53 protein-coding genes and 1 tRNA gene (1 of these 54 only partly in view) are annotated in these 56,663 nt (G+C 72.2%); 18 read left to right on the plus strand and 36 right to left on the minus strand.

Annotated features, from left to right (window positions below):
* Positions 1 to 11, minus strand: the 5' portion of a protein-coding gene (locus ABZ877_RS25230) for a VIT1/CCC1 transporter family protein (protein ID WP_361074951.1). 721 nt of this gene lie to the left of the window's left edge; the window shows 11 of its 732 coding nt (coding positions 1-11); its start codon is at positions 9 to 11; its stop codon lies off the left edge, out of view.
* A gap of 173 nt (positions 12 to 184) precedes the next feature.
* Between ABZ877_RS25230 and ABZ877_RS25235 the strand changes: the two genes are divergently transcribed.
* The 7 genes from ABZ877_RS25235 (at position 185) to ABZ877_RS25265 (ending at position 8,081) form a co-directional block, all read left to right on the plus strand.
* Positions 185 to 343, plus strand: a complete 159-nt coding sequence (locus ABZ877_RS25235) for a hypothetical protein (protein WP_361074953.1) — start codon at positions 185 to 187, stop codon at positions 341 to 343.
* A gap of 131 nt (positions 344 to 474) precedes the next feature.
* Positions 475 to 1,563, plus strand: a complete 1,089-nt coding sequence (locus ABZ877_RS25240; RefSeq protein WP_361074955.1) for an ADP-ribosylglycohydrolase family protein — start codon at positions 475 to 477, stop codon at positions 1,561 to 1,563.
* 663 nt (positions 1,564 to 2,226) lie between these two features.
* Positions 2,227 to 3,507, plus strand: coding sequence for an ADP-ribosylglycohydrolase family protein (locus ABZ877_RS25245; protein ID WP_361074957.1), 1,281 nt, complete (start codon positions 2,227 to 2,229; stop codon positions 3,505 to 3,507).
* Positions 3,504 to 4,655: an ADP-ribosylglycohydrolase family protein gene (locus ABZ877_RS25250; RefSeq protein ID WP_361074959.1), complete on the plus strand. Its 1,152-nt coding sequence runs from the start codon at positions 3,504 to 3,506 to the stop codon at positions 4,653 to 4,655. Before ABZ877_RS25245 ends, ABZ877_RS25250 begins: the two co-directional genes overlap by 4 nt.
* Positions 4,656 to 4,660: 5 nt before the next feature.
* On the plus strand, positions 4,661 to 6,028 hold the full coding sequence (locus tag ABZ877_RS25255; protein ID WP_361074961.1) for an ADP-ribosylglycohydrolase family protein: 1,368 nt from the start codon (positions 4,661 to 4,663) through the stop codon (positions 6,026 to 6,028).
* Positions 6,025 to 7,245 (plus strand): CoA transferase, encoded by a 1,221-nt coding sequence (locus ABZ877_RS25260; RefSeq protein WP_361074963.1) that lies wholly within the window; start codon positions 6,025 to 6,027, stop codon positions 7,243 to 7,245. Before ABZ877_RS25255 ends, ABZ877_RS25260 begins: the two co-directional genes overlap by 4 nt.
* Positions 7,242 to 8,081: a CoA ester lyase gene (locus ABZ877_RS25265; RefSeq protein WP_361074965.1), complete on the plus strand. Its 840-nt coding sequence runs from the start codon at positions 7,242 to 7,244 to the stop codon at positions 8,079 to 8,081. Before ABZ877_RS25260 ends, ABZ877_RS25265 begins: the two co-directional genes overlap by 4 nt.
* Positions 8,082 to 8,151: 70 nt before the next feature.
* Here ABZ877_RS25265 and lgt read toward each other — a convergent pair whose 3' ends face one another.
* The 10 genes from lgt to hisI all read right to left on the minus strand — a co-directional run bounded on the left by lgt (position 8,152) and on the right by hisI (position 16,932).
* Positions 8,152 to 9,132 carry a prolipoprotein diacylglyceryl transferase gene (gene lgt, locus ABZ877_RS25270; RefSeq protein WP_361074967.1) on the minus strand — a complete coding sequence of 327 codons (981 nt, stop codon included), beginning with the start codon at positions 9,130 to 9,132 and terminating at the stop codon, positions 8,152 to 8,154.
* Between the two features lie 86 nt (positions 9,133 to 9,218).
* A complete protein-coding gene (locus ABZ877_RS25275; RefSeq protein WP_361074969.1) occupies positions 9,219 to 9,992 on the minus strand; it encodes a thioredoxin domain-containing protein in 774 nt (257 codons plus the stop codon).
* A 101-nt stretch (positions 9,993 to 10,093) separates the two neighbouring features.
* Positions 10,094 to 10,909 carry a tryptophan synthase subunit alpha gene (gene trpA / locus ABZ877_RS25280; protein WP_361074971.1) on the minus strand — a complete coding sequence of 272 codons (816 nt, stop codon included), beginning with the start codon at positions 10,907 to 10,909 and terminating at the stop codon, positions 10,094 to 10,096.
* On the minus strand, positions 10,906 to 12,192 hold the full coding sequence (gene trpB / locus ABZ877_RS25285; protein ID WP_361074973.1) for a tryptophan synthase subunit beta: 1,287 nt from the start codon (positions 12,190 to 12,192) through the stop codon (positions 10,906 to 10,908). The genes trpA and trpB overlap by 4 nt, the downstream gene beginning before the upstream one ends.
* Before the next feature lie 330 nt (positions 12,193 to 12,522).
* Positions 12,523 to 13,332: an indole-3-glycerol phosphate synthase TrpC gene (gene trpC / locus ABZ877_RS25290; protein WP_361074975.1), complete on the minus strand. Its 810-nt coding sequence runs from the start codon at positions 13,330 to 13,332 to the stop codon at positions 12,523 to 12,525.
* A 130-nt stretch (positions 13,333 to 13,462) separates the two neighbouring features.
* Positions 13,463 to 13,891 (minus strand): DUF2752 domain-containing protein, encoded by a 429-nt coding sequence (locus ABZ877_RS25295; protein ID WP_361074977.1) that lies wholly within the window; start codon positions 13,889 to 13,891, stop codon positions 13,463 to 13,465.
* A gap of 118 nt (positions 13,892 to 14,009) precedes the next feature.
* The gene (locus tag ABZ877_RS25300) at positions 14,010 to 14,249 is read right to left on the minus strand and encodes an HGxxPAAW family protein (protein ID WP_361074979.1); all 240 of its coding nucleotides are present in this window, start codon (positions 14,247 to 14,249) and stop codon (positions 14,010 to 14,012) included.
* 95 nt (positions 14,250 to 14,344) lie between these two features.
* Positions 14,345 to 14,995 (minus strand): TIGR02234 family membrane protein, encoded by a 651-nt coding sequence (locus ABZ877_RS25305; RefSeq protein WP_361074981.1) that lies wholly within the window; start codon positions 14,993 to 14,995, stop codon positions 14,345 to 14,347.
* A 49-nt stretch (positions 14,996 to 15,044) separates the two neighbouring features.
* The gene (locus ABZ877_RS25310; protein ID WP_361074983.1) at positions 15,045 to 16,541 is read right to left on the minus strand and encodes an anthranilate synthase component I; all 1,497 of its coding nucleotides are present in this window, start codon (positions 16,539 to 16,541) and stop codon (positions 15,045 to 15,047) included.
* Between the two features lie 16 nt (positions 16,542 to 16,557).
* Positions 16,558 to 16,932, minus strand: a complete 375-nt coding sequence (gene hisI, locus ABZ877_RS25315; RefSeq protein ID WP_361074985.1) for a phosphoribosyl-AMP cyclohydrolase — start codon at positions 16,930 to 16,932, stop codon at positions 16,558 to 16,560.
* 82 nt (positions 16,933 to 17,014) lie between these two features.
* On the opposite strand from hisI, the gene ABZ877_RS25320 reads away from it, so the two are divergent.
* A complete protein-coding gene (locus ABZ877_RS25320; RefSeq protein WP_361074987.1) occupies positions 17,015 to 17,650 on the plus strand; it encodes a TIGR03085 family metal-binding protein in 636 nt (211 codons plus the stop codon).
* On the opposite strand, the gene ABZ877_RS25325 is transcribed toward ABZ877_RS25320, so the two are convergent.
* The 11 genes from ABZ877_RS25325 to hisD form a co-directional block, all read right to left on the minus strand.
* Positions 17,622 to 18,935, minus strand: coding sequence for a helix-turn-helix domain-containing protein (locus ABZ877_RS25325; RefSeq protein WP_361074989.1), 1,314 nt, complete (start codon positions 18,933 to 18,935; stop codon positions 17,622 to 17,624). The genes ABZ877_RS25320 and ABZ877_RS25325 overlap by 29 nt on opposite strands.
* A 637-nt stretch (positions 18,936 to 19,572) precedes the next feature.
* A complete protein-coding gene (locus ABZ877_RS25330) occupies positions 19,573 to 21,531 on the minus strand; it encodes a LuxR C-terminal-related transcriptional regulator (RefSeq protein ID WP_361074991.1) in 1,959 nt (652 codons plus the stop codon).
* Between the two features lie 106 nt (positions 21,532 to 21,637).
* The gene (locus ABZ877_RS25335; protein ID WP_361075101.1) at positions 21,638 to 22,516 is read right to left on the minus strand and encodes a dienelactone hydrolase family protein; all 879 of its coding nucleotides are present in this window, start codon (positions 22,514 to 22,516) and stop codon (positions 21,638 to 21,640) included.
* A 282-nt stretch (positions 22,517 to 22,798) separates the two neighbouring features.
* Positions 22,799 to 23,554 carry an imidazole glycerol phosphate synthase subunit HisF gene (gene hisF, locus ABZ877_RS25340; protein WP_361074993.1) on the minus strand — a complete coding sequence of 252 codons (756 nt, stop codon included), beginning with the start codon at positions 23,552 to 23,554 and terminating at the stop codon, positions 22,799 to 22,801.
* A complete protein-coding gene (locus ABZ877_RS25345) occupies positions 23,551 to 23,964 on the minus strand; it encodes a RidA family protein (protein WP_361074995.1) in 414 nt (137 codons plus the stop codon). The genes hisF and ABZ877_RS25345 overlap by 4 nt, the downstream gene beginning before the upstream one ends.
* Positions 23,961 to 24,692, minus strand: a complete 732-nt coding sequence (gene priA / locus ABZ877_RS25350) for a bifunctional 1-(5-phosphoribosyl)-5-((5-phosphoribosylamino)methylideneamino)imidazole-4-carboxamide isomerase/phosphoribosylanthranilate isomerase PriA (protein ID WP_361074997.1) — start codon at positions 24,690 to 24,692, stop codon at positions 23,961 to 23,963. Before priA ends, ABZ877_RS25345 begins: the two co-directional genes overlap by 4 nt.
* The gene (hisH, locus tag ABZ877_RS25355; RefSeq protein WP_361075103.1) at positions 24,692 to 25,339 is read right to left on the minus strand and encodes an imidazole glycerol phosphate synthase subunit HisH; all 648 of its coding nucleotides are present in this window, start codon (positions 25,337 to 25,339) and stop codon (positions 24,692 to 24,694) included. Before hisH ends, priA begins: the two co-directional genes overlap by 1 nt.
* Before the next feature lie 8 nt (positions 25,340 to 25,347).
* The gene (locus ABZ877_RS25360; RefSeq protein ID WP_361074999.1) at positions 25,348 to 25,512 is read right to left on the minus strand and encodes a hypothetical protein; all 165 of its coding nucleotides are present in this window, start codon (positions 25,510 to 25,512) and stop codon (positions 25,348 to 25,350) included.
* Between the two features lie 3 nt (positions 25,513 to 25,515).
* Positions 25,516 to 26,109 carry an imidazoleglycerol-phosphate dehydratase HisB gene (gene hisB / locus ABZ877_RS25365; RefSeq protein WP_361075001.1) on the minus strand — a complete coding sequence of 198 codons (594 nt, stop codon included), beginning with the start codon at positions 26,107 to 26,109 and terminating at the stop codon, positions 25,516 to 25,518.
* On the minus strand, positions 26,106 to 27,206 hold the full coding sequence (locus tag ABZ877_RS25370; protein WP_361075003.1) for a histidinol-phosphate transaminase: 1,101 nt from the start codon (positions 27,204 to 27,206) through the stop codon (positions 26,106 to 26,108). The genes hisB and ABZ877_RS25370 overlap by 4 nt, the downstream gene beginning before the upstream one ends.
* Positions 27,203 to 28,525, minus strand: a complete 1,323-nt coding sequence (gene hisD, locus ABZ877_RS25375; RefSeq protein ID WP_361075005.1) for a histidinol dehydrogenase — start codon at positions 28,523 to 28,525, stop codon at positions 27,203 to 27,205. Before hisD ends, ABZ877_RS25370 begins: the two co-directional genes overlap by 4 nt.
* A 254-nt stretch (positions 28,526 to 28,779) precedes the next feature.
* Here hisD and ABZ877_RS25380 point away from each other — a divergent pair, with 254 nt between their 5' ends.
* From ABZ877_RS25380 to ABZ877_RS25395, 4 genes are all read left to right on the plus strand, one after another.
* Positions 28,780 to 30,291 (plus strand): oxidoreductase, encoded by a 1,512-nt coding sequence (locus ABZ877_RS25380; protein ID WP_361075105.1) that lies wholly within the window; start codon positions 28,780 to 28,782, stop codon positions 30,289 to 30,291.
* A 56-nt stretch (positions 30,292 to 30,347) separates the two neighbouring features.
* Positions 30,348 to 31,133 (plus strand): LON peptidase substrate-binding domain-containing protein, encoded by a 786-nt coding sequence (locus ABZ877_RS25385; RefSeq protein ID WP_361075007.1) that lies wholly within the window; start codon positions 30,348 to 30,350, stop codon positions 31,131 to 31,133.
* Between the two features lie 28 nt (positions 31,134 to 31,161).
* Positions 31,162 to 31,662 carry a Cys-tRNA(Pro) deacylase gene (gene ybaK / locus ABZ877_RS25390; RefSeq protein WP_361075009.1) on the plus strand — a complete coding sequence of 167 codons (501 nt, stop codon included), beginning with the start codon at positions 31,162 to 31,164 and terminating at the stop codon, positions 31,660 to 31,662.
* A 467-nt stretch (positions 31,663 to 32,129) separates the two neighbouring features.
* Positions 32,130 to 33,104 carry a dihydrodipicolinate synthase family protein gene (locus ABZ877_RS25395; protein WP_361075011.1) on the plus strand — a complete coding sequence of 325 codons (975 nt, stop codon included), beginning with the start codon at positions 32,130 to 32,132 and terminating at the stop codon, positions 33,102 to 33,104.
* Here the strand turns inward: ABZ877_RS25395 and ABZ877_RS25400 are convergent.
* From ABZ877_RS25400 to ABZ877_RS25415, 4 genes are all read right to left on the minus strand, one after another.
* The gene (locus ABZ877_RS25400; protein WP_361075013.1) at positions 33,084 to 33,764 is read right to left on the minus strand and encodes a DUF2567 domain-containing protein; all 681 of its coding nucleotides are present in this window, start codon (positions 33,762 to 33,764) and stop codon (positions 33,084 to 33,086) included. The genes ABZ877_RS25395 and ABZ877_RS25400 overlap by 21 nt on opposite strands.
* Positions 33,765 to 33,798: 34 nt before the next feature.
* Positions 33,799 to 34,638, minus strand: coding sequence for an ABC transporter permease (locus tag ABZ877_RS25405; RefSeq protein WP_361075015.1), 840 nt, complete (start codon positions 34,636 to 34,638; stop codon positions 33,799 to 33,801).
* Positions 34,635 to 35,615, minus strand: a complete 981-nt coding sequence (locus ABZ877_RS25410; RefSeq protein ID WP_361075107.1) for an ABC transporter ATP-binding protein — start codon at positions 35,613 to 35,615, stop codon at positions 34,635 to 34,637. The genes ABZ877_RS25405 and ABZ877_RS25410 overlap by 4 nt, the downstream gene beginning before the upstream one ends.
* A 139-nt stretch (positions 35,616 to 35,754) precedes the next feature.
* A complete protein-coding gene (locus tag ABZ877_RS25415) occupies positions 35,755 to 36,993 on the minus strand; it encodes an NYN domain-containing protein (protein ID WP_361075017.1) in 1,239 nt (412 codons plus the stop codon).
* Positions 36,994 to 37,279: 286 nt separating this feature from the next.
* On the opposite strand from ABZ877_RS25415, the gene ABZ877_RS25420 reads away from it, so the two are divergent.
* Positions 37,280 to 37,456: a hypothetical protein gene (locus tag ABZ877_RS25420; protein WP_361075019.1), complete on the plus strand. Its 177-nt coding sequence runs from the start codon at positions 37,280 to 37,282 to the stop codon at positions 37,454 to 37,456.
* An 84-nt stretch (positions 37,457 to 37,540) separates the two neighbouring features.
* Here ABZ877_RS25420 and dnaE read toward each other — a convergent pair whose 3' ends face one another.
* Positions 37,541 to 41,080: a DNA polymerase III subunit alpha gene (gene dnaE, locus ABZ877_RS25425; protein WP_361075022.1), complete on the minus strand. Its 3,540-nt coding sequence runs from the start codon at positions 41,078 to 41,080 to the stop codon at positions 37,541 to 37,543.
* A 180-nt stretch (positions 41,081 to 41,260) separates the two neighbouring features.
* Between dnaE and ABZ877_RS25430 the strand changes: the two genes are divergently transcribed.
* The 3 genes from ABZ877_RS25430 to ABZ877_RS25440 all read left to right on the plus strand — a co-directional run bounded on the left by ABZ877_RS25430 (position 41,261) and on the right by ABZ877_RS25440 (position 44,251).
* On the plus strand, positions 41,261 to 42,592 hold the full coding sequence (locus ABZ877_RS25430; protein ID WP_361075024.1) for a DUF2252 domain-containing protein: 1,332 nt from the start codon (positions 41,261 to 41,263) through the stop codon (positions 42,590 to 42,592).
* Between the two features lie 85 nt (positions 42,593 to 42,677).
* Positions 42,678 to 43,358, plus strand: a complete 681-nt coding sequence (locus tag ABZ877_RS25435) for a hypothetical protein (RefSeq protein ID WP_361075026.1) — start codon at positions 42,678 to 42,680, stop codon at positions 43,356 to 43,358.
* 74 nt (positions 43,359 to 43,432) lie between these two features.
* On the plus strand, positions 43,433 to 44,251 hold the full coding sequence (locus tag ABZ877_RS25440; RefSeq protein ID WP_361075028.1) for a thioredoxin domain-containing protein: 819 nt from the start codon (positions 43,433 to 43,435) through the stop codon (positions 44,249 to 44,251).
* Positions 44,252 to 44,279: 28 nt separating this feature from the next.
* Here the strand turns inward: ABZ877_RS25440 and ABZ877_RS25445 are convergent, their stop codons facing one another.
* Positions 44,280 to 44,849, minus strand: coding sequence for a dienelactone hydrolase family protein (locus tag ABZ877_RS25445; protein WP_361075029.1), 570 nt, complete (start codon positions 44,847 to 44,849; stop codon positions 44,280 to 44,282).
* A 62-nt stretch (positions 44,850 to 44,911) separates the two neighbouring features.
* Between ABZ877_RS25445 and ABZ877_RS25450 the strand changes: the two genes are divergently transcribed.
* A complete protein-coding gene (locus ABZ877_RS25450; RefSeq protein ID WP_361075031.1) occupies positions 44,912 to 46,024 on the plus strand; it encodes a mechanosensitive ion channel domain-containing protein in 1,113 nt (370 codons plus the stop codon).
* Between the two features lie 18 nt (positions 46,025 to 46,042).
* Here the strand turns inward: ABZ877_RS25450 and ABZ877_RS25455 are convergent, their stop codons facing one another.
* The 5 genes from ABZ877_RS25455 to ABZ877_RS25475 all read right to left on the minus strand — a co-directional run bounded on the left by ABZ877_RS25455 (position 46,043) and on the right by ABZ877_RS25475 (position 51,093).
* Entirely contained in the window at positions 46,043 to 47,629 is a 1,587-nt protein-coding gene (locus ABZ877_RS25455) for a Na+/H+ antiporter (RefSeq protein ID WP_361075033.1), read from the minus strand.
* Positions 47,630 to 48,259: 630 nt separating this feature from the next.
* Positions 48,260 to 48,727: a GNAT family N-acetyltransferase gene (locus ABZ877_RS25460; RefSeq protein ID WP_361075035.1), complete on the minus strand. Its 468-nt coding sequence runs from the start codon at positions 48,725 to 48,727 to the stop codon at positions 48,260 to 48,262.
* Complete coding sequence (locus ABZ877_RS25465) at positions 48,724 to 49,665, minus strand: RluA family pseudouridine synthase (RefSeq protein WP_361075037.1); 942 nt, start codon at positions 49,663 to 49,665, stop codon at positions 48,724 to 48,726. Before ABZ877_RS25465 ends, ABZ877_RS25460 begins: the two co-directional genes overlap by 4 nt.
* 61 nt (positions 49,666 to 49,726) lie before the next feature.
* On the minus strand, positions 49,727 to 50,305 hold the full coding sequence (lspA, locus tag ABZ877_RS25470) for a signal peptidase II (protein ID WP_361075039.1): 579 nt from the start codon (positions 50,303 to 50,305) through the stop codon (positions 49,727 to 49,729).
* A gap of 95 nt (positions 50,306 to 50,400) precedes the next feature.
* Positions 50,401 to 51,093, minus strand: coding sequence for a TraR/DksA family transcriptional regulator (locus ABZ877_RS25475; RefSeq protein WP_361075040.1), 693 nt, complete (start codon positions 51,091 to 51,093; stop codon positions 50,401 to 50,403).
* Positions 51,094 to 51,631: 538 nt separating this feature from the next.
* On the opposite strand from ABZ877_RS25475, the gene ileS reads away from it, so the two are divergent.
* Complete coding sequence (gene ileS, locus ABZ877_RS25480; protein WP_361075042.1) at positions 51,632 to 54,769, plus strand: isoleucine--tRNA ligase; 3,138 nt, start codon at positions 51,632 to 51,634, stop codon at positions 54,767 to 54,769.
* A gap of 104 nt (positions 54,770 to 54,873) precedes the next feature.
* On the opposite strand, the gene ABZ877_RS25485 is transcribed toward ileS, so the two are convergent.
* The 3 genes from ABZ877_RS25485 to ABZ877_RS25495 form a co-directional block, all read right to left on the minus strand.
* Positions 54,874 to 54,948, minus strand: a tRNA-Ala gene (locus ABZ877_RS25485).
* A gap of 141 nt (positions 54,949 to 55,089) precedes the next feature.
* Positions 55,090 to 56,283: a DivIVA domain-containing protein gene (locus ABZ877_RS25490; protein ID WP_361075044.1), complete on the minus strand. Its 1,194-nt coding sequence runs from the start codon at positions 56,281 to 56,283 to the stop codon at positions 55,090 to 55,092.
* 46 nt (positions 56,284 to 56,329) lie between these two features.
* Positions 56,330 to 56,614, minus strand: a complete 285-nt coding sequence (locus ABZ877_RS25495; RefSeq protein WP_361075046.1) for a YggT family protein — start codon at positions 56,612 to 56,614, stop codon at positions 56,330 to 56,332.
* Between the last annotated feature and the right edge of the window lie 49 nt (positions 56,615 to 56,663).

The raw sequence follows: 56,663 nt of genomic DNA on the forward strand, positions 1-56,663 counted from the left end.
ATGATGGACATGCTCGTGAACTCCACTCCCCTAGGCCGTCTACACCGTCGAAAGTACGCGCGAAAAGGGACCGCCGCTAGCAAGGAAGGCCGTACTTACCTGCGGCTTTGCGCGGTACGCAACGCGCGGCGCCCCCAATGAGATGGCCCGGCAATTCGAACGGGGAGTCCCTTCTCGAATTCCCATGCCTGACCTGGCCGGTAAATCGATGAACGCGAACAAAAAATTGGTCAAACAGTGGGACGACACCCACGCCGAAGTGAAAATCAAAAGCGTACAAGGCAGCCGGGACACCGACGACGACCAGCCCCTCACCTCCCCGAAGACGATGAGGCACCGCTGAAGAAGGCCGCAGTACGCGCCCCCACGGCCGAGCGCGCGTGGCCGAGCCGGAATGCGATCGACCAACACTGCCGGCGCCCTTTCATCACTCGGCCGCACTGCGCACGACCCCACGAAAAGAGCACGAACACCATGAGCGTCAGCGTCGACCCGGAGCACCCCGAGGACGACCGTGTGGCCCCCAGGCTGACCACGGTCCCCCCGCCGCCACCGCCCGGCGTGATCTCACCCCGCGACCGGGCCAGGGGCGCGCTCCTCGGCCTCGCCGTCGGCGACGCGCTCGGCGCACCCGCCGAGAACATGAAACCGTCCCAGATCCGCGAACGCTGGGGCCGCATCGAAGGCTTCGTCGCCGACAACCCGGCGGGAACGGATGACACCGAGTACGCGATCTTCTCCGGCCTGCTCCTCGCCGAACACGGCTCCGCGCTGACCCTCGCGGACGTCGAGGCTGCGTGGCACACGTGGATCGCGGACCGGGACGAGGGGCCGTTCAAGGGGGCCGGATTCAGCGAACGCGGCACCCTGGAGAACCTGCGCCGCGGACTGGCGGCCCCCATCTCGGCACAGCACCGGCACGCCTGGAGCGACGGACTCGCCATGCGGGCGGCGCCCTTCGGGGTCCACGCGGCCGGCCGCCCCGCCGAAGCGGCCCGCCTCGTCGCCATCGACGGCACGGTGTCCCACGACGGCGAAGGCATCCACGGTGGCCGGGCCGTCGCCGCGGGCGTGGCCGCCGCGATGGTCAGCCACAACCCCGACGCGGTCGTCCAAGCGGCGCTGTCCGTGGTCCCCGACGACTCCTGGACGGCACGCTCCCTGCACCGGGCCGTGCAAGCGGCGCGGCGGGCCCGGCGGGACCCGGACGGTACGCAGCTCTCCATGGAACGGGCCGTACGCAAAGCCGTCGTCATCGGCGGCTACCCCTGGACGGACCTGGCGCCCGAGGCGGTGGGGCTCGCGTTCGGGGCGTTCGCGGTGGCCCGGGGCGACTTCCGGGAATCGGTCCTCACGGCCGTCAACATGGGCCGGGACGCGGACACGACCGCGGCGGTCGCCGGCGCGCTGGCCGGGGCCCTGCGCGGAGAAACCTCCATCCCGGCGCCCTGGGCGACGGCGATCGGCCCCGTCCGAGGAAGCTGCCTCCCCTCCATGGCGGGCCGCCACGTCCTGGACGTCGCGGACGCGTTGGCTTCGCCGCGGCGGGGGGCGGTGGCATGACGGTCCCTCCGGGGGTGCGCGGGATCGTCGACCTGGCCCGCTCGTGGGGTTCTACGGGGCCGGGGGAGGCCAGTTGCCGGAGGCGGGCGGGGCGGTCGCTGGGCGGGGCGGGGTACTCGCGGAAGCCTGCTCGCACGGTCAGCCGGCGCTGGGGGTGCCGCCTTGCCCACCCTGCCGCCCCAGGCGGCAGATTGCCCAAGGCGGGGCGGGGGTGGTGGACGGCAGGGTGCCCAAGGCGGGGCGGGGGTGGTGGACGGCAGGGTGCCCAAGGCGGGGCGGGGGTGGTGGACGGCAGGGTGCCCAAGGCCGGCGGAGGCGCTCGGGGCGGGGAACGGCACATTGCCCCCGGCGGGGGCGCCCGGGGCGGGGGCGGCCGGTTGTCCTCTGCGGCGGCACTGGGCGTACCCGGCCGTGTTTTGGCCACCGTACGGGCCACCGGGGTGCAGTCGCCTCGCTGCGGGAGGGGACGTGTCGGGGTGCCCCCGCAGGACACCGCCGGAACCCCGCGCCGGATACGCGACCTCTGGGCGGACAGCAGGCGACCAGACCTATCCGGCCGAGGAGGTACGCCGGCGCGGCCCCGACCCACCATCCGACCGACCGCGCCCTACAGCGCCCCGCATGTACCCCTCACAGCACCCTCCGTTCCCACCGAGAGGACCCATGAGCCGCACCGTTGGAACCAGAGCCGGTGTCGATGTCGCCGCCCGTGTCGAGGGGCTGCTTCTCGGGATCGCCGCGGGGGACGCCGCCGGGTGGCCGTCGGGACGACATCGCGCGGCGCGGCTCCCCGACTGGACCCGCCGCCTCACCCGCGAACTCGACACGTTCGCCGAGCAGAACGCCACGACGACCCTCCCCGTCCCGATCGCCCTGAACCAGCCCCCCGAACCCCTCCGCCTGGGCCCGTCGGACGACGCGGAATGGGCCGCGTTCACCGCGACGGCCGTCCTCGACGCCCACGCGGACGGCCTCGGCGACCTCCCCCGCGACCACCGCGTCCGCTCCGCACTGGCCCTCGCCTGGAACACCCTGGCCGACGAGATCGCCGCGGCAGCGGCCCGCGCCGACGAGATCGAGTCGGCCGAGATCCCGCTCCGCGCCCGCATCTCCGTACGCGCGGGCCTCGGCAACCTGGCCGCGGGCCTGCGCCCACCCGCGACGGGCCACGACAACCCGCACTACTTCGACGACGCGGCCTGCGTGCGCGCCGCGGTCCTGGCGACGGTCCACCCGGCGGACCCGCCCCGCGCGGCGGACCTCGCGGAGTTCGACGCCCGCTACACCCAGGACGGCGACGGCGTGCACGGCGCGAGGGCGATGGCGGCGGCGGTCGCGGCTGCCCTCGGCGGCGCCCCGGTGGAGGCGTGCGTGGACGCGGCCCTCGCCCAGCTCCCCGAGGGCACGGAGATCCACCGCAACGCGCACCGCGCCGTCGAACTCGGAAGGGCGACGGCGGCTGCCCGCCCGGGCCTGCCGGGCAACGCGTTCGCGCTGGTCCCGGTCCTGGAGCACGAGATCGTCGACCACGTGTACAGCTACGGGATCGCGGCCGCGGAGACGGTCCCCGTGGCGCTGGCGGTGGCGACGGCGGCGGCGGGCGCGGTCACCGAGGCGGTGCCGACGACCGCGTGCCTGTCCCGCGTGGCGGACTCGGCACCGGCGCTGGCCGGCGCGCTGACGGGTGCGATCGGCGGCGCGGACGCGCTGCCGAGGAGCTGGCGGGAGGCGTGCCGCACGCTGGCGGGCTGCGCGCTGCCCCGCTTGGCGGGGACGGACCTGACGGAGCTGGCGACCCGCCTGGCGGCAACCCACACACCGACACGCGACAACCAGACACCCACGCCCACGCCCGCCCCCACCTCCACCCCCACTCCCACTCCCACACCCGCCCCCACAGCCACTCCCACTCCCATCTCGACCCCGGAGGGAAGCCCGACATGAGCACAACCCCGAACCTGGCGGACCGCACCACAGGCGCCCTGATAGGCGCGGCGGTGGGCGACGCGCTCGGCGGCCCGGTCGAGGGCTGGACCCCGGAGGCGATCGCGGAGCGGCACGGCGGCCGGGTGCGCGGCATCGTGGAGCCGTTCCACGGGGACGAGTGGCGGACGGCCCGCCCGATCGCCCCGTACCACAAGGGCGACGGCCACGTGACGGACGACACGCTCATGACGCACGCGCTGGTCCGCGTGTACGAGAAGGTCCGCGACCACTTGGACGCGTACGCGGTGGCGGACCACCTGGTCCCGGACCTGATGACGAACCCGCGCTGGATCCCGGAGCTGGAGGCGGAGGCGCTCCCCCTGCAGCGCGTCTTCCTGGCGGAGAAGTGGATCGTGGCGCGGATCCACTACGGGCACGTGGACCCGCGCGAGGCGGGCGTGGGCAACATCGTGAACTGCGGCGCGGCGATGTACATGGCCCCGGTGGGCGCGGTGAACGCGGGCAACCCGTTGAAGGCGTACGAGGAGGCGCTGGACGTGGCGGGCGCGCACCAGAGCTCGTACGGCAGGGAGGCGGCGGGCGTGTTCGCGGCGGCGGTGGCGGCGGCGTACAAGCCGGACGCGACGCCCGCCTCGGTGGTCGACGAGGCGCTCGCCCTGGCGAAGGACGGCACGCGGTCGGCGATGGAGGCGGTGTGCGAGACAGCGGCCCGCTACGACGACTTCGAGGAGGCTCTAACCCCTCTTCGCGAGGCGGTCACCCCGTTCGACACGGTCGGCCCGAACTATCGCAGGCCGTCGCTGGGCGCGCGTCGCCCGTCCCGTCTGCACGCGATCGAGGAGCTGCCGATCGCGCTGGGCATGGTGCTGGTCGGAGGGGGCGATTTCCGGCACACGGTGCTCGGCGCGGTCAACTACGGCCGGGACTGCGACTCGATCGCGACGATGAGCGGCGCGATCGTCGGCGCGCTGTACGGGGAGAGCGCGGTGCCGAAGGAGTGGAGCACGGAGGTGGCGCGGGCCAGCAGGCTGGATCTGCACGCCCCGGCGGCGGCCCTCACGGAGGTCACCCGCGAGGTGTACGCCCGGGATCTGGAGCGGCGCCGCGCGCACGAGTCGGCGTTCGCGGCGATCGACGGGCGGTGAGGCCGGTGACGTTACGTCTGACCTGGGTGCAGCCCGAGGATCTGCTGGGCCACGAACTCCGCCAGGCGGCGCAGGACGGCCGGGACGCGTCGGAGATCGAACAGCGCTGGCGGCGGGCGGGCGGCCACCTGGCCCCGGCCCGGGCGGGCGCGTCACAGGCACCCGCGAACCCGCATCTCCGCGCCCTGGCAAAGGACCTACTGGACGAACTGTCGGCCCTCCCCTCCCCCCTCAGCGAAGCCGAACCCACCACACTCCAGAAGATCAAGGCAGCGTGCCCAACGTGGCCACCCAGCAACAACGAGGCCGCCTCCATCCCCCACAAAGCCCTGCACGCCGCCTGGCTGGGCCGAGCGATCGGCTGCCTCCTGGGCAAGCCGGTTGAGAAACTCCCCTTGGCGGCCATCCGCGCCCTGGCGAAGTCCACCGGCAACTGGCCCCTGGCCAACTACTTCACAGCGACCGGCCTGCCCCCGGAGCTGGCCGCCGCCCACCCCTGGAACCGCCGCTCCGCCCCCACCTCCCTGGCCGAGAACATCGACGGCATGCCGGAGGACGACGACCTCAACTACCCACTCCTCGCCCTGCTCCTGCTCCAGCGCCACGGCCCTGACTTCACCACCGCCGACGTGGCGCGGCTGTGGCTGGACGAGCTCCCGGCGGGCCGCACGTTCACCGCGGAACGGGTGGCGTACCGCAATCTCCTGGACGGCATCGAGCCACCGGCCACCGCCGCGTACCGCAACCCCTTCCGCGAGTGGATCGGCGCCCAGATCCGCGCGGACGTCTTCGGCTGGACGAACCCGGGCGACCCGGCCCGCGCCGCCGAACAGGCACACAGGGACGCCGTACTGACGCACACGGCGAACGGTGTGTACGGGGAGATGTTCACGGCGGCGGTCATCGCCTCGGCCGCCACGGGCACGACGACCGTCCACGAGGCACTCCGTACGGGCCTCAGGGTGATCCCCCCGACATCGCGCTACGCGCAGGCGATCACCCTGGGCATCCACCTGTCGAACGACCACAGCAACAAGGACTTCGACACCGTCGTCGACGCCCTGCACGCCACCTACGCCGCGACCCACCACTGGGTCCACGTCCTCCCCAATGCGGCGCTGCTCGCCGCCGCCCTCACCCACGCCGACGGCGACTTCGAGGGCTCGGTCTGCCGCGCGGTGTCGGGCGGCTGGGACACGGACTCCAACGGCGCGACGGCGGGCTCGATCGCGGGCCTGCTGGCCGGCGACCCGAGCGTGCTGGGCGAGCGCTGGACGGCCCCGCTGAAGAACCGGCTGGCGACGACGGTCGCCGCGTTCGACGGCATCGGCTTCGACGAACTGGCCAGTCTGACGCAGGAGGCCACGGCATGACGACAGCATCCCCGCACACACCCGGAGGACAAGGGGGCCCACTGGCGGGCCTCCGCGTCCTGGACTTGGCCACCCTCTTCGCCGGCCCTCTCTGCGCCACGATGCTCGGCGACTTCGGCGCCGAGGTCGTCAAGGTCGAGCACCCGCGCAAGCCGGACCCGTCCCGGGGCCACGGCCCATCGAAGGACGGCGTGGGCCTGTGGTGGAAGCACCTGGGCCGCAACAAGAAGAACCTGACCCTGGACCTCTCCTCCCCCGACGGCCGCGCCCTCCTCCTCCGGCTGGCGGCCGAGTCGGACGTGATCATCGAGAACTTCCGCCCCGGCACCCTGGAGAAGTGGGGCCTCGGCTGGGAGGAGCTGAGCGCGGCGGGCCCGGGCCTGGTCCTGGCCCGTGTGACGGGCTTCGGCCAGTTCGGCCCGTACGCCCGCCGCCCCGGGTTCGGCACGCTCGCGGAGGCGATGAGCGGCTTCGCGGCGATCACGGGCCAGCCGGACGGGCCCCCGACCCTTCCCCCTTTCGGCCTGGCCGACTCGATCGCGGCGCTGGCGACGTCGTACGCGGTGATGGCGGCGTTGCACGCGCGCAGCGCGACGGGCCGGGGCCAGGTCGTGGACATGGCGATCATCGAGCCGATGCTGGCGATCCTCGGCCCGCAGGCGACCTGGTACGACCAGCTCGGCTACGTCCAGCCCCGTACCGGCAACCGCTCGACGAACAACGCGCCCCGCAACACGTACCGCACGAGCGACGACAAGTGGGTCGCGGTGTCGACCTCGGCGCAGTCGATCGCGGAGCGGGTGATGCGCCTGGTGGGGCGGCCGGAGTGCGTCGAGGAGGAGTGGTTCGCGACGGGGGCCGGCCGGGCGGCGCACGCGGACGAGCTGGACGCGGCGGTCGGGAGCTGGATCGCGGGGCACACCCGTGACGAGGTGGTGGCGGCGTTCGAGGAGGCGCAGGCGGCCATCGCCCCCGTCTACGACGTCCGCGACGTGCTCCAGGACGCCCAGTACCGCGCCCTGCACACGATCACCGAACTTCCCGACCCGGACCTCGGCACGGTCAAGATGCAGAACGTCCTCTTCCGGCTCTCCGAGACGCCGGGCGCCGTCCGGTGGACGGGCCGCCCGCACGGCGCGGACACGGACGAGATCCTCGCCGGCCTCGGCCTCTCGGAGGCGGAGATCGCGGCCCTCAGGGAGGCTGGTGCGGTATGAGCCCTCTGTACCTGACGTGGCTGTACGTCCCTGGCGACCGCCCCGACGTGGTCGCGAAGGCGCTGCGCTCGACGGCGGACGTCGTCCTGGTCGATCTGGAGGACGCCGTCGCCCCCGACCGCAAGGCGTACGCCCTCGACGCGACGGCGGAGCTGCTCACGGACCGCCCGCCGCTGCCGGTGCACGTCCGCGTGAACGCGCTCGACGGCCCCCTCGCGGAGCAGGAGGTACGCCGCCTCGCCCCGCTCCCCGGCCTCGGCGCCCTGCGCCTGCCCAAAGTCGACGACAGGGCCGATCTGACCCGAGCTATTGCCTGGTCGGGCGGCGCCTCTGCCCCTCCCCTGTACGCCCTGCTCGAATCCGCCCTCGGCGTCGAGCACGCGTACGACATCGCCTCGCACCCGGCCGTGCACGGGATCGCGCTCGGCGAGGCCGATCTCCGCGCCGACCTCGGCGTCACGGACGGGCGCGGCCTCGCCTGGGTGCGCGGCCGGACCGTGGTCGCCGCCCGCGCGGCGCATCTGCCGCCGCCGCCCCAGTCGGTGTACCCGGACGTCCGGGACGCGGAGGGGCTGGCCCGTTCCTGCGCCGAGGGCCGCGCGCTCGGCTTCTCCGGCCGTACGGCGATCCACCCGCGCCAGCTCCCGGTGATCGAGGAGGCGTTCCGTCCGACGGCGGCGGAGGTGGCGGCGGCGCGGGAGATCGTCCACGCCGCGACCACCGACGCGGGGGCGCTCGCGCTGCCGGACGGGCGGTTCGTGGACGCGGCGGTGGTGGCGGGCGCGCGGCGGGTCCTGGCGCTCGCCGGACGGGACGGGAGCCGGTCCGGGGTCTGAGGGGGCGACGCGAGAGGGCGCCGGACTGTGCGGTCCGGCGCCCTCATCGACGTACAGCGGCGGAAGACGGTCAGGTCTTCTCGGCGTCAGCGGTGTCCTTCTCCTGAGCCGAACCCTTGCCGTCGACCGAGTCCTCGGACTTGGCGGCCTTGTCACCCGGCCCCTCGCCCGAAGTGCTCGGCTCCTCATCGGAGGCGCCAGGCTCCTCACCGGGGGTGTCGGGCTTCGCGCCGGAGGCGTTCGGCTCCACGATCTCCTCGCGCCCCGGCCGCTTCTTCGCCGACAGCACCAGGTAGACCACGGCGAGCAGGAAGACGACGAGCGCGGTCCAGTTGTTGAGGCGCAGTCCGAGGATGTGATGGGCGTCGTCGACGCGCATGTACTCGATCCAGAAGCGCCCGACACAGTACGACGCCACGTACAGCGCGAACGCCCGCCCGTGCCCGAGCTTGAACCTGCGGTCGGCCCAGATGACGAGGAGGGCGACGCCGACGCACCACAGGGACTCGTACAGGAACGTCGGGTGGTAGGTGCCGGGCACCCGCCCGTCCGTGTTCGAGGTGATCTTCAGGGCCCAGGGCAGATCGGTTTTGCGCCCGTACAGCTCCTGGTTGAACCAGTTGCCCCAGCGGCCGACGGCCTGCGCGAGGGCGATGCCGGGGGCGAGCGCGTCGGCCCAGGCGGGGAGCGGGATGCCACGGCGGCGGCAGCCGATCCAGGCGCCGACCGCGCCGAGCGCGATGGCGCCCCAGATGCCGAGGCCGCCCTCCCAGATCTTGAAGGCGTCCACCCAGTCACGGCCGTCGCTGAAGTACAGCTCGTAGTCCGTGATCACGTGGTAGAGGCGCCCGCCGACCAGGCCGAACGGCACTGCCCAGACCGCGATGTCGGCGACCGTGCCGGGCTGCCCGCCGCGGGCGACCCAGCGCTTGTTGCCGAGCCAGACGGCCACGAAGACGCCGATGATGATGCAGAACGCGTAGCCGCGCAGCGGGATGGGCCCGAGGTGGACCACGCCCTGCGAGGGACTGGGGATGTAGGCAAGTTCCATGGCAGGGTCGACGCTACCGTGCCGGGCCGTGGACACGTCCGCCAGCCCGGCTACGGCTCCATAACAAGGGGTTTGAAGGACAACGGTTACTTGTTCGCTTCCTGCACCGTCTGCTTCAGCTTCGCCGGCGTCATGGTCTGGTCGTCCATGAGGTTCTTGCCGTCGAGCAGGACCGTCGGCGTGCCCTTGAACTTGGCGTCCTGGAACGCCTTGTAGGACTTGGCGATCCAGCCGTCGTGCCTGCCGTCGTTGACACACGTCTTGAAGGAGTCGGTGACCAGGCCGTCGACCTTTCCGGCCAGGTCGATCAGCTTGCCGTTGTCCGAGAAGGCGTCCTCGGTCTCCTTCGGCTGGTTCTCGAACAGCACGTCGTGGTACGCGGAGAACTTGCCCGCGTCCTGCGCGCACGCCGCCGCGTTCCCCGCGCGCAGGGAGCCGCTGCCGCCCATGTTCGAGTCGATGAGCGTGACCGTGTGGTACTCGGCCTTCAACTGGCCGGCCTTGGTCAGCTCATTGATCGTGGAACGGAAACCGTCCTCGAAGGACTTGCAGGCGGGGCAGCGGAAGTCCTCCCACACCGTGAGCGTGGACTTGGCGCTGTCCTTGCCGACGGGGACGGCCAGGCTGTCCTTGCCCGTGGCGCCCTTGGGCTCGGCCACGCTGCCGGAGGAGTCCCCCGAGCTGTCGTCCCCGGTGTTGGCGGCGACGATCCCGATGACGGCGGCCAGGCCGAGCACGCAGACCACGGCCGCGGCCACGATCAACGTGCGGCGCCGCTTCTCGGCGACTTTCTGCTTCTCGCGCTCCTCGGCCAGCCGTTCCCGGGCCGTGCGCTTTCCCTCTCGGTTCTTCTCGCTCACACCTGCGCCAACGAACCGGGGAGGCACGAGCGTGCCTCCCCGGTCCACTTCCACCCATAAGGGTGACTTGACCCATTACATGACCAAGGCGCCGAGGATGACTAGGCGTTGCCCCGTACGCCCGCCGCGAGTTCACCGGCGAGCGCCCGGACCGCCGCGAGGCCCATGGTCTCGTCCTCGGCGTCGAGCAGCCGCTTCACGAAGGCGGAGCCGACGATGACGCCGTCGGCGAAGGAGGCGACCTCCTTGGCCTGCTTGGCGTCGGAGACGCCGAGGCCGACGCAGACCGGCAGGTCCGTGGTGGCCTTGGTGCGGCGTACGAGGTCCTGTGCCTGGTTGCCGACGGACTCGCGGGTGCCGGTGACGCCCATGAGGGAGGCGGCGTAGACGAAGCCGGAACCGGCGGCCGTGATGGTGGCGAGGCGCTCGTCCTTGCTGCTGGGCGCGACGACGAAGACGGTGGCGAGGCCGTGCTTCTCCGCGTGCTCGCGCCAGACCGCCGACTCCTGGACGGGCAGGTCGGGCAGGATGCAGCCCGCGCCGCCCGCCTCGGCCAGCTCGGCGGTGAACCGCTCGATGCCGTAGCGGTCGATGGGGTTCCAGTACGTCATGACGAGGACCGGCTTGCCGGTGGCCGCGTGGGCCTCGCGGACCGTGCGCATGACGTCCTTGATCTTCAGGCCGCCGCGCAGCGCGATGTCGTCGGCGGTCTGGATGACCGGGCCGTCGAGCACCGGGTCGGAGTGGGGCAGGCCCACCTCGACGACGTCGGCGCCGCCGTCGAAGACGGCCTTGATCGCCTCGATGCCGCCGTCGACCGTCGGGAACCCGGCGGGCAGGTAGGCGATGAGGGCGGAGCGGCCCTCGGCCTTGGCGGCCGCCAGGGTGTCGGACAGGAGTTGGATGTTGCCGCTCACTTGGCGTCCCCCTCGATCTCGGCGGTGTCGGCGGCGTCGGCCGCGACCTCGGCGTCGGCACCCTCGTCGTAGAGGCCGAAGTAGCGGGCGGCGGTGTCCATGTCCTTGTCGCCGCGCCCGGAGAGGTTGACGACGATGAGCCCGTCCGGGCCCAGCTCCTTGCCGACCTCAAGCGCCCCGGCGAGGGCGTGCGCGGACTCGATGGCCGGGATGATGCCCTCGGTGCGCGAGAGCAGGCGCAGCGCCTGCATGGCGGCGTCGTCGGTGACGGCACGGTACTCGCCGCGTCCGCTGTCCTTGAGGTAGGCGTGCTCGGGGCCGATGCCCGGGTAGTCGAGGCCCGCCGAGATGGAGTAGGGCTCGGTGATCTGCCCCTCCTCGTCCTGGAGGACGTACGACCGCGAACCGTGCAGGATGCCGGGGTCGCCCGCGGTCAGGGTCGCCGCGTGCTCGCCGGTCTCGACGCCGTGTCCCGCCGGTTCGCAGCCGATGAGGCGGACGTCCGTGTCCGGGATGAACGCGTGGAAGAGGCCGATGGCGTTGGAGCCGCCGCCGACGCAGGCGAGGGCGGCGTCGGGGAGGCGTCCGGCGCGCTCCAGGATCTGGCGGCGGGCCTCGACGCCGATGACGCGGTGAAAGTCGCGGACCATCGCGGGGAACGGGTGCGGGCCCGCGACCGTGCCGAAGAGGTAGTGCGTGCGGTCGACGTTGGCGACCCAGTCGCGGAACGCCTCGTTGATGGCGTCCTTCAGGGTGCGGCTGCCGGACTTCACGGCGATGACCTCGGCGCCGAGCATCCGCATCCGGGCCACGTTGAGGGCCTGGCGCTGGGTGTCGATCTCGCCCATGTAGATGGTGCATTCGAGGCCGAACAGAGCGCAGGCGGTGGCCGTCGCGACGCCGTGCTGGCCCGCGCCGGTCTCGGCGATGACGCGGGTCTTGCCCATGCGCTTGGTGAGCAGGGCCTGGCCGAGCACGTTGTTGATCTTGTGGGAGCCGGTGTGGTTCAGGTCCTCGCGCTTGAGGAAGACGCGGGCGCCTCCGGCGTGCTCGGCGAACCTCGGCACCTCGGTGAGGCTGCTCGGGCGGCCGGTGTAGTGGACCATGAGGTCGTCGAGCTCGCGGGCGAACTCGGGGTCGTTCTTCGCCTTGTCGTACTCGACGGCGACCTCGTCCACGGCGGCGACGAGCGCCTCCGGGATGAACTTGCCGCCGAACGCGCCGAAGTAGCCTTCGGCGCTGGGGACCTGACCGTCCGGGTCCGGGTGGAAGTACTCGGGCATGCGTTTACCTCGGGTGGCGTGAATGGATGATCTCCGCTGTGATCAACCCCGCCTGGGGGCGCGGGGAACTGCGCGAGCAACCCCCGCCGGGGTGAGGACGGCTACGCGCCGTTGATGGCAGACGAGTCGTCCGGCCGACGCGACATCGTGGCTGGTCGCGCCGTTCCCCGCGCCCCTAGCGGGGCGCCGGCCATCGCATCCCGTTCACTTGGCCCGGCTCGTCGCCGATGACATAGCGCACTCGGCGACCATGAACGCGCCGCGCAGGCGCCCGGCAGCCGCGCGGGCGGCAGCCGGGTGCGAGGCGGGCGGCGATGGGCATGGCGCGGGTCAGCCCCGTCCGTGCCGGAGGGCCGGGTGGGCGCCCGCCGCGACCAGGTCGGAGACGGCCGTGCGCGGGTCGCGGCCGGTCACCAGGGACTCGCCGACGAGGACGGCGTCCGCGCCCGCGTTGGCGTACGCGATGAGGTCGTGCGGGCCGCGCACACCGGACTCCGCGACCTTGACGATGTGGTCCGGGATGTCCGGGGCGACGCGCTCGAAGGTGCCACGGTCGACGGAGAGGTCCTTGAGGTTGCGGGTGTTGATGCCGATGACCTTGGCCCCGGCGTCGACGGCCCGCTCCACCTCGTCCTCGTCGTGCGCCTCGACGAGCGGGGTGAGGCCGATGGACTCGGCGCGCTCGATGAGGGACTCCAGGGCGGGCTGGTCCAGGGCGGCCACGATCAGCAGGGCGAGGTCGGCGCCGTACGCGCGGGCCTCCCACAACTGGTACGAGGTGACGATGAAGTCCTTGCGCAGGACCGGAACGTCCACCTTGGCGCGGACCGCCTCCAGGTCGGCGAGGGAGCCGCCGAAGCGCCGCTGCTCGGTGAGGACGGAGATGACGGCGGCGCCGCCCGCCTCGTAGTCGGCGGCGAGCCCCGCCGGGTCGGCAATCGCGGCGAGCGCGCCCTTGGACGGGCTGGACCGCTTGACCTCGCAGATGACCTTGACGCCGTCGCCGCGCAGCGCCGCGACCCCGTCCTTGGCGGCGGGTGCCTTGGCCGCGCGCTCCTTGAGCTCGTCGAGGCCGACCCGCGCCTGCCGTTCCGCGAGGTCGGCACGGACTCCGTCGATGATCTCGTCGAGCACACTCACGCGCGCGGACTTCCTTTCCTGCAATTCGGTTCTTTGAGCAACCGAGCGGTCACAGTGATGGTATCCGCAGGAGGCCCGAGGCTCCGCATCCGGTTGACGACACTCTCACTACCTGGACAAACGTCGTTGATCAAGGCTGCAGGAAGCCATGGAGGGGCAGGTTCCGGACAACGGTGAAGACGGTGACGACAGCGCCGAGCGTCCACAGGTGGGCGCGGGTGAGGACGAGGCCGAGGGGCCGTCCGCGCGCCGCGCGTGTCACCCATACGGCCCACACCACGGCGAACAGGGCGTAGCCGGCGACGGCGAGGGCGTTGGCGCCGAGGGCGCCGCTGAGGTCGCCGTGGACGAGGGCGTGGGCGCTGCGCAGCCCGCCGCAGCCCGGGCAGAACAGGCCGGTGGCGCTCAGGAGCGGGCAGGCGGGGTAGTGGCCCGCCTCGTTCGGGTCGACGGCGCCGACATAGGCGAAGGCCGCCGCGACGCCGGCGAGGACGCCCAGCGGGACCCCGGTCCGGCGCAGGAGGCCGGGGCGGGCGGTGCGAGTCGTCTGCACGGTCACGCGGGGATTGTCCCCCGGCGCGGCGCGCTCCGCCCCTCGGGCGACACGGGACATGGCGAAGGGGCGGGCGGCGATGATCGCCGCCCGCCCCTTTCCCGTAGCGGAAGTGCCAGGGGTGTCAGGCCTGCGAGCCCGCGGCGTGGCCCGGGACGTCCAGCTCGGCGCGCTTGGGCTTGCCCAGGCCCATCATGCTCATGACGCCGCCGACGATGGCGGCGACGAGCAGCAGCGCCATACCGACCCAGAAACCCACCACGTTCGCCATCACCATGAAGGTGCCGGCGACGATGAACCCGATGAAGGCGATGATGACACCGGTCCAGGCGGCCGGGGTGTGTCCGTGGCTCTTGTCCGCCATGGCTTGCTCCTCGTTGCTTATGGCCTCTGCGTACGCAGGGCGTACGGCTCTCCTGCCCATTCTCCCGCACGCGCGCGTGCGGGACTAACCCGGGGTCAGGCGGCGCCCGTGGGGTCCTCGCCCCGGTCGAGGGCCTTCCACAGTTCCTCGGGGCGGTCGGGGTCGACGGCCTTGCGCTTGCGGGGGCGCGGGGAGCCGTCGCGCTCGTAGCGGCCGCCCATCGAGGGCCAGGCGGCGCCGTAGACGACGGCGAGGATCCCGGCGATCAGGAGGAGGGCCCCGCCGCCTGCCGCGACGTAGGGCCAGGCGGTGTGGGAGAGGGCGTCGATGCCGGTCGTGGTGCCGCCGGAGGCTTCCGCGGCCTTCTCGTCGAGGGCGGCGCTGTCGTCGGCGCCGAGGACGGCGGCTGCCACGGCGCCCGCGCCGCTCAGCGCGAGCAGGACGGCGACCAGGACGCGGCCCGCCTTGCGCACCGCGAAGACGGCGACCAGGGCGGCGAGGCCCACTATGGCGAGGGCCGCGGGGACGCCGGTGACATCGCTGCCCCGGGCGGTCAGCGGCAGCTTCCCGCCCGCGACGGCGGCGACGCCGGAGCACCACTCCTGCCGGGACGCGAGCAGCGCGACCGCGGCGCCCGCGGCACCGAAGAGCAGGGCGACACCGAGACTGCGCCTGCCGTTCTTGCTCGGCCCGGCGGTCTCGGAGGCTTCGGTTCGGGGGTGCGGTACAGCAGTCACGTACTCCACTATCGCCTGTCCGCACACCTGTATGTGTACGGGGAGCGGGAGGCGTGGGTCACTTCACACCGGTTCCGGCGGCGCCCATGCGGTTGGCGGTGTGGACGGCGCGGAGCACGGCGGCGGCCTTGTTGCGGCACTCCGTGTCCTCGGCGACGGGGTCGGAGTCGGCGACGACGCCCGCCCCGGCCTGCACGTACGCGGTGCCGTCGCGCAGCAGGGCCGTACGGATGGCGATGGCGGTGTCGGAGTCCCCGGCGAAGTCGAGATAGCCGACGCAGCCGCCGTACAGCCCGCGCCGGGACGGTTCGAGCTCGTCGATGATCTGCATCGCACGGGGCTTCGGGGCGCCGGAGAGGGTGCCGGCGGGGAAGCAGGCGGTGAGCACGTCGAAGGCGGTGCGCCCGGCGCTGACCTGGCCCGTGACCGTCGAGACGATGTGCATGACGTGCGAGTACCGCTCGATGGACATGAAGTCGACGACCTCGACGGAGCCGGGCTCGCAGACCCGCCCGAGGTCGTTGCGGCCGAGGTCGACGAGCATGAGGTGCTCGGCGCGCTCCTTGGGGTCGGCGAGGAGTTCGTCGGCGAGCGCCTGGTCGGCCTGCGGCGTCGCACCACGCGGCCGGGTCCCGGCGATGGGGTGGAGGAGGGCCCGCCCGTCCTCGACCTTGACCAGGGCCTCGGGCGACGACCCGACGACATCAAAGCCATCAAAGCGGAACAAATACATGTAGGGCGACGGATTGGTGGCGCGCAGCACGCGATAGACGTCGAGCGCGCTCGCGGTGCACGGCGTCTCGAACCGCTGCGAGGGCACGACCTGGAACGCCTCGCCCGCGCGGATGCGCTCCTTGATGTCCTCGACGGCCTCCTGGTACTGCTCGCCGCCCCACAGCGCGGTGAATTCCGGCAGCTCGGAAGGCGGAAGCGCGACCGGGGCGGTGTGGACCGACGTACCGAGGTCGGCCTCCATGGCATCGAGACGGGCCACGGCATCGGCGTACGCCTCGTCCACGCCCGTATCGAGATCATTGTGGTTGATGGCGTTGGCGATGAGGAGAACCGACCCGTCCCAGTGGTCGAGGACGGCGAGATCGCTGGTGAGCAGCATGGTCAGCTCAGGCAGCCGCAGATCGTCGCGCTCACCGGGGCCGATCTTCTCCAGGCGGCGCACGATGTCGTAGCCGAGGTAGCCGACCATGCCGCCGGTGAACGGCGGCAGGCCGTCGTAGCGCGGGGTGTGCAGGGCCTCGACGGTGGCGCGCAGGGCGGCGAGCGGGTCGCCGTCCGTGGGGACGCCGACGGGCGGGGTGCCGAGCCAGTGGGTCTGCCCGTCGCGCGAGGTCAGCGTGGCGGCGGAGCGTACGCCGACGAAGGAGTAGCGGGACCAGGAGCGCCCGTTCTCCGCGGACTCCAGGAGGAACGTGCCGGGCCGCTCGGCGGCGAGCTTGCGGTACAGGCCGACGGGCGTGTCGCCGTCCGCGAGGAGCTTGCGGCTGACGGGGATCACTCGGCGGTCGGTCGCGAGCTTGCGAAAGGTCTCGAGATCCATGGGAGGAGCTTAGGTCTTACGCGGCCGGGCCGGTGACGGGCAGTTGGTCGGCGTCGAAGCAGGTCCGGGCGCCGGTGTGGCAGGCGGCGCCGACCTGATCGACCTGGACGAGCACCGTATCGGCGTCACAGTCCAGGGCGACGGACTTCACGTACTGGAAGTGGCCGGAGGTGTCGCCCTTGACCCAGTACTCGCTCCGGCTGCGCGACCAGTACGTGCAGCGGCCCGTGGTCAGGGTGCGGTGCAGCGCCTCGTCGTCCATCCAGCCGAGCATCAGGACCTCGCCGGTGTCGTACTGCTGGGCGATGGCGGGGACCAGGCCGTCGGCGCTGCGCTTGAGGCGGGCGGCGATGGCGGGGTCGAGGTTGCTTGACTGGGGCGCGCTGGTCATAGGGCCATTGTGCCGCGCCGCGCCGGGACTCCCCCGGGGCGTCCACTGTCCGGACGGTGCGGGCGGTCGTAGGGTTGCGCTCATGTCGACCCATGCCAAGCGTGAACGTCTTCTCCTGGCCGACCTGTTGGAGGCGGCGGGCCCCGAGGCCCCCACCCTGTGCGAGGGCTGGACCGCCCGCGACCTGGCAGCGCACGTCGTGGTGCGCGAGCGCCGCCCCGACGCGGCCGGCGGCACCCTCGTCAAGCAGCTCGCCTCCCGCCTGGAGCGGGTGCAGAACGAATTCGCGGAGAAGCCGTACGAGGAACTGATCCAGCTCATCAGGACCGGCCCGCCGCGGTTCTCGCCGTTCGCCCTGAAGCAGATCGACGAGGCGGCGAACGTGGTCGAGTTCTACGTCCACGCCGAGGACGTGCGGCGGGCACAGCCCGACTGGTCGCCGCGCGAGCTCGACCCGGTCTTCTCCGAGGTGCTCTGGTCCCGCCTGGAGCGGATGGCGCGGGTGATGGGCCGCAAGGCGCCCGTCGGCCTGGTGCTGCGCCGCCCGGACGGCCAGACGGCGGTCGCGCACCGGGGCGCGCCGGTGGTCACGGTCACGGGCGAGCCGTCGGAACTCCTCATGTACGCCTTCGGCCGCCAGGACGCGGCCAAGGTGGAGCTGGAGGGCGACAAGTCAGCGATCACCCAGCTCAGCGAGACGAAGGCGCTGGGGCTTTAGCCAGGCGCAGGCGGTGGGCGTGCAGGGCCAGGGCCAGCTCCACCTGGTCGGCCGGGCGCGTCAGGCTGCGCCCGGTGAGCTGTTCGCAGCGGCGCAGCCGGTTGAGGACCGTGTTGCGGTGGCAGTAGAGCCGGGCGGCCGCGCGCTGGGCCGAGCCGTCGCAGTCCAGCCAGGCGGTCAGGGTGTCCAGGAGCAGGGCGCCGTCCGCGGGCGGCAGGGCGCGAAGCGGGCCGAGCACCCGGTCGACCAGGAGCGCGCCGAGCGCGGGGGCGCCCGCCACGAGGGCGGCGGGCAGTTCGTCGTCGAGGAGTACGGTGCCGCCGCCCGGCGGGCAGATCCGCAGGGCGGTCTCGGCGAGGCGCCGGGCGACACCGACGCCGGCGAGTCCGTCGACGGCTGAACTGATCCCGATGCGGACCCCGTCCCCGGGGGCGGTCGACTCCCGCCAGCAAGCGGCGAGTTCCGTTACGTCGTAGGGGCCGAGGGCGACGATGCCGCGCTCGGCGTCCGGTCCGGGGTGCCAGACGGTACGGATGCCATGGGCGTGCGGCGCTGCGCCCCGGCCGCCGGCGACGAGCACCACGGCGTAGCGGCCGTGCTCGGGCAGGTCCAGGGCGTGCGCGGCCTCCGGGAGATCGGCGATGCGGGTGGCGCCGTCGAGGAGGGCGGCGGCCATGAGGCGGCGCCGGTTCTCGCGCCGCCAGGTCAGTTCGTGCTCCGCCTTGCGGTAGGCGTCCGAGACGCAGGCGCAGTGCTCGTCCACGAAGCCGCGGACGTCGGCGGCGAGATGGACGAGGAGGTGGGCGTCGCGCGGGTGGTGCCGGGTGACCTCGTCGACCAGCGCCTGCCAGACCAGGGCGCCGCCGAGCCGGAACGCGTGCACCAGGGGGTCCAGCGGGAAGCCGCGGGTGGCGCGTTCGGTGCCGATCCGGGCGGTGCAGGCGCGGGCCGCGTCACGGGAACGGACGGGGTCGAGCAGGCTGGCGACGCTGTGGCGCAGGGAGCGCTGTATCTCGCGGCGTACGTCGCCGGGGTCGGCGTCTATCGCGGCGCGGTAGGCGGGCTCCTCGGCGTGCAGCTCCGCTGTCAGGCGGTCGGTGAGGGCGGGGATCTGGTCGATGAGGGGGAGGGCGGCGCGGCGCAGGACGGCGACGGGGTCTGTGCCGGTGTTTTTGTCGGTGCCGGTGTCGCTGCCGGTACTCGTTCCGGTACGGGGGCGGGTTCTGGTGGGCGTGGTGCCGGGGCGGGTGCGGGGGTGAGGGCGTACGAGGTGCGCGGGCATCACGGTCCTCCTCGGTTCAGCTCGCCAGGACGTGTACCGGTGGGGTCGGCGGTCCTGGCCCCGAAGAATGACATACCGTCTGGTCGGTCTCCAGCCCTTTGGGGGTAACGGTTCGCGTACGGGCCTGTTGGAGGGGTGAGCCTGCGCTGCGCGAACGCCGGGTTTCCGCAGAGGCCCGCTTTACCGGTGGCCCGGCGCTGGGGTGCCGCCTTGCCCACCCTGCCGCCCCAGGCGGCAGATTGCCCAAGGCGGGCGGGGGCGCCCCGGGTGGGGAAGTGCGGGGAGCGGCAGGTTGCCCGCGGCGGGGCGGGGCGCCCGGGGTGGGGGCGGTGGGCGGCGGGTTGCCCTAGGCGGCGGTACTGGGCGTACCCGGCCGTGTTTTGGCCACCGTATGGGCCACCGGGGTGCACCCGCGTCGCTGCGGGAGGGGACGTGTCGGGGTGCCCCCGCAGGACACCGCCGGAATCCCGCGCCGGATACGCGACCCCTGGGCGGACAGCAGGCGACCAGACCTATCCGGCCGAGGAGGTACGCCGGCGCGGCCCCGCCCCACCACACAACCGACCGCGCACTACAGCGCCCCCGCATGCACACCTGGCCCGGCCGCGCCCCACAGCCCCCCGGACCGGCCGCGACCCGCCTACAGCGTCGTCGCTCGGTCCACCAAGCGGGCCAGTTCCAGGCGGGAGCGGACGCCCAGTTGGGCGAAGACGTTGCGGAGGTGGTGGTCGACCGTGCGGGGGCTGACCGAGAGGCGGGAGGCCACCTCACGGTTGGTGGCGCCCTCGGCCACACAGTGCGCGATCCGGAGCTGCTGCGGCGTCAACGACGACAGGCAGCCAGGGGACGGCTCCGGGTGCGGCGGAGCCTCCCCGGTCGCCCGCAGCTCCGCCGCCGTACGGGCCGCCCACACCGTCGCCCCGCACCGCTCGAAGGCGACCAGAGCGTCCCGCAGCAGCACGCGCGCGCGGGCCGGCCGCCGAGCCCGCCGCAGCCATTCGCCGTGCAGTTCAGCGGTCCGGGCCCGCTCAAAGTCCCCCCCGGCGCACTCGTGCCGGGCCAGCGCCTCGGTGAAGCGGGCGTCCGCACGGTCGGGATCACCGGACGCCAGCAGCGCTTCGCAGCGGGCGAGTTGCGCCCCGGCCTGGGGGTCGTACCCCCGCTCGGCCCACACCGTGAACTCCGCGACGGCGCCCCGCGCCCCCACCAGGTCACCCGCCGCCACGGCCGCCTCCACGAAGCAGGGCACGGCGAGCATCCGTACGGCGAAGTGCCCTTGCCGGGGCCCGGGCCGGACGAGCGGCGCGAGCCTGGCCGCCGCCTCGGGCGCCCGCCCGCGCGCCAGGTCGGCCCGGGCGAGCGCCCATTGCGCGAGGGTGGCGGCTTGGACGAGCCCGTGCCGGGCGGCGGTCTCCTGCGCGGCGGCGGCGTGCCGGGCGACGGTGTCGGCGTCGCTGTCGAGGGAGGCGACGAGGGCGAGGATGGCGTGCTGGTGGGCGAGGACGTTGCGCTGCCCGCTGGTGCGGGCGGCGCGCAGCCCTTCCTCGGCGTGGGCGCGGGCGCGCGCGTGGCGTCCGGCGCGCAGTTCCCCGTAGGCGAGCAGTTCGAGGGCGCGCGGCAGTTCGGGGCGTGCGTCGAGGGCGCGGGCGGCGGCGAGGGCCCGGCTGCCGAGGCGGCAGGCGGCGTCGACGTCCCCGGCGACGAGGGCGGCGGCCCCGGCCCGCAGGAGGGCGTCGGGGGCGCCGGCGTGGGCCGCGTCGGCGATGACGCGGCGCAGGGTGACGCGTCCGGCGGCGTACCGGTCGTCGAGCGAGGCGGCCATGCCGAGCCCGAAGGCGCGGGCGGTGTCGGCCCCGGCCTGTTGCTGCCCGGCGACGGCTTCCTGGTACGCGCGGGCGTCGCCGAGCGCCCAGGCGGCCTCGGCGGCGGCGAGCCGGGCGTCGAGGGCTCGTTCCCCGGGGCAGAGCCGGGCGGCGAGGAGGAGGGAGGCGCGGGCGTCGGCCATGGGTTCGTCGCGCAGGGCGAGCATGCCGCGTACGAGGGCGGCGTCGCCCCGCACGGCGTCGGTGGGGGTGAGTTCTTCGACGCGGCGGAGCAGTTCGCGGGCCCGGTGCGGACGGCCGGCGAGCCGGGCCTGGTCGGCGGCGGCGACGAGCCGCCCCGCGCGGATCTCGGGGTCGGCGGCGAGCGCGGCGGCGTGGGCGAGGGCGGTGGCCCGTTCCCCGTGCGAGGGGCCCGGCAGACGCGCGGCGGCGGCGAGTTCGGTGCCGAGGGCGCTGTCCGGGTAGGGCGCGGCGAGCGCCCGGTGCAGGAGACCTGCCGGCCGAAGCCGCTCCCCCAGGGCGGCTTCGGCCAGCAGGCGATGGGCGGCTCTGCGGTGCGCGGGGCGTGCCGCCTCGTACACGGCGCGACGGTTCGGCAGCCGCAGCCGTCCGTCGGGGCCGCGTTCGAGGCCCGCGCGTTCGGCGGCGTCCAGGGCGGTTTCGCCGAGACCGGCGCGGGCGGCGGCCCGCAGGACGAGCCCGCCGTCGACCCACGGCCCGTCCGGGTCGCTCTCGTAGGCGGCGGCCGTCAGCAACAGGACATGTCTCGCGGTCACTTACGTCACCGTACGAGCGGTCCGCCGCGCCCGCAGCGCCGGTTGGGAGCGGGCCCAACCGGCGCGGGCGGAGACTGTGCTCACGCACAGGGCCTCACGACGGGCCTCACGAGGTGTGCGGGCAGTTGCCCCGGTACTCCGCGATCGTCAGGCTCGGCGAGGGCAGCGGGCAGAGGAACTGCTCGTAGCGGGTGTCGTCGTCGATGAACCGCTTCAGCCACGAGATGCTGTACTTCGCGATCGTCGTGTTGGAGCTGTTCGGGGTGAAGTGGGTGGCCCCGCGCAGCTCCAGGTACGCCTTGTCGAGCGTGCTCGGCAGGGTCGTGTAGAACGGCTCGGAGTGCGTGGCGACCGGTGCGACGGTGTCCCCGTCGGCGCCCACGACGAGCGTCGGCGTCTTGATCTCGGGCCAGGTCTTGTCGGTGTTCCAGCCGGTGAGCGGGATCGCGGCCTGCAAGGACGGCCGGCTCTTGGCGGCTTCGAGCGTGCCGCCGCCGCCCATGGAGTGCCCCATGACACCGAGCCGGCTGGAGTCGATGCGGCCGCGTACCGAGCTCTGCTGGGTCAGGTAGTCGAGCGCGGCGAGGAGCTGCCGGCCCCGGCTGTCCGGCTGGTCGAGCGTGGTGTTCGTGTCGATGGTGAACACGACGAACCCCTGCGAGGCGAGGCGCGGGCCCAGCCAGGCGATCGACGACTGGTACGCGGTGTAGCCCGGGGAGATCGCGACGGCGCCGAACGTGCCGTCCGCCGTCGACGTCGGGTAGTAGATCGTCCCGCCGCCGAACCCGGTGACGCTCAGCGACGACACGCTGGTCTCCGACACGGCGTACGGGCCGCGCGTCGCCTCGATGCTGGACACGGTGGGGGCGGGGCCGCGCTCGTAGGGGTTGGCGGCGGTGGGGGCGGCCTGGGCCGTCGCGGCCGTGGCTGCGCCGCCTATGGCCAGGAGGGTGGCGAGGCCGGTGCGGATCAGACGGGTTCGCATCTTCAGCACGGATGCGGTCCTCTCGGGGGGAGGGGTTGATCTCTGACAGCGACCACGGTGCGGGGTCCCTGGCTGATCGTGCATCGGCGAAATCACCGGTTCCGTCTGCGGGCCCACCGTGGCTGGTCGCGCAGTTCCCCGCGCCCCTGAGATGCGCACTGCGTGCGCCATCTCAGGCGCCCATGGGGCTGCGGCGGAGCCGCATGCTCCAGGGGCGCGGGGAACTGCGCGACCAGCCACGACGAATGCCGCACCCGGCGATGACACAGAGAACGAACGGCGCTATCGCACCGGCCAACCCGCGGAGCGCAACGTCGACTTGACGTCCCCGATCCGCAAATCCCCGAAATGGAACACCGACGCCGCGAGCACCGCATCCGCCCCCGCCCCGACGGCAGGCGCGAAGTGTTCGAGCCGCCCGGCCCCGCCGGACGCGATCACCGGCACGGACACGTGCTTGCGGACCGCCTCGATCATCTCGAGGTCGTACCCGTTTTTCGTCCCGTCCGCGTCCATGGAGTTGAGCAGAATCTCCCCGGCGCCCAGCTCAGCGGCCTGGTGGGCCCATTCGACCGCGTCGATCCCGGCGGACCGGCGTCCTCCGTGGGTGGTGACCTCGAAGGAACCCGTCTCGGTGCGCCGCGCGTCGACGGAGAGGACGAGGACCTGCCGCCCGAACCGCTCGGCGATCTCGCGGATCAGTTCGGGGCGGGCGATGGCGGCGGTGTTGACGCCGACCTTGTCGGCACCGGCCCGCAGCAGCTTGTCCACGTCCTCGGCGGTGCGGACGCCGCCGCCGACGGTGAGCGGGATGAAGACCTGCTCGGCGGTGCGGCGCACCACGTCGTAGGTGGTCTCGCGGTTGCCGGAGGAGGCGGTGATGTCGAGGAAGGTCAGTTCGTCGGCGCCTTCGGCGTCGTAGACCTTGGCCATCTCGACGGGGTCACCGGCGTCGCGGAGGTTCTGGAAGTTGACGCCTTTGACGACGCGCCCGTTGTCGACGTCGAGGCAGGGGATGACGCGTACGGCGAGGCTCACTGGACCGCTCCCCCGGTGTCGGCGGGGCGGTAGGCCTCGACCTCCACCTCGACGACCAGGCTCGGATCGATGAACCCGGCGACGATGAGCATGGAGGCGGCGGGCCGCACCGTGCCGAACAGTTCCTTGTGGGCGCGGCCCACGTCGTCCACGTCGCGCGCGTGGGTGAGGTACATGCGGGTGCGCACGACGTGCTCACGGCCGAGGCCGACCTTCTTCAGCGCGTCGAGGGCGACGCCGAAGGCGTTGAGCGCCTGCTCGTAGGGGGTTCCGGCGTCGATGACGCCGTTGACCACGGAGGTGCAGCCGGAGACGAGGACCAGGCCGTTGGGGAGTTCGACGGCGCGGGAGTAGCCGATGGACTCCTCCCAGGGGCCACCCGTGTCCACCCGGCGTACGACGTCGCTCATGACGACGCCACGGCGGCGAGCGCCTCTTCCAGGGTGAACGCCTTGGCGTAGAGCGCCTTGCCGACGATGGAGCCCTCGACGCCGAGCGGGACGAGTTCGGCGATGGCGCGCAGATCATCGAGCGACGACACGCCACCCGAAGCGACCACCGGCCGGTCGGTCACCGCGCAGACGTTCTTCAACAGCTCCAGGTTGGGCCCCTGGAGGGTGCCGTCCTTGGCGATGTCGGTGACGACGTAGCGGGCGCAGCCCTCGGAGTTGAGGCGCTCCAGGGTCTCGTAGAGGTCGCCGCCGTCGCGGGTCCAGCCACGGCCGCGCAGGGTGGTGCCACGGACGTCGAGGCCGACGGCGATCTTGTCGCCGTGCTCGGCGATGACCTTGGCGACCCATTCGGGGGTCTCCAGGGCGGCGGTGCCGAGGTTGACGCGGGTGCAGCCGGTGGCGAGGGCGGCGGCGAGGGTGTCGTCGTCGCGGATGCCGCCGGACAGCTCCACCTTGATGTCCATGGCTTCGGTGACCTCGCGGATCAGGGCGCGGTTGTCGCCGGTGCCGAACGCGGCGTCGAGGTCGACCAGGTGCAGCCATTCGGCGCCGGCGGACTGCCAGGCGAGGGCGGCTTCCAGCGGGGAGCCGTAGGAGGTCTCGCTGCCGGACTCGCCGTGGACGAGGCGGACGGCCTGTCCGTCGCGGACGTCGACGGCGGGCAGCAGTTCGAGCTTGGGAGCCATCAGAGGGTTCCGATCCAGTTCTTCAGCAGCTGGGCTCCGGCGTCGCCGGACTTCTCGGGGTGGAACTGTGTCGCCCACAGGGGGCCGTTCTCCACGGCGGCGACGAACGGCTCGCCGTGCGTGGCCCAGGTGACCCGGGGGGCGGGCAGGTGGGGGTTGTGCACCTCCATCTGCCAGTCCTGGACGGCGTAGGAGTGCACGAAGTAGTACCGCTCGTCGGCGTCGAGGCCCGCGAAGAGGCGGCTGTCCTCGGGCGCGCGGACGGTGTTCCAGCCCATGTGGGGCACGACGTCGGCCTTGAGGGGTTCGACGGCGCCGGGCCATTCGTCGAGGCCCTCGGTCTCGACGCCGTGTTCGATGCCGCGTGCGAAGAGGATCTGCATGCCGACGCAGATGCCCATGACGGGGCGGCCCCCGGAGAGGCGGCGGCCGACGATCCAGTCGCCGCGCGCCTCCTTGAGCCCCTGCATGCAGGCGGCGAAGGCGCCGACGCCGGGGACGAGCAGCCCGTCGGCGTTCATGGCCTTGTCGTAGTCGCGGGTGATCTCGACGTCGGCGCCCGCGCGGGCGAGGGCGCGCTCGGCGGAGCGGACGTTGCCGAACCCGTAGTCGAAGACGACGACTTTCTTGGCGGAGGAGTCAGTCATGAGGGTCATCAGTTCCAGTAGTCGAGCCGCAGCACGCCCGCGATCAAACACATGGCCGCGCCGATGGAGAGCAGTGTGATCAGGCTCTTGCCCATGCCCTGCTTGACGAACGAGTAGACGCCGCCGAGCAGGAACAGGCCCACGAGGATGAGGACGGTCGCGAGGCCGTTCATGGCTTACAGGGCACCCTTCGTCGAGGGGAGGATGCCGGCGGCGCGCGGGTCGCGCTCGCTGGCGTAGCGCAGGGCGCGCGCGAGGGCCTTGAACTGGCACTCCACGATGTGGTGCGCGTTGCGCCCGTACGGCACGTGGACGTGCAGGGCGATCTGCGCCTGGGCGACGAAGGACTCCAGGATGTGCCGGGTCATCGTCGTGTCGTACTCGCCGATCATCGGCGCCATCTTCTCGGGCTCGGTGTGCACGAGGTAGGGGCGTCCCGACAGGTCGACCGTCACCTGGGCGAGCGACTCGTCGAGGGGGACGGTGCAGTTGCCGAAGCGGTAGATGCCGACCTTGTCGCCGAGCGCCTGCTTGAAGGCGGCGCCGAGGGCGAGGGCGGTGTCCTCGATGGTGTGGTGCGAGTCGATGTGCAGGTCGCCCTCGGTCTTGACGGTGAGGTCGAAGAGGCCGTGGCGGCCGAGCTGGTCGAGCATGTGGTCGTAGAAGCCGACGCCGGTGGCGACGTCGACCTTGCCGGTGCCGTCGAGGTCGATCTCGACGAGGACCGAGGTCTCCTTGGTCTTGCGCTCTACACGTCCTACGCGGCTCATCGGCCGAACTCCTTTGTCGCTTCGCGGGCCGCGTCCAGGAACGCGTCGTTCTCCTCGGGGGTGCCGATGGACACCCGCAGGCGACCCGGTACGCCGTTGTCACGGATGAGGACGCCGCGGTCGAGGATGAACTGCCAGACGGCGTGCGGGTCCTCGAAGACACCGAACTGGACGAAGTTGGCGTCGGCGACGGTGACGTCGAAGCCGAGGCCGGTCAGCTCGGCGACGACGCGGTCGCGTTCGCCCTTGAGCTGCTCGACGTAGCCGAGCAGGGTGTCGGTGTACTCCAGGGCGGCGAGCGCCGTGGCCTGGTTGACGGCCGACAGGTGGTAGGGGAGGCGCACCAGCTGGACGGCGTCGACGACGGCCGGGTCGGCGGCGAGGTAGCCGAGGCGGAGCCCGGCGGCGCCGAACGCCTTGGACATGGTGCGCGAGATGACGAGGTTGGGGCGGCCCTCGATCAGCGGCAGGAGCGATTCTCCGTGGCTGAACTCGGTGTACGCCTCGTCGACGACGACGATCGCGTCCCGGCCGGCGGCCTCGTACAGGGCGAGGACGTCGTCGGCCGCGACCGCGTTGCCGGTGGGGTTGTTGGGGCTGGTGATGAAGACGACGTGCGGCTTGTGCGCCTTGATCGCCTCCACCGCCCCGGGCACGTCGAGCGAGAAGTCCGCCGTGCGCGGGGCGCTGACCCACCCCGTGTTCGTGCCGCGGGCGAGCAGCGGGTGCATGGAGTACGAGGGCTCGAAGCCGAGGGCGCTGCGGCCGGGGCCGCCGAACGCCTGGAGCAACTGCTGGAGCACCTCGTTGGACCCGTTGGCCGCCCAGACCTGCGCTGCGGTGACCTCGTACCCGGTGGTACGGGTGAGGTACCCGGCCAGTGCGGTGCGCAGCTCGACCGCGTCCCGGTCCGGGTAGCGGTTGAGGTTCCGGGCGGCGTCGGCGACGCGCTCGGCGATGCGGGCGACCAGCGGCTCGGGCAGCGGGTACGGATTCTCGTTGGTGTTCAGCCGGACGGGCACGTCGAGCTGCGGGGCGCCGTACGGGGACTTGCCGCGCAGCTCGTCCCGTACGGGGAGGTCGTCGATGCCGGTCACGCGCTGGGCACCTTCCAGCCGAAGCGGGCCTTGAGGGCCGCGCCGTGCGCGGGCAGGTCCTCGGCCTCGGAGAGGGTCACCACGTGCCGGGTGATCTCGGCGAGGGCGTCGCGGCTGTAGTCCACGACGTGGATGCCGCGCAGGAAGGACTGCACGGACAGGCCCGAGGAGTGGCAGGCGCAGCCGCCGGTCGGTAGGACGTGGTTGGAGCCGGCCGCGTAGTCGCCGAGGGAGACCGGGGACCAGGGGCCGACGAAGACGGCGCCCGCGTTGCGCACCCTCTCGGCCACGGCTGCGGCGTCGGCGGTCTGGATCTCCAGGTGCTCGGCGCCGTAGGCGTTGACGACCGCAAGGCCGTCGTCGATCGAGTCGACGAGGACGATCGCGGACTGCTTGCCGCCGAGCGCGGGCTCGATGCGCTCCTCGCGGTGCTTGGCGACGGCGACCTGGGCCGCCAGCTCCTTGACGACGCCCTCGGCAAGGTCCTCGCTGTCGGTGACGAGGACGGAGGCGGCGAGCGGGTCGTGCTCGGCCTGGCTGATCAGGTCGGCGGCGACGTGCACCGGGTCGGCGGTGGCGTCGGCGAGGACGGCGATCTCGGTCGGGCCCGCCTCGGAGTCGATGCCGATGACGCCGGTGAAGTAGCGCTTGGCGGCGGCCACCCAGATGTTGCCGGGGCCCATCACCATCGGCGCGGGCGGGCAGGACTCGGTGCCGTAGGCGAACATGGCGACGGCGGTGGCGCCGCCCGCCGCGTACACCTCGTCGACGCCGAGCAGCGCGCAGGCGGCCAGGATCGTCGGGTGCGGCAGGCCGCCGAACTCCTTCTGGGCGGGCGAGGCGAGCGCGATCGAGGGGACCTCGGCCTCCTGGGCCGGGACCACATCCATGATCACGGAGGACGGGTAGACGGCGCGGCCACCGGGCGCGTACAGGCCGACGCGGTCCACCGGGACCCACTTCTCGGTCACCGTGCCACCGGGCACGACCTGCGTCGTCTCCGTCTTCCGGCGCTGGGCGCGGTGCACGATCCGGGCGCGCCGGATCGACTCCTCCAGGGCGGCCCGGACCTCCGGGTCCAGGGTCTTCAGCGCGTCGGCGATCGCCTCGGCCGGGACGCGCACGCTGTCCAGCGTCACGCCGTCGAACTTCTCCGCGAAGTCGATCAGCGCCGCGTCGCCACGATGATGTACGTCCTCGCAGATCGGACGCACCTTCTCCAGGGCGGCCGTGACGTCGAAGTCGGCACGGGGCAGCAGCGAGCGCAGGGCCTGGCCCTCGGGGAGGGTGGCGCCGCGCAGATCGATTCGAGAGATCACACTCCGATTCTCTCAGACGCCGGATCTCCGCCGGTGGCCCGTATCAGTGAGTGATACACGTCCGTTTTCGGCCGATGTCGGGCGAGTCTCCCGCATCCCCTCACCGTCGGCTTTCGGACGGTCACGCACCGGGCATGAACGGTTGTACGAACCAGGAGTGACGCGAGCAGGGAGAGGCGCACGGCTTGAACAATCCGACGACCGGCAGTGGCGACGGGGACGTACCGGAGGGGCTGAGCGCCGCCGAGGTCGGCATGTGGCTCGCGTTCCGCAACGGCACGGTCTACGACCTGCGCAGCGGCGACGCCGCCGTGGACGACCCGCACGGCGGCCACGCCTGGGGGCCCGAGCGCAGCGTGCGGGCGCGCATCGTGGCCTGGCTGCTGCTCGACGGACCGCCCGCGCTCTCCGGGCGTGTCTCCTCGCTCAAGCTCCAGGGCATCCAGATCACCGACGTGCTCGACCTGGCGGGCGGCACCGTCAGCCCGTACGTGGAGCTGCACCAGTGCCGGTTCGAGAAGGAGGTGCTGCTGCCCGAGGCGCGCTTCACCACGGTACGGATCGTCGACTGCTCCGTGCCGCGCCTGGAGGCCGCCCGGGTCCACACCGAGGGCGACCTGCACCTGCCGCGCTGCCGGTTCCACCACGGCATGCGGCTCACCGACGCCCACATCGGCACGGACCTGCTGCTCAACCAGGCCGTCGTCTTCCGCGACCGGCGCGGGAAGTCGCTCATGGCGGACGGTCTCTCCGTCGGCCAGGACCTCCAGGCGGAGATGGTGCAGACGCACGGCGAGGTCAGTCTGCGCGGCGCCACCATCGGCGTGTCGCTGTCCCTGCGCGGCAGCCGTCTGAGCAACACGCAGGGGCGGCGGGCCCTGAACGCGCCGCAGCTCACCGTCGAGCGGACCCTGTACCTGACCCCGGCGGGGCTCAATCCGTGGCAGACCCGGGGCACCACGCCCGCGCGCGGCACGCGCGTGCAGAGCTTCCAGTGCGTCGGCGGGGTCCGGCTCGACGACGGGCGGTTCGGTGACGCCGTCGACCTGGAGTCGGCGCGGTTCGTCATGGAGAACGACCAGGAGCTGTCGCTGCGCCGCGTCCAGACGCCCGAGCTGCGCTTCCTCGGCGAGCGGCCGGAGCGCGGGCGGGTCGTGCTGTCCGGTGCGAAGGTCGTCAACCTGGTCGACCAGGCGTTGAGCTGGCCCGGGCCCGGACAGCTGCGGATGGGCGGCTTCGCGTACGAGACGCTGATCCCGTTCGGCCCGTTCCCGCTCACCCGGCGCCTGGAGTGGCTCGCGGCGGCGACCCCCGAGTACAACCCGGAACCGTACGAGCGGCTGGCGACGGTGCTGCGCAACAGCGGCGAGGACGCCGACGCGCGCGAGGTGCTCCTCGCCAAGCAGCGGCGGCGCCGTGAGACGCTGCCGCTCGCCGCGAAGGTGTGGGGCTACGTGCAGGACTGGACGGTGGCCTACGGGTACCGGCCGGGCCGGGCCGCCGTGTGGATGGCGGTGCTGTGGGCGGTCGGCGCGTTCGCCTTCCGCCACGCCGACCATCCGCCGATGAAGCCGGGCGAGGGGCCGCAGTGGGACTCGACCCTGTTCGCCCTCGACCTCCTGCTCCCGGTGATCGATCTCGGCCAGGCCAGCAGCTGGCAACTGCGCGGCGGCTGGCAGTGGGCGGCGGCGGTCATGGTGATGCTCGGCTGGACGCTGGCGACGACGGTGGCGGCGGGGACGACACGGTTGCTGCGCCGCAACTAGGAACCGCCGCTGTGCGGCGGACCGTCCTGCTCCGGCGACCATTACGCTTGACCGTCGTGACCACCGTCCGGCTTCCGCTCTTCCCGCTCAACTCGGTGCTGTTCCCGGGGCTCGTGCTTCCGTTGAACGTGTTCGAGGAGCGTTATCGCGCCTTGATGCGCGACCTGTTGAAGGCGTCCCCCGATGACCCGACCGACCCGGACGGCGATCCGTCCGTGTCGGACGAGCCGCGCCAGTTCGTCGTCGTCGCGATCCGCGACGGCCACGAGGTCGCGCCGAGCGCGTCCGGCATGCCCGACGACGCCACCACCAAGGAGGCGGGCGCGGGCCCCGCGGCCGGGTTCGGCGACGACCCGCTGAAGTCGTTCCACGGCACGGGCTGCATCGCGGACGCGGCGACGATCCGCGAGCGCGCCGACGGCAGCTTCGAGGTCCTCGCCACCGGCACCCGCCGGGTCAGGCTGCACTCCGTGGACGCCTCGGGCCCCTATCTCACCGCCGAGGTCGAGGAGCTGCCCGAGGAGGACGGCGACGAGGCGGGCGCCCTCGCCGAAGGCGTCCTCCGCGCGTTCCGCACCTACCAGAAGCGGCTGGCCGGGGCCCGCGAGCGGACCCTCGCGACCGGCGCGGAGCTGCCCGACGAGCCGTCGGTCGTCTCCTACCTGGTGGCGGCCGCCGCCGTGCTCGACGTGCCGACCCGGCAGCGGCTGCTCCAGGCCCCGGACGCGGCGTCCCGGCTGCGCGACGAACTCACCCTCCTGCGCGCCGAGACGGCGATCATCCGGCACCTGCCGTCGCTGCCCGCGGTGGACCTGACGCGCCAGGCCACCAGCCGCAACTAGCCCTCACGACTCTCGAAGGACCGGCACGTTGGCGAAGAAGGCCAAGAAGCAGCAGTCCGGGGGGACGCCGGCCACGGTGGCGCTGACCGCCGCCGGGACCGCGTTCACCGTCCACTCCTACGAGCACGACCCCGCCCACCCCTCGTACGGCGAGGAGGCGGCCGAGGCGATGGGCGTCTCCCCCGACCGCGTCTTCAAGACGCTCGTCGCGGACGTCGACGGGCAGCTCACGGTCGCCGTCGTGCCCGTCGCGGGCCAGCTCGACCTCAAGGCGCTCGCCTCGGCGGTCGGCGGCAAGCGCGCCACCATGGCCGACCCGGCGCTCGCCGAGCGCACCACCGGCTATGTGCGCGGCGGCATCTCCCCGCTCGGCCAGCGCAAGAAGCTGCGTACGGTCATCGACTCCTCGGCGGAACGGCACGCCACGATCTGCGTCTCGGCGGGCCGCCGCGGCCTGGAGGTCGAACTGGCGCCGAAGTCCCTCGCGGACCTGACCGACGCGGTGCTCGCCCCCATCGGGCGTGCGTGACCCCTCGACGGCCCGCGCCGCTTCGGCTAAGCACCAAGGACATGTCGAAGAGGACGCGCAAGCGCAAATGGCGAATCAAAAAGGGCAAGGCCAACCACGGACGCCGCCCCGCTTGAGGCAGGGCGGGGCACGGCGGGCCATGGTGAAGCGCGGCGGGCCACGGTGAGGCCGGTGAGGCACAACGGGCCTGCGCGACACACGATGGGCCGCTGAGACACGGCGGAGCCGGCGAAGAGCACAGCGAGCCACGGTGAAGCCGGTGAGGCACGGCAGGCCGGTGAGGCACGGCAGGCCGGTGAGGCACTACGGGGCGCTCACGGCAGGTCAGGGCGCGGGCGGTGCTGGGTGTCTGGGTCTTGACACCTGCGTTGTAGGTGGCGCACTGTCACCAGCAAGGTGGGACGTCCCACGTCCTACCTTGCGTCACCTCGCCGTGCCGTGCCGAGCCGCCCCGGGAGACCACCGCCATGCCTCTCCGCGCCCCGTTCCCCGCCCCCCTGCGCGGTGTCGTACCGCCCCTGATCACGCCGCTCACGCCGGACGGCGAGGTGGACATGGTGTCGATGCGGCGGCTGGCCGCGCATCTGATCGGCGCCGGGGTGCACGGCCTGTTCGTGCTGGGTTCGAGTGGCGAGGGGGCGTTTCTGACGGACGGACAGCGCCGCGCCGCCCTGGAGGCCGCCGTGGAGGCGGCGGCCGGGCGGGTCCCGGTGCTCGCGGGGGTCATCGAGACGACGACCCCGCGCGTCCTGGACCGGGCGAAGGACGCGGTGAAGGCGGGCGCGGACGCCCTCGTGGCGACGGCCCCGTTCTACGCGCGCACGCACCCGGCGGAGACCGCCGACCACTTCCGGCGGCTCGCGGCGGCCGCCGGCCTGCCCGTGTTCGCGTACGACATCCCGGCCGCCACCCACACCAAGCTGGACCGCGCCACCGTCCTCGCGCTCGCCGCCGACGGCACGCTCGCCGGGCTCAAGGACTCCAGCGGCGACGAGGGCTCCCTGCGCCGCCTGCTGGCCCCGCTGCGCGCCGCCGCCCCCGCCTTCTCGGTGCTCACCGGCTCCGAACTCACCGTGGACGGCGCCCTCCTCGCGGGCGTCGACGGCGTCGTCCCGGGCCTCGGCAATGTGGACGCGCACGGCTACGTACGGCTGTACGAGGCCGCCCGCGCCGGCGACTGGGACGCCGCCCGGCGCGCACAGGACCGCCTCGCCGCGCTGTTCGCGATCGTGGACGCGGGCGACCCGGCGCGCATGGGCGGCTCGTCCTCGGCGCTCGGCGCGTTCAAGGCGGCCGTCCACCTCCAGGGCGTCATCGACTGCCCGGCGACGGCGGCGCCCCAGATCGCGCTGGACGCGGCCGAGACCGCGCGCGTACGCCGTGGTCTGGTGGCGGCGGGGCTGCTCCCGGCGGAGGCGGCCTCAGCCCTTGCTGTCGGGTGAGTCGTGCGCGGGCCGGGGCGCGTAGTACCCCGCGTACGGGTCGGGCTCGCGCGGGCCGAGCAGCCCCGTGAGCGCCAGGTGGACCACGAGGGCGGCCAGCGGCCAGGCGAGCAGCGCCCCCTTGGCCTTCAGCTCCAGCGGCGCGTCGAAGACGACGCCCTTGCCGACCTCCTTGGCGTGCGCGGCCACGTCCTGCGCGGGCCCGAGCCAGATGCCGAAGCGCCAGGCGAGCAGGCCGCCGAGGAGTGAGCCGAGCGCGAGCCCGACCACCAGCGGGACGCCGCCGCGCCTGCGCCACAGGAAGACGAGGGCGCCGGTGACCGCCCCGAACGCGAGGCCGAGCAGGGTGAACGTGCCGTCGATGCCGATGGCCTGCTCGCCCTCGGTGTCCTTGAGGTAGACCGCCGTGCTGTCCGAGACGAGCGGCACGCGCGGCGCGAGCCACAGCCACAGCGCCCCGAGCAGCAGGCCGAGGAGCGCGACGCCGACGGTCACCACGGCGGCCTCGCGCACCTCGGTCCGCAGCCCGGGTCCGTCGTCCGTGGCGGTGGACGGCGCGGGGGGCAGGGCGTGCGTCATGGGGTCGGGGGCCTGCCAGGGGTCACTGTGCCCGTTGTTGTGCGGGGGCTGATGGGGCGGCGGCGTCAGCGGTGCGGTCACCCTGCCATCGTGCCAGGCGTGCCCGCCGGGCGCGTCACCGGACGGCGGCCCGCCGGTACGCCCAGGCCGCGACGGCGAGCGAGGCGACGCCGACGGCGGCGCAGACGCCCAGGTCGAGCAGGACGGTCGACCAGTCGGGGTGGTCGCCGAAGGTCCGCGCGAACGCCTCGACGCCGTAGGTGGAGGGCAGCAGATCACGCGCGTACTGCACGATCCGCGGCATCCGGTCGGCGGGAAGGACGCCGAGGAGGAGCGCCGCCGACATGCCCAACTGGCCGAGCAGGGTCGCGAGTTCGGGCCGGGGCGCGAGCAGCCCGAGGGCGGCGCCGAGCCCCGCGAGGGCGGCCCCGGCGAGCGGGATCACGGCGGCGAGCACCCACAGGTGGGTCAGCGGCAGGTCGAACATGGCGCAGCCCGCGACGGCGGTGACGACGGTGCCGGGCACGGTGAAGGAGGCGTAGGCCCCCGCCGCGCCGAGGACCACGGACGCGGGGGGCACGGGCAGGGTCGCGTAGTGGTCGAGGCCCCCCGCGGCGCGGAGCTGCCCGAAGTACTGGGCGAGGAGGTTCAGCGCGACGAAGGCGACGACGAGCACGGCGGAGCCCGCGACGACGGCGCGCGCCTCGCTGCCGCCCGCGTCGACGACGCCGCGCATGAGGATCATGATGCCGATGGACTGGAACGTCGCGACGAACAGCAGCGGGATGCGCGCCACGCGCGCGCGGGAGAGCTGCGCGCGGTAGACGGCGGCGAGGGACGGCAGGAAGCGGGCGCGGGGCGCGAGTCCGTCGTCGAGCGCCGTGGCGGCCGGCCCGGCGCCGTCGACGGGCTGCCGCACGGTGTCGGCGGACGGCTCTGCGGATACGACGGTCATGCCTTCACCAGGCCCTTCACGCTGCTGCGGCTGCCGCCGAGCGCCAAGTACACGTCCTCCAGGCTCGGCGTGGCGAGCGTGAAGTCGTCGAGGAAGTCGAAGGCGGGGCCGCCGGTGACGGCGGCGACGGCGGTGCGGGCCGCCTCGGGCGCGAGCCTGAGCGACCAGCGCCGCCCGGCCTCCACGGCGTGCTCGCGCAGCCCGGCGACGTCGGCGAGGTGCAGCGGCGCCTTCTCCCGCCACACCAGCTCGACCCGCACCTCCCCGGCGACGCGGTCCTTGAGCCCGGCCGGTGAGTCGCAGGCGATGACGCGTCCGGCGTCGAGGACGGCGACGCGGTCGAGGACGGTCTCGGCCTCGATCACGTTGTGCGTGACGAGGAGGACGGTGGTGCCGCGCTCGGCGCGCCGCCGGTCCACGGCCGCCCATACGGCGCGCCGCGCCACGGGGTCCATGCCGGTGGTCGGTTCGTCGAGCACGAGCAGGGGGCGCTCGCCGACCAGGGCGGCGGCGAAGCAGGCGAGCCGCCGCTGTCCGCCCGAGAGCTTCTTCAGGGGCCGCGAGGCGAGCGGGGCGAGCCCCAGCTCCTCCAGGACGGCGTCCCGCTCGGCGCGGGCCTCCTTGAGGGGGAGCCCGCGCAGGCGTCCGGTGGTCTCGGCGGCGAGCGACACGGTCAGCTCGTCGAGCGCGGTCGACTCCTGGCCGAGGTAGGCGAGGATGCGGGCGGCCCGCTCGGGGTGGCGCACGATGTCGTGCCCGAGGATGGTGACGCTCCCGGCGTCGGGCCGCATGAGCCCGGTGAGCTGGCGTACGAGGGTGGACTTGCCGGCGCCGTTGGGGCCGAGGAGGCCGAAGATCTCGCCGCGCCTGATGTCGAGCCGGACGTCGTCCGTGGCCCGTACGGGCGGGGTCGCGGGCGCCCCGCGCCGCCCGCGCACGGCGGGGTAGGTCTTGCTGAGGCCCCGTACCGCGCACACGACAGCGTCCCGTTCATGGTCCGGGGCGGCATCATCGGTGCGCGTACTCACGAGGAACGAGAGTACGGGGTCCGGCGGCCCCCATTGCGCGCGGGGCCGGACAAATGAGGCGGGTGGCGGGTCCCGCGCACCCTGGGTGTCACTCCCCCGCCGTGGCGTGTTCGGCGGTCCGTACGTCGATCTCGCGCCAGAAGCCGGCCCGGATGGCGTACCGGTCGTGCTCGTCGATCTGGTCGTCCTTGTGGGCGAGGAGGCCGAACCGGGCGGCGTAGCGGAGCAGCTCGCCGTCGATGCGGTGCGGCACGCGCGGGTACATGGTCGCGAGCTTCTGGAGCTGCACGGGGTCGGCGAGGCGCGCCATCCACCGCCGGGCGAACACCTGTCCGACTTCGTAGGGGTCGCCGCTGACCGCGGTGATGTCCTCCTCGCGGTCGGCCCACCGCTGCTCGGCGGTGGTGAGCTGGGCGAGCGTCGGCAGGGACGCCGCCTCCGGGGGCTCACCGCCGCCGCCGGGGCGCTCGACCCAGCCCTTGTCACTGGACCAGCGCAAGGTCGCGCTCGTGGGCTGCTGCACGGCCGGCGGGGGCGGCGTGCCGGGGCCGCGCAGCGCGGCCAGGTCCTTCGGGGTGGGCACGCCCTTGGCGGCGTTGGTCCGGTCCTCCGTGTCGCTCTCGGGCCGGGCGGCCGGCGCATGCCGGGCGGGCGCCGCGTCCACCTGGTCGTCCACAGGACGGCCCGCGGCGGCCGGCGCCGACTCGGGCAGCGGCGCGGACAGGATCGCGGCGATCTCGGGGCGCGGCACGGGCTGCGGGGCGCAGATCCCGCCGATCTCCTTGGCGCGGACGGCCTTGGTGATCCAGATGCGGTCGAGGACGCGCCGCTCGTCGGCCTCGGCGACCAGGTCCTCGGACTGGTTGTAGTCGCCGTCGGCGGCCTGTACGGCCCAGAGGTGGACGGCGACGCCGTGCTCCTTGGCGGCCATCATGCCGGGCAGCAGGTCGCCGTCGCCGGTGACGAGCACCACGTCGGAGCAGGCGCGGTTGCGGGCCAGTTCGGTCAGCTCGGCGTGCATGGCGGCGTCCACGCCCTTCTGCGCCCAGCGGCCGTCGCTGCGGGTCAGGGCGCCGAGCCGGACGGTGACGCGGGGCATGACGCGCAGCCTGCGGTGCTCCGGCTGCGGCACCCGGTCGGGGGCGCCGTCGAACCAGTAGATGCGGAGCAACTGGCGCTCGGTCTCGGACTCGGCGCGATCGCGCAGGCCCTGGATGAGGGCGGCGTGATCGACGTGGATCCGGGAACGGGAGGGCTCGCCCGCGAGGAGGCTCGCGGCGGCCCCCAGGAGATATCCGGCATCCACCAGGACGATGCAGCGGTCCACGCGATCCACCCTCTTTCGCCGACTTACGACAGTCCGGACGCGCTCACGGGGCGGCGCCCGCGGATTCGCTTCGGGTTTCCTTCGAGTCTGCCCGACCGGGCGGGGGTTAACGGCCCGAACTCGATCTTCGGCGTGGCGGATGAGGTGAAGGTGCTATGTGCGCGCCCTCGACCAGCCGTGTCACGCACGGTGATTGCCCGATATGCGATCTTTGACCCCCCATGTGAATCTGAACGCGCCTGGCCCCAGAGATCTCCCAATCTCCCCCCATAGGAGGCAGATCAACATGGCCAAGAACAAGAATCGCAAGCAGAACAGCGACCTGAACCGCGCGTCCGTCACGGAAGAGACGCCGGAGCAGTCCAGGTCGGCGGCGCCGGACTCGCGGTCGTCGGACTCCCCGCTGATGGGCAGCCCGTCGGACGTGGCCCGCAAGCACCAGAAGCGCTTCGGCCACAACTGACGCCCGGCGCCGCAGCTTTGCAACGCCTGAGGGGCGCACCCAGGATCCGGGGTGCGCCCCTCTAAAAGTACTTACGCTGTCGGCTCAGCCCGCGAGGCACGACGGGCCGAGCAGCACCTTCAGGTCGCCGAAGAGCGCCGGGTCCGGCTTCACGCGGTGCCGGTCCAGGCGGAGCACGGTGGTCTTGCGCGGCCCCTGGAGCTTGATGCGGACCTCGCTGTCGCCCCGGTGGTGGCTGAGGATCTCGCCGAGGCGGCTGACCATCGGCGGGGTCACCTTGAGCGCCGGGATGGTGAGGACCACGGGCGCGTTGGTGCCCGCGTTGGACAGGTCGGGGATCTGCATCTCCATGGCGACCAGGCGCGGCACGTCCTCGCGCTTGTCGAGGCGGCCCTTGACGAACACGACCGCGTCCTCGACCAGTTGGGTCGAGACGAGCTGGTACGTCGCCGGGAAGAACATGCACTCGATGGAGCCCGCGAGGTCCTCGACGGTCGCGATCGCCCAGGCGTTGCCCTGCTTGGTCATCTTGCGCTGGAGACCCGAGATGATGCCGCCGACCGTGACGACGGCGCCGTCGGAGAAGTCACCGCCGGTCAACTGCCCGATGCCCGCGTCCGCCTTGTCGGACAGGACGTGTTCGAGCCCGAACAGCGGGTGGTCGGAGACGTACAGGCCGAGCATCTCCCGCTCCTGGGCGAGCAGATACGTCTTGTCCCACTCGTCGGTGGTGAACTCGACGTCGAGGCCGAACCCCGGCTCGTTGCTGTCCTCGTCGCCCATGCCGCCGAAGAGGTCGAACTGCCCCTCGGCCTCCTTGCGCTTGACCGCGACGACATTGTCGATCATCGGTTCGTACTGCGCGGTGAGGCCCTTGCGGGTGTGGCCCATCGTGTCGAACGCGCCCGCCTTGATGAGCGATTCGGTGGTGCGCTTGTTGCAGGCGGCGGCCTCGACCTTGTCGAGGTAGTCGGGGAACGACTCGAACTTCCCCTTCGCCTTGCGCGACCGGATGATCGAGTCCACCACGTTGGTGCCGACGTTGCGCACCGCCTCCAGGCCGAAGAGGATCACGTCGTCACCCTGGGCGGCGAAGTTGTGCACCGACTCGTTGACGTTCGGCGGCAGCACGCGGATGCCCATGCGGCGGCACTCGTTGAGGTAGACCGCGGACTTGTCCTTGTCGTCCTTGACGGAGGTGAGCAGCGCCGCCATGTACTCGGCCGGGTAGTTGGCCTTGAGGTAGGCGGTCCAGTAGGTGACCAGGCCGTACGCGGAGGAGTGCGCCTTGTTGAACGCGTAGCCGGCGAACGGCACCAGGACGTCCCACAGCGCCTGGATCGCCTCGTCCGAGTAGCCGTTCTTCTTCGCGCCCTCCTGGAACAGGACGAAGTTCTTCGCCAGCTCCTCGGGCTTCTTCTTGCCCATGACGCGGCGCAGGATGTCGGCCTCGCCGAGCGAGTACCCGGCGACGATCTGCGCGGCCTTCTGCACCTGCTCCTGGTACACGATGAGGCCGTAGGTCAGGCCGAGCGTCTCCTTCAGGGGCTCCTCGAGCTCCGGGTGGATCGGCGTGATCTCCTGGCGGCCGTTCTTGCGCTCCGCGTAGTTCGTGTGCGAGTTCATGCCCATCGGGCCCGGCCGGTACAGGGCCGAGACGGCGGAGATGTCCTCGAAGTTGTCGGGCTGCATCTGGCGCAGGAGCGAGCGCATCGGGCCGCCGTCGAACTGGAAGACGCCGAGGGTGTCACCGCGGCAGAGCAGTTCGAAGGTCTTCGGGTCGTCGAGCGGGAGCGAGAGCATCTCCAGGTCGATGCCCTTGTTCGCCTTCACCATCTTGACGGCGTCGTCCATGATCGTGAGGTTGCGCAGGCCCAGGAAGTCCATCTTGAGCAGGCCGAGCGACTCGCACTGCGGGTAGTCCCACTGTGTGATCGTGACGCCGTCGGTGTGGCGCACCCAGATCGGGGCGTGGTCGACGATCGGCTCGCTGGACATGATCACGCCGGCCGCGTGCACGCCCATCTGCCGGACCAGGCCCTCGACGCCCTTGGCGGTGTCGATGACCTTCTTCACGTCCGGCTCGTTCTCGTACATCGAGCGGATCTCGCCCGCCTCGCTGTAGCGCGGGTGGCTGGGGTTGGTGATGCCGTCGAGGTCGATGCCCTTGCCGAGGACGTCGGCGGGCATCGCCTTGGTGAGCCGGTCGCCCATCGCGTACGGGTAGCCGAGCACGCGCGCGGAGTCCTTGATCGCGTTCTTGGCCTTGATCTTGCCGTAGGTGCCGATCATGGCGACCTTGTCGGCGCCGTACTTCTCGGTCACGTACCTGATCACCTCGACGCGCCTGCGCTCGTCGAAGTCGATGTCGACATCGGGCATGGAGACGCGCTCGGGGTTGAGGAACCGCTCGAAGATCAGCCCGTGGGTGATCGGGTCGAGGTCGGTGATGCCCATGGCGTAGGCGACGATCGAACCGGCCGCGGAGCCTCGGCCGGGGCCCACCGCGATGCCGTTGTTCTTGGCCCACATGATGAAGTCGGCGACGACCAGGAAGTACCCCGGGAACCCCATCTGGATGATGATGTCCATCTCGTACTCGGCCTGCTTCTGCCGGTCCTCGGGGACGCCGCCCGGGTAGCGGCGCTCCATGCCGCGCCGGACCTCCTCCTGGAACCAGGTGACCTCGGTGAAGCCCTCCGGGATGTCGAACTTCGGCATGAGGTCGCGCTTCTCGAACATGCCGGTCGTGTCGATCTGCTCGGCGACCAGGAGCGTGTTGCGGCACCCCTCCTGCCAGGCGTCCGAGGAGTCGATGGCGTACATCTCGTCGGTCGACTTCAGGTAGTAGCCGGTGCCGTCGAAGCGGAAGCGGTCCGGGTCGGAGAGGTTCTTGCCCGTCTGGATGCACAGCAGGGCGTCGTGCGCGGTCGCCTCGTGCGCGTACGTGTAGTGCGAGTCGTTCGTCACCAGGGGCGGGATGCCGAGCTTCTTGCCGATCTCCAGGAGCCCGTCGCGGACCCGGCGCTCGATCTCGATGCCGTGGTCCATCAGCTCCAGGAAGTACCGGTCCTTGCCGAAGATCTCCTGGTACTCGGCGGCCGACTTCAGCGCCTCGTCGAACTGGCCGAGGCGCAGACGGGTCTGCAGCTCACCGGAGGGGCACCCGGTGGAGGCGATCAGCCCCTCACTCCACTGGGAGATCGTCTCCTTGTCCATGCGCGGCCACTTCTGCAGCCAGCCCTCGGCGTACGCGTCCGAGGACAGCCGGAACAGGTTGTGCAGGCCCGTCTTGTTCGCCGCCCAGATCGTCTTGTGCGTGTAACCACCCGAACCGGACACGTCGTCGCGCTTCTGGTGCGGCTGGCCCCACTGGATCTTGCGCTTGTTGCGCCGCGACTCGGGGGCGACGTACGCCTCGATGCCGATGATCGGCGTGACGCCCGCCTTCTGCGCCGAGTGGAAGAAGTCGTACGCCCCGTGCAGGTTGCCGTGGTCGGACATCGCGATGTGCGTCATGCCCATCTCGTTGCACGCGTTGAACATGTCCTTCAGGCGAGCGGCACCGTCCAGCAGCGAGTACTGGGTGTGGACGTGCAGGTGCGTGAAGGGCGGCTTTGACACGGTTGCTGCTCCAAAGGCGAACTGGCGGCGACGGGACGGGGACGACTTGGAAGTCTACGACCGTGTGGTGACAGCCGACGGGCACTCCGGAGTACGGTCGGGCGTTGGACGGGACACAGGAACACCCGTCCTGCGTGTCACACCAGCCCACGCACCACCCGTACCAGGAGGCACCCGGCGATGTCGGTCCCGCAGCCCACCGCTGAGCAGCGCGGCGAGGAGATCCTTGCCGTCTTCGACACCGCGTTCGGCGAGCTCCTCGCCGCGGACCCCGCCGCGTTCCGGGTGAAGTTCCGCAAGATGGCCGCCTCCGCGTTCGCCTTCTACCGGGGCACGGCCTGCCTGTTCTACCGGGACATAGAGCGTGAGCAGCACGGCGGGCCCTATCTGGACGACCGCACCAGCCGGGTGTGGATCCACGGGGACCTGCACGCGGAGAACTTCGGCACGTACATGGACGCCACGGGCCGGCTGATCTTCAATGTGAACGACTTCGACGAGGCGTACGTCGGCCCGTTCACCTGGGACCTCAAGCGGTTCGCCGCCTCCGTGGCGCTGATCGGCTACGCGAAGGCGCTGAGCGACGAGCAGATCACCGACCTCGTGCGCACCTACGCGGCGGCCTACCGCGAGCGCGTCCACGCCCTCGCGACCGGCGCCAAGAGCGACGAGGTGCCGCCCTTCACCCTGGACACGGCCGAGGGCCCGCTCCTGGACGCCCTGCGCGACGCCCGCTCCCTGACCCGCTTCGGGCTGCTCGACTCCATGACGGTGATCCGCGACTTCGAGCGCCGCTTCGCCGACGACGGCGGCGCCATCGAGCTGGACGCGGCGACGCGCTACAAGGTGCTCGCGGCCTTCGACGGCTACCTGGAGACGCTGCCGGAGTCGTCGCTGACGCGCCCGGACTCCTACCGCGTGAAGGACGTCGTGGGGCGCCGGGGCATCGGCATCGGCTCGGCGGGCCTGCCCTCGTACAACATCCTCCTGGAGGGCAACAGCGACGCCCTGGAGAACGATGTCGTGATCTACATGAAGCAGGGCCAGACCCCGGCGGTCTCCCGGCACATCACGGACCCGGCGATCCGCGCCTACTTCCAGCACGAGGGCCATCGCACCGTCATCTCCCAGCGCGCCCTCCAGGCCCACGCCGACCCGTGGCTCGGCTGGACCGAGCTGGACGGGGCGGGCCAGCTCGTCGCCGAGGTCTCGCCCTACGCGGTCGACCTGGACTGGGGCGACATCGACGACCCCGACGAGATCACGGCGGTCGTCGCCGACCTGGGCCGGGCCACGGCCGCGATGCACGCGGCGGCGGACGACCTCTCCGGCCAGTCCCTCGTCCCGTTCTCCACGGAGCGCGCCATCGACGCGGCGATCGCCGCCGACGAGGACGGCTTCGCGGAGCTGCTCGTCGACTTCGCGCACAGCTACGGGGCACGCGCGCGTGCGGACCACCAGATCTTCGTGGACCTGTTCCGCAACGGCCGCATTCCGGGCCTGACCGCGTAGGGGGCGCGGCCCGAACCCACGATTCCATAACGCACAGGTCCCCTTTAGCCATCGCCTACAGCGAGCCATGGCACACTCCACAGCGATGGACGACATATCCGGGACCCAGCTCAGAGCCGTGCGCGCGGCCCTCTTCACGGCGCTCGCCGTGACGCTCTCCGCCGCGTCGCACGTCCTGCTGTCCCGGGCCCCGCTGCCGCTGACGACGGTCGCCGCGACCGCCGTCGCCGTCTTCGCGATCGCCTACGCGCTGGCCGGGCGCGAACGCGGGTTCGGCCGGATCGCCGCGCTGCTCGTCCCGCTCGAACTGGCCGCCGACACGATCTTCACCACCGGCCAGCACGTCTGCTACGGCGAGGCGGGCGGCCCGGTCGCGGGGCCGCTGCGCTCCCTCGGCTTCGACGTGCTGTGCGGCGGGACCGTCGGCACGCCCCTCGCCCGGATGACCGGCGGCACCAGCGACAAGGCCGCCGCCCTGCTCGCGCACAGCGACCCGGCGGCGTCCTGGCTGCTGCTCGCCGCGCACGTCACCGTCGGGCTGCTCGCGGCCGCCTGGCTGCGCCGGGGCGAGCAGGCGCTCGCGGGGTTGCTGCGCGCGGTCGCCGCGTTCGCGTTCCGCCCACTGCTGATCGCCTTCGCCGCGGTCACCGGCCGCCCGGAGCCCACCCCGCGCCGCCCGCGCCCGGCCCCGCGCGCGCGGGTCGCCCGTACGCGGGTCGCGCTGCACTCCGTAGGACGGCGCGGACCGCCGTGCCTGGCCGCCTGAGCCAGAGCCAGCCGCCCTCAGGGCGAGCGCACGACAGTCCCCCACCTCTTCACGTATTCACGGAGCGACAGAACATGAGCAAGCGCAACAGCCAGCAGGCGAAGTCGGCGGCCCGCGAGCGGCTGCGGATCGAGCGGGAGCGCCAGGCGAAGAAGGAGAAGGCGAAGCGGACGGCGATCGTCGCCGGCTCCATCGTCGGCGTCCTCGCGATCGCCGGCGTCGTCAGCTACCTGGTGATCCAGGGCAACAAGCCCTCCTACTGGGAGGCCGCGAAGGACGACGCCCTGGTCGCGCCGAAGAACACCAGCGGCAAGAACAACACCACGGTGATCCTCGGCAAGGACTCGGCCAAGAAGACGATCATCGCCTACGAGGACTCGCGCTGCCCGGTCTGCGCCAGCTTCGAGCAGACCGTCGGCCCGACGATCAAGAAGGACATGGACGCCGGCAAGTACAAGATCCAGTACGTCGGCGCGACCTTCCTCGACAACAACCTCCAGGGCGAGGGCTCGAAGAACGCGCTGAGCGCCCTCGGCGCCGCCCTGAACGTGTCCAAGGAAGCCTTCTGGGACTACAAGGAGGCCCTGTACTCCACCAAGTGGCACCCCGAAGAGACGTCCGACAAGTTCAAGGACGACGCGTACCTGATCAAGATCGCGAACACGGTCCCCGAGCTGAAGGGCGACAAGACGTTCCAGAAGGACGTCAAGGACGGCACCTTCGACAAGTGGGCCCTGGAGATGTCGAAGAACTTCGACGACAACAAGTACGGCGTCCAGGGCACCCCGTCCTTCGTCATGGACGGCAAGAAGCTCACCGGCCCCGGCAGCGACAACGCGCCGAGCACCGTCGCCGACTGGAATACCGCGGTCGACAAGGCCCTCAAGGGCTGACCGGCGCGAGAAGCCCCGCCCGGGCGCCCTACAGGGTCTCGAGGAAGCCGAGCGCCACCCGCCAGGTGGCCTCGGCGGCCTCCTCGTCGTAGTCGGGGAGGTCGGGGTCGGTGTAGAGGTGGCCGGCCCCGGGGTAGCGGTAGACCTCGACGTCCGCTCCGGCCCGTCCCATCCGCAGGTACCAGGCGGTCAGCCAGTCGTCCGTCTCGAACGGGTCGGGCTCGGCGACGTGCAGCTGGACCGGCAGCTCGTCCACCGACGCGTTCTCCGCGATGTCGGACGTGCCGTGCAGGAGCAGCAGCCCCTTCGCCTTCTCGTCGCCGAGCGCCAGCGTCTGGGCGGTCGCCGCGCCGAAGGAGAACCCGGCGTAGACGAGGCCGCGGTCCGAGTAGGGCGCGGCGGCGAGCACGGCCCGCTTCAGCAGTTCGTCCTTGCCGATCTCGTCCCGGTGGGCCATGCCCTCCTCGACGGTGTCGAAGGTCTTTCCCTCGAAGAGATCCGGGGTCCACACCTCGTGCCCGGCCGCGCGCAGCCGGTCGGCGGCGGCCTCGACGGCGGGCCGCAGTCCGAACGTGGAGTGGAAAAGCATGATGTTCATGGGGGCCATGGTGCCAGGAACGCCACAGGTTAGAGGCGACTGATCCCGGTTACCGTCGAGGGATGGAGAACGTACTGCGCCCTCTGATCGTTGTCGGTGGCTCGGTCGTGCTCACACTCCTGATCGGGTGGGCCGTCGACCAGCTGTTGCAACGCGCCGACCGACGCCACCACGAGACCCCGCTGTGGGGACTGCTGCGCCGCTGTCGTGTGCCGCTGCACCTGGTGCTCTGCGCGGCCCTGCTGCGCGGCACCTACGACCAGGCGGAGATCAGCAAGGAGCACTCCGCCGCGATCGGCCAGATCCTGAGCCTCGTCCTGATCGGCGCCACGGCGTGGCTGATCGTGCGGATCGCCACCGCCGTCGTCGAGTCGACCTACGCCCGCTACGCCACCACCCACCGCGACGCCGCCCGGGTCCGCCGGGTCCGCACCCAGGTCACCCTGATCCAGCGCATCGTCACCGCGATCGTCGGAGTCGTCGCGGTCTCGGCGATGCTGCTCACGTTCCCCGCGTTCAAGACGGCGGGGGCCTCGCTGCTCGCCTCGGCGGGCATCCTGGGCATCGTCGCCGGTGTCGCCGCCCAGTCGACGCTCGGCAACCTCTTCGCCGGGTTCCAGATCGCGTTCGGCGACATGGTGCGGATAGGCGACACGGTCGTGGTCGACGGAGAGTGGGGCACGATCGAGGAAGTCACCCTGACCTATCTCGCCGTCCGCACCTGGGACGAGCGCCGGATCACGATGCCTGTGTCGTACTTCACGTCGCGGCCGTTCGAGAACTGGTCGCGCGGCGGCTCCCAGATGACCGGCACCGTCTTCTTCCACCTCGACCACAGCGCGCCCGTCCCGCAGATGCGCGAGAAGCTGCACGACATCCTGCTCGACTGCGCCGCCTGGGACGGCCGCGACTGGAGCCTCGCCGTCACCGACACCACGCCCAGCACGATGCAGGTCCGCGCCGTCGTCACCGCCAAGGACGCGGACGACATCTGGACGGTACGGGTCCGGGTGCGCGAGGAGATGCTGCGCTGGCTGACCGAGCACCACCCCTACGCGCTGCCGCGCATCAACACGGCGATGGCCCTGATCGCCCCGAACGAGATCGGCACGGCGCTCCCCGACCACCGCGTCCTGATGCGCGACGGCCGCGCCCCGCGTACGGGCCGCGGCTGATCCGCCGTCCCCGCGGGGCTAGCGCAGACTGCGTACGTCGAGCTGCCGCAGCACCCGGTCGACGACCTCCGGGTCGGCGCCGGGCTCGCTGCGGGCGGCCAGCACCTCGTGGCGCGCCGCCGACAGCATCTCGTTCTGGATCCGCCGCACGCGCTTGATCCGGGCGTACCGCTTCTCGTGCGTCGCGCGCCGCTCCTCCGCCCCCATCTCCGGGTTGATCCGCAGGCCGATGTCGTAGGCGCGCCGCAACATCTGCTCCTGCATCTCCTCCGGCAACTCCTCGACCTCCTCGATCTCCTTCAGCCGCCGCTTCGCGGCCTTCGCGGCGCGCAGGGCGAGCTCCTTCTCGTACTCCTGCTCGAGTTCGGTGTCGGCCTGGACGCCGAGCTTCCGTACGAGCCAGGGGAGGCTGAGGCCCTGGAGGATCAGGGTCGCCATGATCACCCCGAAGGCGATGAAGATGATCTCGTCGCGCTTGGGGAAGGGCGAGTGGTCGTCCATGGTCAGCGGAATGGCGAGGGCAAGGGCGACGGAGGCCACACCGCGCATTCCGGACCACCACATGATCACGGTCTCGCGCCAGCTCACCGGGATCTCCTCGGCGACGTCGCGCCGCGCGTGCAGCCGCTGCGTCACCCAGGTCATCGGCAGCAGCCACAGCAGCCGTACGACGATGACGACGGCGACCACCGCGGCCGACCAGCCGAGCATCTCGCCCCAGTGGCCCTCCGCCGTCCGGACGACGTTGTGCACCTCCAGGCCGATGAGGCCGAAGGCGACACCGGTGACGAGGGTGTCCACGACGTCCCAGAACGCCCGTCCGGTCAGCCGCGTCAGCACGTCGTCGGCGTCGAAGGCGCGCTCGGCCAGGAACAGGGCGACGGTCAGGACGGCGAGCACGCCCGAGCCGCGCAGCTCCTCCGCAAGGACGTAGGAGGCGTACGGGACCAGGAGGGTCAGGCCGATCTGGAGGGTGGCGTCGCCGAGGTAGCCCATGAGCCGGTTCGCGGCCCAGCCGAGCGCCACGCCGACCGCGACGGCGACGACGGCGGACAGCAGCAGTTCCAGCGCGGCGTGCGGCAGGGAGAAGCTGCCGCTGACGGCCGCCGCGATCGCCACGTGGTACAGGGTGATCGCGGTCACGTCGTTGAAGAGGCCCTCGCCCTCCAGGATCGACACCAGGCGGCGGGGCAGGCCCAGTTGCCCGGCGACGGCGGTCGCGGCGACCGGGTCGGGCGGCGCGACGAGCGCGCCGAGCGCGACGGCCGCGGCGATCGACAGACCGGGCACGACGGCGTTGGCGACGAGGGCGACGGCGGCGGTCGTGACGAACACCAGCGCGACGGCCAACAGGAAGATCGGCCTCCTGTTGGCCGCGAACTGTCGCCAGGATGTTCGGTGCACGGCCGCGTACAGCAGGGGCGGCAGCACCAGGGGCAGGATCAGGTCCGGCTGGATGTCGACGTTCGGGACGGCGCGGATCAGGGCCAGGACGATGCCGAGCAGCGTCATCAGCACCGGCGCGGGCAGGCGGAGCCGATCCCCGAGCGGCACGCTCAGGACGGCCCCGAGCAAGAGCGCGAACAGCAGGGCCAATTGATCCACGGGGGCTCCGACCAAAGTCGACGATCAAGGACTCTTGGTGTCCAGAGTGCCACGCGCATCCGCTTTGATACCTGATCAGCCGAGCCGCGCCGCCGTCGGGGCCGGTCCCCGAGCGTCGCCGGGACCCGCCGCCCCGAAGCCGGGCCGCGGTGGTGGCTGGCCGCGCAGTTCCCCGCGCCCCTAAGCGTCTGCCCGGACCTGCCGTCACTTGCGACGCGCCACCGTGGTGGCTGGTCGCGCAGTTCCTCGCGCCCCTGAGGGTCTGCCCCGATCCGCCGTCACCTTCGCGCACCACCATCGTGGCTGAGCGCGCAGTTCCCCGCGCCCCTGAGCGTCTGCCCAGATCCGCCGTCACTTTCGCTCATCACCACCGTGGCTGAGCGCGCAGTTCCCCGCGCCCCTGAGCGTCTGCCCAGATCCGCCGTCACTTTCGCTCATCACCACCGTGGCTGAGCGCGCAGTTCCTCGCGCCCCTGGGAGGCGCACCTCGTGCGCCGTTCCAGGGGCATGGGGCTGCGGCGGAGCCGCATGCCTCAGGGGCGCGGGGAACTGCGCGACCAGCCACGACGAACCGGCACATCTCCAGGGGCGCGACCAGCCATGACACGAGCCGCGCGGCGACGCGAACCCCTAGCGCAGAGACTTCCTCATCGCCCGGTGAGGGATCCCCGCGTCAGGGAACTCCGGCCCGTACGCGACGTACCCCAGCCGCTCATAGAACCCCATCGCATGGGTCTGCGCATGGAGATCCACCGCCCTAATTCCCCGCCCCCGGGCAACCTCCTCGACGGCCCCCACAAGCGCCGCCCCCACACCAAGCCCCCGCGCAACCTTGCGCACAGCCAGCCGGCCGAGCGCACCCACGCCCGGATCCCCCGTCGTCAGGAACCGCCCCGCGCCGAGCGCGGCCCCGTCCTCGTCCCGTACCGCCAGCACATGGACCGCCCCGGCGCCATGCGCGTCGTACGCGTCGTACTCAAGTTCCTCCGGCACGCCCTGCTCCTCGACGAACACCTCCCGGCGCACACCGAAGCAGGCCTCCCGGTCCGCGGCGCTCTCGGCGACGCGCACGACGTACCCGGTCCGGGCGGAGCTCATTCGCTCTCCGCCCGCACCCGGTCCAGCGCGGTCTGGAGGTCCTCGGGGTAGTCGCTGGCGAACTCGACCCACTGCCCGTCGGCCGGGTGCTCGAAGCCGAGCCTGACGGCGTGCAGCCACTGCCGGGTGATCCCGAGCCGCTTGGCGAGCGTGGGGTCGGCCCCGTACGTGAGGTCACCGACGCAGGGGTGCCGGTGCGCGGACATGTGCACGCGGATCTGGTGGGTGCGCCCGGTCTCCAGCTTGATGTCGAGCAGGGACGCGGCGCGGAACGCCTCGATGAGGTCGTAGTGGGTGACCGAGGGCTTGCCCTCGGCGGTCACGGCCCACTTGTAGTCGTGGTTCGGGTGGCGCCCGATCGGCGCGTCGATGGTGCCGCTCATCGGGTCGGGGTGCCCCTGCACGAGCGCGTGGTACCGCTTGTCGGGCACGCGCTCCTTGAACTGCCGCTTCAGCGACGTGTACGCCCGCTCGGACTTGGCCACGACCATCAGGCCGGACGTGCCGACGTCGAGGCGGTGCACGATGCCCTGCCGCTCGGCGGCGCCGGACGTGGAGATCCGGTACCCGGCGGCGGCGAGCCCGCCGATGACGGTCGTCCCGGTCCAGCCGGGGCTCGGGTGCGCGGCGACCCCGACGGGCTTGACGATGACCACGATGTCGTCGTCGTCGTGCACGATCTCCATGCCCTCGACCGGCTCGGCGACGATCTGCACGGGCGCGGGCGCCTGCGGCATCTCGACCTCCAGCCAGGCCCCGCCGTGCACCCGCTCGGACTTGCCGACCACCGAACCGTCCACCGTCACCTTCCCGGCGGCGGCGAGTTCGGCGGCCTTGGTGCGGGAGAAGCCGAACATGCGGGAGATGGCGGCGTCGACACGCTCGCCCTCAAGGCCGTCGGGCACGGGCAGGGTGCGGATCTCGGGAATCGTGCTCACGCATCGAGTATGCAGGAGCGCACCGACAGCCTCGTACGCCAGCCCGGCTCCGGCGGCGCTCTCAGTCCTTGTGGACGGTGCCGTCCGGGTCGATGCCGCGGAAGGAGAGCAGCACGATGAGGATGCCGCCGCACACGATCGCGGAGTCCGCCAGGTTGAAGACGGGGTAGTTCTTCGGCGCGATGAAGTCGACGACGGCGCCCTCGAAGACGCCGGGGGCGCGGAAGATCCGGTCGGTGAGGTTGCCGAGCGCCCCGCCGAGCAGCAGGCCGAGCGCGACGGCCCAGGGCGTGCTGTAGAGCTTCTTCGCCAGGCGCGCGATGACGACGATCACCGCCACGGCGATCACCGTGAAGACGATCGTGAACGCCTCGCCGATGCCCCACGCGGCCCCGGGGTTGCGGATCACGTCGAGCTGGAGCCAGTCGCCGAGGACCCGGATGGAGTCCCGGTGCTCGAGCTTGGCGACGACGAGCAGCTTGCTGCCGAGGTCCAGGGCGTACGCGAGGACGGCCACGGCGAACAGCACGGCGATCCGCCGCCTGCCCCGGGGGCCCTTCTCCGGCTGGGGCTCCGCTGCTGCCCCGGCTTCCGAGTCCGGGGTGTCCGGCGTACCGATGATGCGCTCCGCCTCTGTCACGTGAGTCCCTCGACCTAGGTACCTGACTGAGGACGAGAGTACGGCACACGCGCGCGGGAACCCATGGACGGTACGCCCCTGGCCTCCCCCTGAGCTCAGTAGCGCCGCTCCTGCTTCTGCTTGCACTCCACGCACAGGGTGGCCCGCGGGAACGCCTGCATGCGCGCCTTGCCGATGGGGTTGCCGCAGTTCTCGCAGAGCCCGTACGTGCCCGCGTCGAGGCGCTCCAGGGCGCGCTGGGTCTGCAGCAGCATCTCGCGGGCGTTGGCGGCCAGCGCCATCTCGTGCTCGCGCGTGATGTTCTTGGTCCCGGTGTCGGCCTCGTCGTCCCCGGCCCCGTCCCCGGAGTCCCGCATCAGTCCGGCGAGCGCGGCCTCCGCCGCCTCGATCTCGCTGCCGAGCCGCATGGCCTCGCTCTGCAGCTCGGCCCGCGCCTCGTCGACCTCTTCCGGCGTCCAGGGGTCCTCGCCGGGCCGTACGGCCAGCTCACCGGCTTCCACGGCGGACTCCCGCGCCTTGGGAACCCCGCCGGGCTGCTGCGCCGCCGTGGCCGTGCCCTGACTCTTCTTCGCAACCACCGTCGTGGCTCCCGTCGTCTGCGCGGCATCGGCCGCGCCCTCGGCCTTCTTGGACGTACGTTTCCCAGATCCGGCCTCCCCCGCACCCGCCGGCTCCGCAGGGGTGCTCCCCGTGGTCTTCTTCGCCACCATGGCCGCGACCCCTTCACAAACTGTGATCTTGCACGCGAATCGTGCTGGGACGATAAATCGACTCGGGGCCCGCGGCAACGGGGCGCACAGTCCGATCCGGCCGTCTCACCGCCCGCGCGCGCGGGATCCGGGGGCGGCGTGCCCTGGTCGGCGCCCGGTCGGCCCCGCACTCCGGTCGCCTTCCGGGCCCGCCGGGCGACCGGCCGGGATCAGTCACCGTACGTATCGCCATTCGGGTCACCGCGCGCAGACGCACGCCGCGCCCGGCGGGCGCCGCGAAAAGCGGTCGGCCGCCGTTCTCCGGGCGCCGTACACTGGGCGCAGCGAGAGGCATGGATGGGGCCGAGTAGCGGCGTACGCAGCCAAGAGCGATCCGGGGACGGTGGGAGCCCGGAGGCGAGCGCGGCGTGAAGATCACCCCGGAGCCGCCGGAAGAACACCGCCACGCACGCGTGGCGGCCAGTAGAACCGGCAGCGCGACCCCAATGAGGGGGCTCACCGGAGCACACCACGCACCGGGGGCCAAGGAGGGTGGTACCGCGGGAGCGCGCCGCACACGGCGCACCGGCTCTCGTCCCTCCGACGGGAGAGATGCACGTCCGCCGGAGGAAGACTGATGACGCAGTACCGTCAGGTGCCCGCCCAGGTCGACCTGCCCGCCCTCGAGCACGCGGTGCTCGACTTCTGGGCCGAGCAGAAGATCTTCGCCAAGACCCTGGAGCAGTCCGAGGGGCGCCCCGAGTGGGTGTTCTACGAGGGCCCGCCCACGGCCAACGGCATGCCGGGCGCCCACCACATCGAGGCCCGCGTCTTCAAGGACGTCTTCCCCCGCTTCCGCACCATGCGCGGCTACCACGTGGCCCGCAAGGCGGGCTGGGACTGCCACGGCCTGCCGGTGGAGCTGGCGGTCGAGAAGGAGCTGGGCTTCAACGGCAAGAAGGACATCGAGGCGTACGGCATCGCCGAGTTCAACGCCAAGTGCCGCGAGTCCGTGACCCGGCACACCGACGCCTTCGCCGAGCTGACGACCCGCATGGGCTACTGGGTCGACCTCGACGACGCCTACCGGACCATGGACCCGGAGTACGTCGAGTCGGTCTGGTGGTCGCTGAAGGAGATCTTCAACAAGGGCCTGCTCGTCCAGGACCACCGCGTCGCCCCCTGGTGCCCGCGCTGCGGCACCGGCCTGTCCGACCACGAGCTGGCGCAGGGCTACGAGACGGTCGTCGACCCCTCGGTCTACGTCCGCTTCCCGCTCACCTCCGGGCCGCTCGCCGGCCAGGCCGCGCTCCTGGTCTGGACGACCACGCCGTGGACGCTCGTGTCCAACACGGCGGTCGCCGCGCATCCCGAGGTCCGCTACGTCGTCGTCAGCGACGGCCAGGAGAAGCTCGTCGTCGCCGAGCAGCTGGTGGAGAAGGCGCTCGGCGAGGGCTGGGAGGTGACCGGTGAGTCGTACACCGGTGCCGACATGGAGCGCTGGACGTACCAGCGCCCCTTCGAGCTGGTGGAGTTCCCGGCCGAGGCGCACTACGTCGTCAACGCCGAGTACGTGACGACCGAGGACGGTACGGGTCTGGTCCACCAGTCCCCCGCCTTCGGTGAGGACGACCTCAAGGTCTGCCGCGCGTACGGCCTCCCCGTCGTCAACCCGGTCCGCCCCGACGGCACCTTCGAGGAGGAGGTCCCCCTCGTCGGCGGCGTCTTCTTCAAGAAGGCCGACGAGGCGCTCACCGAGGACCTGAAGAACCGCGGCCTGCTCTTCAAGCACCTGCCGTACGAGCACAGCTACCCACACTGCTGGCGCTGCCACACGGCGCTGCTGTACTACGCGCAGCCGTCCTGGTACATCCGCACGACCGCGGTCAAGGACCGTCTCCTCCAGGAGAACGAGAAGACCAACTGGTTCCCGGGCAGCGTGAAGCACGGCCGCTTCGGCGACTGGCTGCAGAACAACATCGACTGGGCGCTCTCCCGCAACCGCTACTGGGGCACCCCGCTGCCGATCTGGCGCTGCGAGGACGGCCACCTCACCTGCGTCGGCTCCCGCGAGGAGCTGTCGCGGCTCAGCGGCACCGACCAGTCGGATCTCGACCCGCACCGCCCGTACATCGACGACGTCACCTTCCCCTGCACCGCCGAGGGCTGCGGCCACACGGCCGTGCGCGTGCCCGAGGTCATCGACGCCTGGTACGACTCGGGCTCGATGCCGTTCGCGCAGTGGGGCTACCCGTACAAGAACAAGGAGCTGTTCGAGGCGCGCTACCCCGCGCAGTTCATCTCCGAGGCGATCGACCAGACGCGCGGCTGGTTCTACACGCTGATGGCCGTCGGCACCCTGGTCTTCGACAGGTCCAGTTACGAGAACGTGGTCTGCCTGGGCCACATCCTCGCCGAGGACGGCCGGAAGATGTCCAAGCACCTGGGCAACATCCTCCAGCCGATCCCGCTCATGGACCAGCACGGCGCCGACGCGGTGCGCTGGTTCATGGCGGCCGGCGGCTCCCCGTGGGCGGCCCGCCGCGTCGGCCACGGCACGATCCAGGAGGTGGTACGTAAAACCCTCCTCACGTACTGGAACACCGTCGCCTTCCAGGCCCTGTACGCCCGGACGTCGCAGTGGGCGCCCAGCGCGGCGGACCCGGCCCCGGCCGAGCGCACCGTCCTGGACCGCTGGCTCCTGTCCGAGCTGCACCAGCTCACCGACGACGTCACCCAGGCCCTGGAGGCCTACGACACCCAGCGCGCCGGCAAGCTCCTGTCCGCGTTCGTCGACGACCTGTCGAACTGGTACGTGCGCCGCTCGCGCCGCCGCTTCTGGCAGGGCGACAAGGCCGCGCTGCGCACCCTGCACGACGTGGTCGTCACCGTGACCCAGCTGATGGCGCCGCTGACCCCGTTCATCACCGAGCGGGTCTGGCAGGACCTGGTCGTCCCGGTCACCCCGGACGCGCCCGAGTCGGTCCACCTCTCCTCCTGGCCCGAGGCCGACCGCTCGGCGATCGACCCGACCCTGTCGACGCAGATGGCGCTCGTGCGCCGCCTCGTGGAGCTGGGCCGCGCCACGCGCGCGGAGTCGGGCGTCAAGACCCGCCAGCCGCTCTCCCGCGCGCTCATCGCCGCGTCCGGCTTCGAGGCGCTCTCCGACGAGCTGCGCGCGCAGATCACGGAGGAGCTGAACGTCACCTCGCTCGCCACGCTGGCGGAGGTCGGCGGCTCGCTGGTCGACACGACGGCCAAGGCGAACTTCCGGGCGCTCGGCAAGCGGTTCGGCAAGCGCGTCCAGGACGTGGCCAAGGCGGTCGCGGCGGCGGACGCGGCGGCGCTCTCCCTCGCCCTGCGCGAGGGCACGGCGTCGGTCGAGGTCGACGGCGAGACGATCACCCTCGCCCCGGACGAGGTCATCATCACCGAGACCCCGCGCGAGGGCTGGTCGGTGGCGTCGGACTCCGGTGCGACGGTCGCCCTCGACCTGGAGCTGACCGAGGAGCTGCGCCAGGCGGGCCTGGCCCGTGACGCGATCCGGCTGATCCAGGAGGCCCGCAAGAACAGCGGCCTGGACGTCGCGGACCGCATCGCCCTGCGCTGGACGTCGACGGACCCGGCGGTGATCTCGGCCCTGACCGAGCACACGCCCCTGATCGCGGACGAGGTCCTGGCAACGGACTTCGCCCAGGGCGAGGCCAACGACACGTACGGCACTCCGTTCACGGACGAGGGCCTGTCCTTGACGTTCCGCCTCCGCAAGGCATAACGGTCACCTGCTACGGCTCACCCGCGAAGGGGTCGGCCCCCGCCGGAGCGTCTCCGGCGGGGGCCGACCCCTTCGGTCTTCCGACCGGCTGACAGCGGACGCGCCGGGGCGGGCCGGATTCGAACCGGCGTCCTCCCACATGCGGTGAAGGCGCGACAACCCACTGCGCTACGCGCCCCGGCGCTCCCCGCACAGTAGCGGCCGCCCAGCAACCCCCACCAGCGATTTCCAGGACGGTAAAGGCCGCGGCCCGGATCGTGAATACGATCCGGGCCGCGGCCTGAATGAACGCCGACGCCTGCTGTACAGGCGCGGAGCGCTTAGTTGTCGTCCTCGTCGATGAGGAACCCACGCATCGGCGAGGGCGCCTGCTGCATCGGCTGCGGCGCCTGCGGCCGCACCGGTGCCATCGGCTGGGTCATCGCGGGCGACATCTGCTGCTGGCCACCCCCGTAGGAGGGACCACCGCTCTGCTGGTTGCCGCCCATGCCCTGCCCACCGCCGTAGGACGGCGCACCCGCGCCGGCCGGGGCCATGGAGGGCGCCGGGGACGGCGGCAGCGAGGCGGTCGCCGGGGTCCGCGGCGGGGCGAGCGAGTCGTCCGCCTGGGTCTCCAGCTGGCGCAGCTGCGACTCGAGGTAGGACTTCAGGCGCGTACGGTACTCGCGCTCGAAGCCGCGCAGGTCCTCGACCTTGCGCTCCAGGGTGGCGCGGGCGGACTCCAAGGAGCCCATCGCGACGCGGTGCTTCTCCTGCGCGTCCCGCTCCAGGGCGTCGGCCTTGGCACGGGCGTCCCGCTCCAGACCCTCGGCGCGGCTGCGGGCCTCACCGACGATCTTGTTGGCCTCGGAACGCGCCTCGGCGATCGCCTGGTCGGCGGTCTGCTGGGCGAGGGAGAGGACACGCGCGGCGCTGTCGCCACCGGGACCGCCCTGGCCGGGCTGCTGCATCTGCGGAGGACCGCCGTGACCGCCCATGGGGCCGCCCATCGGTCCGCCCAGCTGCGGCTGGCCGCCCATCTGGCCCTGCATCGGACCCTGGCCCATGGGGCCCTGGCCCATCGGACCGGGACCCTGCGGGCCACCCGGTCCCTGCGGCCCGTGTCCACCGGGACCGGCCGGGAGCTGCGGGGCACCGCTCGGCAGCTGCGGGGGCCCACCCATGGGGCCGCCCATCTGCTGCTGCGGCGGGCCCGATATGCCGGCGGGCACCGGCTGGCCGGGACCTCGCATGCCCTGCGGGGGACCCTGCTGATGTCCCTGCTGGTCCTGCGGGCCGCCCTGGCCCTCGGGGCCACCGGGGCCCTTGCGCATTCCGCCCTGCTGCTGGTTCTGCGCGGCGGCGCGGGTGGCCGCGGCCAGCTTGGCGCGCAGGTCCTCGTTCTCGCGGAGCAGGCGGGTCAGTTCGGCTTCGACCTCGTCGAGGAAGGCATCGACCTCGTCCTCGTCATAGCCTTCTCGGAGGCGGACGGTCGTGAACTGCTTGTTCCGCACGTCCTCGGGGGTCAACGGCATCTCTTCACCTCAACGTAGTCGTCGGCATTCGGCAAGACCGTATCGTTCACAGCCGGCTCACGACGGAGATCAGGATGTAGACGATGATCATCAGTACGAAGAAGGACAGGTCGAGCGCCACGCCCCCGAGACGCAGCGGCGGGATGAACCGCCGCAGAAGCTTGAGCGGTGGATCAGTGACAGTGTAGGTGGCCTCGAGGACCACCACCATCGCCTTGCCGGGTTGCCACGAGCGGGCGAACTGGAACACGTAATCCATGACCAGCCGGAAGATCAGCACGATGAGGAAACACATCAGCGCGATGTAGACCACATCCAAAAACACGCCCATGTCGGCGGTTCCCTCTCCCCTGTTGCTCGTGCCTCGTGACTGGCCGGCC

The sequence above is a fragment of the Streptomyces sp. NPDC046939 genome (genome assembly GCF_040644575.1).
Taxonomy (GTDB): Bacteria; Actinomycetota; Actinomycetes; order Streptomycetales; family Streptomycetaceae; genus Streptomyces.

Bases quoted from the DNA above. Each gene is read 5' to 3' on its own strand.
- ABZ877_RS25235 (WP_361074953.1), top strand. From the start codon at position 185: ATGCCTGACCTGGCCGGTAAATCGATGAACGCGAACAAAAAATTGGTC.
- ABZ877_RS25240 (WP_361074955.1), top strand. From the start codon at position 475: ATGAGCGTCAGCGTCGACCCGGAGCACCCCGAGGACGACCGTGTGGCC.
- ABZ877_RS25245 (WP_361074957.1), top strand. From the start codon at position 2,227: ATGAGCCGCACCGTTGGAACCAGAGCCGGTGTCGATGTCGCCGCCCGT.
- ABZ877_RS25250 (WP_361074959.1), top strand. From the start codon at position 3,504: ATGAGCACAACCCCGAACCTGGCGGACCGCACCACAGGCGCCCTGATA.
- ABZ877_RS25260 (WP_361074963.1), top strand. From the start codon at position 6,025: ATGACGACAGCATCCCCGCACACACCCGGAGGACAAGGGGGCCCACTG.
- ABZ877_RS25265 (WP_361074965.1), top strand. From the start codon at position 7,242: ATGAGCCCTCTGTACCTGACGTGGCTGTACGTCCCTGGCGACCGCCCC.
- lgt (WP_361074967.1), bottom strand. From the start codon at position 9,132: ATGGAACTTGCCTACATCCCCAGTCCCTCGCAGGGCGTGGTCCACCTC.
- trpB (WP_361074973.1), bottom strand. From the start codon at position 12,192: ATGCCCGAGTACTTCCACCCGGACCCGGACGGTCAGGTCCCCAGCGCC.
- ABZ877_RS25300 (WP_361074979.1), bottom strand. From the start codon at position 14,249: ATGGCGGACAAGAGCCACGGACACACCCCGGCCGCCTGGACCGGTGTC.
- ABZ877_RS25310 (WP_361074983.1), bottom strand. From the start codon at position 16,541: ATGGATCTCGAGACCTTTCGCAAGCTCGCGACCGACCGCCGAGTGATC.
- hisI (WP_361074985.1), bottom strand. From the start codon at position 16,932: ATGACCAGCGCGCCCCAGTCAAGCAACCTCGACCCCGCCATCGCCGCC.
- ABZ877_RS25320 (WP_361074987.1), top strand. From the start codon at position 17,015: ATGTCGACCCATGCCAAGCGTGAACGTCTTCTCCTGGCCGACCTGTTG.
- ABZ877_RS25335 (WP_361075101.1), bottom strand. From the start codon at position 22,516: ATGCGAACCCGTCTGATCCGCACCGGCCTCGCCACCCTCCTGGCCATA.
- ABZ877_RS25345 (WP_361074995.1), bottom strand. From the start codon at position 23,964: ATGAGCGACGTCGTACGCCGGGTGGACACGGGTGGCCCCTGGGAGGAG.
- priA (WP_361074997.1), bottom strand. From the start codon at position 24,692: ATGGCTCCCAAGCTCGAACTGCTGCCCGCCGTCGACGTCCGCGACGGA.
- hisH (WP_361075103.1), bottom strand. From the start codon at position 25,339: ATGACTGACTCCTCCGCCAAGAAAGTCGTCGTCTTCGACTACGGGTTC.
- ABZ877_RS25360 (WP_361074999.1), bottom strand. From the start codon at position 25,512: ATGAACGGCCTCGCGACCGTCCTCATCCTCGTGGGCCTGTTCCTGCTC.
- hisB (WP_361075001.1), bottom strand. From the start codon at position 26,109: ATGAGCCGCGTAGGACGTGTAGAGCGCAAGACCAAGGAGACCTCGGTC.
- ABZ877_RS25380 (WP_361075105.1), top strand. From the start codon at position 28,780: ATGTGGCTCGCGTTCCGCAACGGCACGGTCTACGACCTGCGCAGCGGC.
- ABZ877_RS25395 (WP_361075011.1), top strand. From the start codon at position 32,130: ATGCCTCTCCGCGCCCCGTTCCCCGCCCCCCTGCGCGGTGTCGTACCG.
- ABZ877_RS25405 (WP_361075015.1), bottom strand. From the start codon at position 34,638: ATGACCGTCGTATCCGCAGAGCCGTCCGCCGACACCGTGCGGCAGCCC.
- ABZ877_RS25420 (WP_361075019.1), top strand. From the start codon at position 37,280: ATGGCCAAGAACAAGAATCGCAAGCAGAACAGCGACCTGAACCGCGCG.
- ABZ877_RS25430 (WP_361075024.1), top strand. From the start codon at position 41,261: ATGTCGGTCCCGCAGCCCACCGCTGAGCAGCGCGGCGAGGAGATCCTT.
- ABZ877_RS25435 (WP_361075026.1), top strand. From the start codon at position 42,678: ATGGACGACATATCCGGGACCCAGCTCAGAGCCGTGCGCGCGGCCCTC.
- ABZ877_RS25440 (WP_361075028.1), top strand. From the start codon at position 43,433: ATGAGCAAGCGCAACAGCCAGCAGGCGAAGTCGGCGGCCCGCGAGCGG.
- ABZ877_RS25445 (WP_361075029.1), bottom strand. From the start codon at position 44,849: ATGAACATCATGCTTTTCCACTCCACGTTCGGACTGCGGCCCGCCGTC.
- ABZ877_RS25450 (WP_361075031.1), top strand. From the start codon at position 44,912: ATGGAGAACGTACTGCGCCCTCTGATCGTTGTCGGTGGCTCGGTCGTG.
- ABZ877_RS25460 (WP_361075035.1), bottom strand. From the start codon at position 48,727: ATGAGCTCCGCCCGGACCGGGTACGTCGTGCGCGTCGCCGAGAGCGCC.
- ileS (WP_361075042.1), top strand. From the start codon at position 51,632: ATGACGCAGTACCGTCAGGTGCCCGCCCAGGTCGACCTGCCCGCCCTC.
- ABZ877_RS25490 (WP_361075044.1), bottom strand. From the start codon at position 56,283: ATGCCGTTGACCCCCGAGGACGTGCGGAACAAGCAGTTCACGACCGTC.
- ABZ877_RS25495 (WP_361075046.1), bottom strand. From the start codon at position 56,614: ATGGGCGTGTTTTTGGATGTGGTCTACATCGCGCTGATGTGTTTCCTC.